Here is a 55,846-nt window from a genome sequence, read left to right as displayed (position 1 = left end):
GTCAGCCGGGCGGAGGCGCTGCTGCTGACCGGCTATGCCGATCTCGACGCCGTCATCAGCGCGGTCAATCTCGGCCGCATCGCCGGCTACGCGCCGAAGCCCTGGGAGCCGGCGGCGCTGCTCTCCATGGTGCGCGGCGCGGTGGAACGCTACCGCCTGGCGCGCGCGCTGGAGACCGAGCGGGCGCTGCTGCAGGGGCTGCTCGCCTCCTCGGCCGATGCGCTGTCCTTCAAGGATGCGCAGGGGCGCTTCGTGCGGCTGAACGCGGTGAAGGCGGCGGGGCTCGGCCGGCCGGCGGGCGATTGCCTCGGCCTCGACGAGGCCGGCACCCTGCCCGAGCCGGCCCGCGCCGCGCTGCGCGAGGCCGAGCAGGCGGCGCTGTCCGGCGGCCGCCCGGTGGAGCTGGTGGAGCAGCGGCTGGGCGAGGGCGGCGCGCCGCGCTGGATGCGCGTCAGCCGCATCCCGATCCTGGACGGCGCCGGCCGGCCGGCGCATCTGGCCACCATCGAGCACGACATGACGGAGCAGCGCGCGCTCGAGGAGCGGCTGCACCAGGCGGAGAAGATGCAGGCGCTGGGCACCATGGCCGGCGGCGTCGCGCATGACTTCAACAATCTGCTGACCGCGATCCTCGGCAGCCTGGAGCTGCTGCTGCACAGCGGCCTGTCCGATGCGCGGCAGGAGAAGCTGGTCAAGAACGCCATCATGGCGGCCGAGCGCGGCTCGACCCTGACGCAGCGCCTGCTGAGCTTCAGCCGCAAGCGCGAGCTGCAGCTGAAGGCCACCGACGTCAACCAGCTGGTGCTGGACATGGACGAGCTGCTGCTGCGCAGCATCGGCCAGGCGGAGCTGCAGCGCAGCCTGGAGCCCGCGCTGTGGCCGGCGATGGTCGACCCCGAGCAGCTCGGCCTCGCCTTGCTCAATCTCTGCATCAACAGCCGCGACGCCATGCCGGAAGGCGGGCAGATCACCATCACCACCCGCAACCTGCAGGCGGGCGAGGATGCGGTGCCGGACCTCGCCCCCGGCGATTATGTCGCCATCGCGGTGACCGACACCGGCGAGGGCATGCCGCCCGCCATCCTGGCCCAGGCCTTCGAGCCCTTCTTCACCACCAAGGAGGTGGGCAAGGGCACCGGGCTCGGCCTGTCCATGGTCTATGGGCTGACGCGGCAATCCGGCGGCACCGCGGCGATCCGCAGCGCGCCGGGGGAGGGCACCACGGTCGAGCTGTTCCTGCCGCGCGCCGAGCGGCTGGAGCCCAGCCCCTGCGGCGGCGAGGGCGCGCCGCTGGTGGCGCGACGCACCGTGACCGTGCTGGTGGTCGATGACGATCCCGGGGTGCGCGGCGTCACCGCCACCTTCCTGGCCGATCTCGGCCATCGTGTGGTCGAGGTGGCGGAGGGCGAGGCGGCGCTGCGCACCCTGTCGGAGCGCCAGGATATCGGCCTGCTGGTGACCGATGTCGCGATGCCGCGCATGGATGGCACGGAACTCGCCGAACGCGCCCGCGCGCTGCAGCCCTCGCTGCCGGTGCTGCTGCTGACCGGCTATGCCGATCCGCAGACCGGGCCGCAGGATTATCCCGTGCTGCGCAAGCCCTTCCGCCTCGGCGACCTGTCGCGCTGCATCGCCGAGCTGCTGTCGCGCTGATCAGCCGGCGCGGATCAGGTCGGCGGCGCGCTCCGCCACCATGATCACCGCCGGCTGGATGTTGGTGGACGGCACCAGCGGCATCACCGATGCATCGGCGACGCGCAGACCCGCCACGCCGCGCAGCCGCAGCGAGGGGTCGAGCACCGCGCGCTCGTCGCTGCCCATGCGGCAGCTGCCGCAGGGATGGTAGACGGTGGTGCCGGTGCGGCGGATGTGGTCGAGCAGCGTCGCATCGTCATCCTGGCCCTGCGGCGGCGCCAGCTCCTCCAGCACCAGATCGGCAAAGGGGCGCGTGCGGCCGAGGCGCCGGCCCAGCCGCGCCGCCGCCAGCATCACCGCCTGGTCCTGCGGCGCGCTGAGGTAGTTGGCCTCGATCACCGGCGGATCCTCGGGCGCCGGGCCGCGCAGCCGGATCTCGCCGCGGCTGTCCGGGCGGCACTGGCCGAAATTGATCATCACCCCCGGCGTACGCGGCAGCACATAGCCGGTGGAGGCGAGGCTGAAATTGATGAACTGGTACTGCACCTCGGCCTCCTCCGCGCCCGGTGTCACGCGGGCGAAGGCGGTGGCCTCGGTCGCGCCCACCGCCAGCGGCCCGTCGCGCCGCAGCGCGTAGAGCACAGCGGTCAGGCCAAGGCGTAGCCGGCTGGCCATGATCTCGTTCACCGTGCCCGCCGGCCGGGTGCGGAAGGCCAGCCGCGCGATCAGATGGTCCTGCAGGTTTTTCCCGACTTCCGGGCTGTGGTGCCGCACCGGGATGCCGAGGCTTTGCAAGGCCGCGCCATCGCCGATGCCGCTCAGCATCAGCAGCTTCGGCGTGGCGATGGCACCGGCGCTCAGCACCACCTCGCGCGTCGCGCGGTATTCTGTCTCGCCGGCCTCGCCCGCGCGGCGCGTGGCGACGCCGATGGCGCGGCCATTCTCGACCAGCACGCGCAGCACCTCGATGCCGGTCAGCACCCGCAGATTGGGCCGGCGGCGGGCAGGGGCGAGGAAGGCGCGCGCCGTGCTGACGCGCCGCCCGCCGCGCACATTCATCTGGATCGGCATGACGCCGTCGATCGGCCCGTCATTCATGTCGGCATTGCGCGGCAGGCCGGCGGCCTCGCACGCCTCGATGAAGGCGCGCGCGCCCTGCGACAGCCGTGTCACCTGGCTGACCGGCAGCGGGCCGCCCCGGCCGCGCGTCTCGCCGCCCGGGCCGGACCAATCCTCCATGCGCCGGAAATAGGGCAGCACCTCGTCATAGGACCAGCCGCGCGCGCCCGCCTGCGCCCAGCGGTCGAAATCCCGCGGCGCGCCGCGCAGGAAGACCAGCCCGTTCACCGAGCCTGAGCCGCCGAGGACACGGCCGCGCGGCCAGCGGATGCTGCGGCCGTCGAGTTCCGCCTCCGGCTCGGTCGCGAAGCCGCAATCATAGCGGCCGCTGGCGAAGAGCCGCGCATAGCCGGCCGGCACATGGATCCAGGGATCGCGATCCTCCGGCCCCTGTTCCAGCAGCAGCACGCGTGTGGCCGGATCCTCCGACAGCCGCGCCGCCAGCACGCAGCCGGCGGAGCCGCCGCCCACCACGATGTAATCCGCACTCTCCTGCACGCGGCGCTCCTCAGGTCATCATCATGCCACCGGCCACGTCGACGACCTGGCCGGTGACGAAGGAGGCCTCGTCGGAGGCGAGGTAGAGCGCGAGATCGGCCACCTCCTCCGGCTTGCCGAGGCGGCGCAACGGTGTCGCCGCGACCTGGCCGGCATTCACCGCATCGCCCACGGTGCGGATCATGGGCGTGTCGATGCGCCCGGGCGCGATGGCGTTGACGCGGATGCCATGCGGGCCGAGCTCGCCCGCCAGATGCTTGGTCAGCCCGATCAGCGCGGCCTTGGTCGCCGCGTAATGCGCGCCAACGACGACGGAATAGGTGCGCCCGGCGACCGAGGACATGTTGACGATGGCGCCGCGCCCCGCCTGCATCATGCCCGGTACCAGCAGGCGAATGGCGTGGAAGCAGCCATTCAGGTTGACGCCGACGACGCGCTGCCACTCTTCCGGCGCCATTTCCCAGGCGCCATGCGCGCGGCCGTCATGCTTCGGCGAAATGCCGGCATTGTTCACCAGCGTGTCGAACCGTCCGCCCAGCTTTTTTTCCAGTTCGCGGATCGCTGCTTCCAGGGCGGAGAAATCCGCGACATCGGCAGTCGCGCCGGCGCCGCCGAGCTCGGCTGCCATCGCCTCGGCCCGGTCGGGCACGGCGTCGACCAGCCCGACCTTCGCGCCGCGCCGGGCGAAGCCGCGCGCGATGGCGGCGCCGATGCCCTGGCCGCCGCCGGTGACCAGCACGATGCGCCCGGCATGGCTGGGGCGGTCCGCCAGATCCTGCTGCTGCATGGCGTCCCTCCCCTCAGATGCCGAGATAGGCGCGGCGGACATGGTCGTCGCGCAGCAGGGCGGCGCCGCTGTCGGACATGACGATCTCCCCATTCTCCAGCACATAGCCGCGATCGGCGATGCTGAGAGTGCGCACCACATTCTGCTCGACGATCAGCACGGTGACGCCGGTGGCCACGATCTGCTCCACCACGGCGAAGACCTGCGCCACGATGATGGGCGCGAGGCCCAGCGAGGGCTCGTCGAACATCAGCAGCTTGGGCCGCGCCATCATGCCGCGCGCGATGGCGACCATCTGCTGCTCGCCGCCCGAGAGCGAGCCCGCCTGCTGCTCCAGCCGCTCCCGCAGGCGGGGGAAGAGGTCGAGAACCTCCTCCATGGTCTGCCTCTCGCGCCCGCGCGCATGCGGCGTATAGGCGCCCATGCGGAGATTGTCGCGCACCGTCATGAAGGGGAACAATTGCCGCCCCTCCGGGATCAGGGTGATGCCGCGCGCCACCACCTCATGCGGCGTCAGGCGGGAGATCTCCTCGCCCTCGAAGGTGATGCGCCCGCCGCTCGGGCGCAGCAGCCCGGCGATGGTGCGCAGCGTCGTGGTCTTGCCCGCGCCATTGGCGCCGACGATGGTCACCACCTCGCCCGCCCGCACCTCGGCGCTGATGCCGTGCAGGATGGTGGTGCGGCCATAGCCGGAGGTCACCTCATGCAGGGTGAGCATCGGCGAAATCCTTCCCCAGATAGGCCTCGATCACCTGCGGGTCGCGCACCACCTCCTGTGGGCGGCCCGCGGCGATCAGCTTGCCGGAATTGAGCACGATGACGCGGTCGGACAGCGCCATGATCGCCTGCATCACATGCTCGATGGCGATGATGCTGACGCCGCTGTCGCGGATCTCCTCGACCAGGCGGATGGCGCGGCGCACATCGGTCTGGTTCAGCCCCGCCATCACTTCGTCCAGCAGCAGGATGCGCGGCTCCATCGCCATGACACGGGCGATCTCCAGCCGCTTCAGCCCGCCGATGGTCAGGTTGCGCGCCTCCATGTCGCGCTGCGCCCAGAGGCCCATGCGCTGCGCCGTCTCCAGCGCCTTCTCCCGCGCGGCAACGCGGCCGGGATAGCGATGGAAGGCGCCGATCATGATGTTCTCGAGCACCGTCATCGCCGCGAAGGGCTGCACGATCTGGAAGGTGCGGCCGATGCCGGCCTGCGCGAAGCCATGCGGCGTGCGCGGGGTGACGAAGCCCTCGCCATCGACGCGCACCCGCACCACGCCGGAGCTCGGCGCCAGGAAGCCGGAGAGCTGGTTGAACAGCGTCGTCTTTCCGGCGCCGTTCGGCCCGATGATGCCCAGCACCTCGCCCTGGCGCAGCGTCAGGCTGACATCCTGCGTCACCGCCAGGCCGCCGAAGCGCTTGTTCAGATGCTCGGCCACCAGGATGGGCTCGCCGATGTCGCGCCGCACCGGCGCGCGCGGCTCGGCGGGCAAGGTGGCGGGCTCGGCCTCCATCTCGCGCAGCGGGGCAGGGCGGCGGCGCAGCAGCCCGGCCAGGCCGTCGGGCACGAAAAGGACAATCAGCACCAGCACCGTGCCATAGACGAAGCCATGCAGGCCGAGTGCCGAGGCGCCCAGCCAGCCGCGCGCCAGCTCGGTCAGCGGCACCACCAGCAGCGTGCCGAGCAGCGGCCCCAGCACCGTGCCGATGCCGCCGATCAACGCGAACATCGCGATCTGCACCGAGAAGGCGAGCGAGAACATCGCCTCCGGCTCGATGAAGGTGAGGTACATGCCGTGGAAGGTGCCGACCATCGAGGTCAGCGCGGCGGAGATGGCCACCGCCTGCAGCCGCACCCGCAGCGTGTTGACGCCGGCCGCCGCCGCCGCCGGCTCGCGCTCCCGCGTCGCCACCAGGTAGTAGCCGAAGCGCGCATGGCGGATATAGCCGGCGACACCCAGCGTCAGCGTCAGCAATCCGAAGGCGATCAGCAGAGAGGGCCAGCGCTCGAAGAAGATCATCCACTGCCAGCCGGTCTGCAGCGGCACCATCAGCCCCACGGCGCCGCCGGTCAGACCGGTGAAATGCAGCGCCAGCAGCCGGATCACCTGCAGGAAGGCGATGGTGGCCAGGGCGAAGAAGGGCCCGCGCAGCCGGAAGCAGGGCAGGCCGATGCCGATGCCGAGCAGCGCCGAGAGGGCAGCGCCGGCCAGCATGCCGATCCAGGGCGAGATGCCGAGCGGCACCAGCAGCCCGGCCGTATAGGCGCCGATGCCATAGAAGATGGCGTGGCCCAGCGAGAGCTGCCCGGCAAAGCCGCCAACGATGTTCCACGCGGTCGCCAGCGCGCCATAGAGGCAGATGGTGATGAAGACGTGGAAGACGAAATCATCATTGATCAGCAGCGGCACCGCCAGCAGCAGCACCAGCAGGGCCAGGGTGGCGAGCAGCCCGAGATCGAAGCGGCGCGGCGCTGAGGCGGCGGCGGGAAGGGTGAGGTCGCTCATGGCCATCCCCTCATTCGGAGCCGCGGCCGAGGCCGAGCAGGCCGGTCGGGCGGAACAGCAGGATCAGGATGAAGAGGGCGAAGATCACCACCTCCTTCAGATCCGGCGCGATGTAGTAGCCGCTGAGGCTGTCGACGAGGCCGATCAGCATGGCGCCCAGGAAGGCGCCATGCAGGCTGCCCATGCCGCCCAGCACGACGACGACAAAGGCGGTCAGCACGAAATAGGTGCCGACGGTGGGCGAGGCCGGATAGACCGGCGCCACCAGCGCCGCCGCCAGCCCGACGCAGGCGGCGCCGATGCCGAAGGTGACGATGTAGATGCGCTGGACGTTGACGCCCATCAGCTGCGCCGCGGCGCGGTGCTGCGCGGTGGCCCGGATGGCGCGGCCGAGATGGCTGCGCTCCATGAACAGATGCAGCGCGCTGACCACGGCGATGCCGCAGACGAACATCACCAGCTGCCCGACCATGACGCGGAACGGGCCGAAGCTGAGGGAATCGCGCACGCCGGAGGCAGGCGTCGCGTAGAGATCGGCGCCGAAGACCAGCAGCGCCAAGTTGATCAGCGCGGTGGACAGGCCCACCGTCGCGAAGATCTGCACATGCGCGTCACGCGCCTCCAGCAGCGGCTGCAGGATGAAGCGCTGGATCAGCACGCCCAGCAGGAACAGCACCAGCACCAGGGGCGGCGCCAGCAGGTAAGGGTGCAGGCCGAGCTTCGTGGTGCCGAGCCAGGTCAGGTACATGCCGACCATCAGCAGCTCGCCATGCGCGAAGTTCACCAGCCGGATGATGCCGAAGATCAGCGTCAGCCCGACGCTGATGATGGCGAACAGCCCGCCCAGCATCAGCCCGTTCAGCACCAGCTGCAGGAAGGTTTCCATCTCGCTCCCTCGCCTCGGGGTGGGGCGGCGGGCGCGCGATGCGCGCCCGCCTCTCGCTCAGCGGCGCAGCCGCAGCGGGGAGACCGCGGCCTCCGGCGGGAAGACGGTGACCAGGCGGCCATCCTGCCACTGCATGCCCATCATCCGGGCGCGCTCATTCTGGCCGTCGGCGCCGAACTTCACGCCCCAGCCCTCGGCGGTCTGGCCATCCGGCACATCGACCGCGGCGACGGCGGCGCGGATGTCATCGGCCGAGAAGGAGCGCGCGGCGGCGATGGCGTCGAGAAACACCTTGGCGCCGACATAATTGCCCAGGCTATGGCCGGAGCGCGGCTCCATCCCGTATTTCGCGCGGTAGGCGGCGACGAAATCCTCGATGCCCGGCGCCGCCTGCGGGTTGATGGCGTATTGCGTGAAGTCGATGTTCAGCGCGCCATCGATGACGTCCTGACCCACCGCCTGCATGGTCTCGCGCAGCGAGTAGCCGCCGCCGCCGCCGATCACCGCGCGCGGGCGGAAATTCGCCTCCCGCGCCTGGCGGAAGAACAGAACCGTGTCGTTCTGGTAGGAGGTCTGCAGCACCACATCGACCCGGGCATTCTGCAGCCGCAGGATCAGCGAGGACATGTCGACGATATTGGCCGGGTAGGGCAGGGTCTCGACGACGTTCAGCCCCTGCTCCTTGGCATAGCTCGCCTGGTAGCGGCCGACCGTGGTGCCGTAGAGGCTGTCCTCATGGATGATGGCGATGCGCAGCGCCTTGGGGTCCACCGACAGGCCGGGTGCGACGGCGTTCACCACCATCTCGATCGAGCGCGCGGCCATGTCGCGCGCCGTCGGGTTGGTGCGGAACAGGTAGCGGAAGCGGCGCTCGGTGATGGCATCCGAAACCGCGCCCATCTCGAAATAGGGGATGCGCGCCAGCTCGGCCACCTGGCTCGCCACCTGCGAGCGGGCCGAGGAATAGGTGCCGAAGATCGCCTTGACGCCGGAGACCGAGATCAGCCGCCGCGCCTCGGCCACCGCCTGGTTGTTGTCCACGGCATCGCCGCGCACCAGCACGATGCGCTCGCCGCGGATGCCGCCGGCGGCGTTGCGCTCCTCCACCGCCAGCTCCAGCCCGCGCCAGCTCTCATCGCCGAGCACGGCGAGCTCGCCGCTGAAGGGGTAGAGGGCGCCGAGGCGCAGCTCGGCCTGCGCCGCCGTGGCGGAGAGACCCAAGCCCAGCCCGGCCAGCAGGCCGAGCGCCAGGCGACGTGTGCTTCGCATCATCATCCTTGTTTCCTCCCCTGGTGTTTCCCCGCCCGGCGCTTCAAGCGTCGCCTGGGTGGAGCAGGATCTTCACGGCGCCCTTGCGGCGCGCGGTCTCAAAGCCGGCGATGCCGTCGGAGAGCGGCATCCGGTGCGTCACCATCTCGGCCAGTTGCGTGCGCGCATCCGGCTCGGCCAGCTGCGCCAGCACGCGCGGCCAGGCGGCGCGGGTGGTGTCATGGGCTGCGCGCAGCTGGTGCTTGTTGCGCACCATGGTGGTCAGCGGCAGTTCCAGCGGCGCCGGATGGATGCCGGTGATCACCAGCACGCCGCTGGAGCGCAACACACTGAGCCCGTCCAGGATGGAGCGCGGCAGGCCGGTGGCCTCGATGACACGGTCCACCTTCTCGCCGAACTGCTTTCGGACCGAATCCTCGAGAGAGATCTCGGCGAGATCCACGCAGTGCGCGATGCCCATGCGGCGGGCGCAATCCAGGCGCAGCGCGTCGTTCAGCCCCGCCAGCAGCACGCGCGCGCCGCGCCGCTGCGCCATCCAGGCGATGCCCAGGCCGATCGGGCCCGGCCCCAGCACCAGCACCGCATCGCCGGGGGTGATGTCGGCCACCTGCACCGCATTGTCGGCGATGCTCAGCGGCTCGGCCAGCGCGCCCAGCTCCACCGGCACGCCGTCGGGCAGGCGGAAGCAGTTGAAGGCGGGCGCGTTCAGCCGGCCCGCGAAACCGCCATCGCAATGCAGGCCGAGGATGCGGCGCGCCTGGCAATCCTGCATCCGGTCCTCGCGGCAGGCGCGGCATTGCCGGCAGCCGATGGTGGGCCAGGCGGTGACGGCATCGCCCAGGGCGAACCCCTCCACGCCCTCGCCCAGCGCGACGACATGCCCGGAAAATTCATGCCCCAGTGTGAAGGGCATGTGGGGTGCCATGAATTCGTAGCCGGGTGTCCATTCATAGGCGTGCAGATCGCTGCCGCAGATGCCGGCGGCGGCGATGCGGATGGCGATCTCGCCCGGGGCCGGCGGCGGCGGCGCCGGGCGCTCCTGAAGGTGCAGCCCCGGCGCGGCCTCGGTCTTGCGCAGCGCCAGCATGTCAGAAGGGCGAGGGGTAGGTGTTGTCGTAGAAGGTCACCGGCGGCCGCGCATCCGGGTCGGTGATGATGTCGATCAGGCTCGGCCCGCTCTGCGCCCAGGCCTCGCGCAGCGCCGCATCCAGCTCGGCGGCGCGCTCCACTCGGATGCCGTGGCAGCCGCAGGCCTTGGCGATGGCCGCGTGGTCCACCGGAAAGAAGTCGCAGGCATCGGTATGCGCGCCGAACAGCGTGTCCTCGGCATGCTTCTGGTAGCCCAGGATCTGGTTGTTCAGCACCAGCACCGGGATGTCGAGGCCGAGGCGCCGCGCCGTCTCCAGCTCCGCCCAGCTATGCGCGAAGCCGCCATCGCCGGCGACGCAGACCACTTTCTTCTCCGGCGCCGCCATCTTCGCGCCGATCGCCAGCGGCAGGCCCCAGCCCAGCCCGGCCAGGCCGCGCGGCGTCAGGAAGCGCATGCCGGGGCGGCGCGCCGTCAGGTAATTGGCGATCCAGATGGAGGAGTAGCTGGCATCCGCCACCACGATGCTCTCGGCGTCGATGATGTCCTCCAGCGCCTGCATCACCCGCTCCGGGCGGATCGGCTCGCGGTCCTGCTCGCGGATGCGGCGGGTGAAATGGCGCCAATCGGCCACACCCTCGGCGATGCGTCGCTCCGTCTCGGGCCGCGCGGCGGCGCGGCTGGCGACACCTTCGGCCAGCAGCGCGCGGTGCAGCGCCTCCAGCGTCAGCTTCGCATCGCCCAGCAGGCGCAGCGCCTCGTAATTGCGGCCGATCTCGCCGCTGTCGATGTCGATCTGGATGTAGCGGGCGTCGCGCGGATAGAGCTTCCAGCTGTCGGTGCCGTTCTGGTTGGTGCGGTTGCCGACCAGCAGCACCACATCGGCCTCCTCCACCATCGGCCGCAGGGCGCGGCCGCGCGCGCCATCGCCCATGAAATAGCCGACGATGCCGAGCGAGAGGGGATGCGTCTCCGCCACCACCCCCTTGCCCATCACCGTGGTGGCCACCGGCAGGTGGCATTCCTCCTGCAGCGCGGCCAGGGCGGCGGCGGCGCCGGAGGCATGCACACCGCCCCCCGCGATCACCAGCGGCGCGCGGGCATTGGCCAGCAGCCGCGCCGCCTCGGCGATGCCGGCGGGGTCGGCGACGCTGCGGTCGAGCGGGAAATGGCCGAGATCGGCGCGGCGGCTCTCCGCATGGCTCGCCGTCTCGGTCAGCAGATCGGCGGGGATGATCAGCGCGACCGGGCCGGGCCGCCCGCCACAGGCCTGGACGAAGGCCAGCTCCACCATCTCCTCGATGCGCGAGGCATGGTCGATGCGCCGCGCCCATTTGGTGCAGCCATCGAACAGCCGCAGATGGTCCAGCTCCTGGAACGCGTTTTTTTCCGTTGTGGTGCGGGCGACGTCCTGGACCAGGGCGATGACCGGGATGGAGGCCTTCAGCGCCTCGGCCAGGGGCGGCACCAGCAGCGTGGCCGCCGGGCCGTTCTGCGCCGCGACCACGCCGACACGGCCCGAGATGCGCGCATAGCCATCGGCCATGGTGCCGCCGGCATTCTCGGCGCGGTAGGTCGCCTGGCGGATGCCGGCCTGCGGGGCGGCGAGGAAAAAGGCGCTGGGGATGCTCTGGCCGAAGACGATCTCGACACCATGGCGCCGGAAGGCGGCGGCCAGGCGCATGGCCACGGACTCGTTCACGCCCGGCCGGGCGTGTACGGCTGTATCCATGTCGGTTTCCTTCCCTGGTCATGACGCTTGTTGTGCGTCATTTGTTATAACAGTGGAGACGTTACGCTCGGGATGTCAACCATGAACACCATGCCGCCGCGCCCGCCCGAGGCGGAGCCCGAATCGGATGCGACCTTCCGCCGCATCTCGCGCGACAGCCTGAGCGAGCGCGCCTATCAGGAGATCCGCGCGGCGCTGATGCTGAGCCGGCTGAAGCCGGGGGAGAAGCTGCTGCTGCGGCCGCTGGCCGCCCGGCTCGGCATCAGCGCGACGCCGGTGCGGGAGGCGCTGCTGCGCCTGGTCTCCGAGCAGGCGCTGCAGATGGATGAGCGCGGCACGGTGGTGGTGCCGCGCATCGACCGCGCCCGCTTCCTCGAGATCCGCGCGCTCCGCTGCACGCTGGAGGGGCAGGCGGGGGCCGCCGCCGCGTCACGGGCGGGGGCGGCCGAGATCGCGCAGCTCGCGGCGGTGCATGAGCGGCTGGTGGAGGCCGAGGCACGGCAGGATTACGCCGCGGCGCTGCAGGCCAATGAGCAGTTCCATTTCGGCCTGTGCCGCCTGGCGGAGATGCCGGTGCTGCTGGGCCTGCTGGAGATTCTCTGGATGCAATGCGGCCCGCTGCTCAGCCAGCTCTATGCCGGCGGGCCGCAGAACCAGCCGCAACACGGCCATCTGCAGGCGCTGGAGGGGCTGCGGCGGCGCGACGGCGCCATGGTGCGCGCGGCGGTGCTGCGCGACATCGAGGAGGGCGGGCGCCCGCTGCTCGATTTTTTTCCGGCCGGCTGAGCCCCGGGCAGGGCCAGGGGAGGGGGGGAGGCGGCGGCGTCGCGCCTCCCCGCCCGGATCAGGCCTTGGCGGCCTTGCGCTTGCTCTTCTTCATCGCCGTGAAGGCGGCGTCGCGCAGCGCCGGCGAGGGCTTGAAGCGCACCGTGGCGCTGGCCTTCACCTGCACCTTCTCGCCGGTGCGGGGGTTCATCGCCGTGCGCTTCGGCGTCTCGCGCACGATGAAGGCGCCGAAATCGGGGATGGTGAAGCGGCCGGTCTTGACGATCTCGGCCTTGATCGCCTCGATGATGTCGCCGGCGAGGGCATTGGCGCCGACGCCGGTGATCTCGATGGAGTTCTGAATGGTGTCAGCCAGGAACTTCTTCGACATGCTCTTGCCTTTCTCGCAATGCGCAACCCAAAGCACAGGCTGCGCCCGGCGTGAAGTCCCGTTTCTGCGTGATCCTGTCGGAAATCGGCTTGAAGCGCCGGTTTGCCGCGCCCACCCTCCCGGCGCCGAAGGGAGACGCCAGCGATGAAGAAGCTGATCAACGACCCGCGCGCCGTGGTGCGGCAGATGCTGGAGGGGCTGGTGGCGCTGGCCCCCGGCCAGGCGCTGCTGGAGGGGGAGGATGTGGTGCTGCGCGTCGACCTGCCGCCCCCGGCGCAGCGCGGCGTCGCCGTGCTGTCGGGCGGCGGCGCGGGGCATGAGCCGGCCCATGCCGGCTATGTCGGCCCCGGCCTGCTGCATGCCGCCATCGCCGGCGATGTCTTCACCTCGCCCAGCACCGATGCCGTGCTGGCGGCGATCCGCGCCGCGGCGGGGCCGGCCGGGGCGCTGCTGGTGGTCAAGAACTACACCGGGGACCGGTTGAATTTCGGCCTGGCCGCCGAGCTGGCCCGCGCCGAGGGCATCCCGGTCGAGATGGTGCTGGTGGCCGATGACGTGGCGCTGCGCGACACCGTGGCGCCGGAGCGCCGCCGCGGCATCGCCGGGACGGTGCTGGTGCACAAGGTGGCCGGCGCCGCCGCCGCGGCCGGCCACAGCCTGGAGGAGGTCGCCGCGGCCGCCCGGGCGGCCGCGGCATCGCTGGGCTCGATGGGGGTCGCGCTCGGCGCCTGCACCGTGCCGGCGGCGGGCCGCCCGGGCTTCGCGATCGAGGCCGACGCGGTGGAGCTCGGCCTCGGCATCCATGGCGAGCAGGGGGTGCGGCGCGCCCCGCTGCAGCCGGCCGATTCGCTGGTGGAGACGCTGCTGGACGCCATCCTCACCGATCTCGGCCTGGCCGAGGGCGCGCGGGTGGCGCTGCTGGTCAACGGGCTGGGCGGCACGCCGCCGATGGAGCTGGCCATCATCGCCCGCGCCGCGCTGGCGGAACTGCGCCGGCGCGGCATCGCGGTGGAGCGTGCCTGGTGCGGCAACTACCTGACCGCCATCGAGATGCCGGGCTGCTCCCTCTCCCTGCTGGTGCTGGACGCGGCGCGGCTGGCGCTGCTGGACGCGCCGGCCAGCGCCCCGGCCTGGATCGGCGATGGCCGCATCCCGGCCGCCGCGCGCATCCTGCCCGCGCCGCCCGGCGAGGCGCCGCCGCCCTCTGCCCCCGGCCCGCTGGCCCCGGCGCTGCGCCAGGCCGTGCAGGCCGCCGCCACGGCGCTGGAGGCGGCGGAGGCCGAGCTGACCGCGCTCGATTCGGCGGCCGGCGATGGCGATCTCGGCATCAGCATGGCGCGCGGCGCGGCCGCCCTGCGCGCCTTGCCGGACAGCGCCTATGCCGGCCCCGCCGCGCTGCTGGAGGCGATGGGCCAGGCGCTGCGCCGGGCGATCGGCGGTTCCTCCGGCCCCTTCTACGCGGTCGCGCTGCTGCGCGCCGCCCGGGCGCTGGAGGGCGTGCCCGCTCCGGGCCCGGGGCAATGGGCCGATGCCTTCGCCCAGGCGGTGCGGGCCGTGGCGGAGCTGGGCGGGGCCCGGGCCGGGGACCGCACCATGCTCGATTCGCTGCTGCCGGCCGCCGAGGCGCTCTCCGCCACGCCGGGCCCGCTGCCGCAGCGCTGGGCGGCGGCGCTGGCGGCGGCGGAGCAGGGGCTTGAGGCCACCGCGCGCATGGCGCCGCGCCAGGGCCGCGCCGCCTATCTGGGGGAGCGCGCCATCGGCCAGCCCGATGCCGGCGCCGCCGCCGTGCTGGTCTGGATGCGGGCGCTGCGCGGCTGAGCCACGGCCCGGCCTGCCGGCCGGGCCCGCGAGACACCATCTGAACGGCGGGAGGCGGTCAACCTTCGGCGGGGCCGGGTCGTTGAAGACGCGGTGGCCCGGCGCGGGTCGCCCGCTCCCGGCCGGATGCCGGGAAGGACAGGACATGCTCCGAAGGATCTGCTGGCTGCTGGGCTGGGTGGCCATGGCGCCCGCCCTGGCGTCGGCGCAAGCGGCGCCGGACACCACGCCGCAAGGCGTGCAGGGCCCTGCCATGCCGCAGGGCGCGGCGGAGCAGGCCGTGCCCCCGGCCGGGCCGGGTGCCGCCGCGCCACAGGACAGCCAGCCCCCCGGCGCGCCTTCGTCGCCGGCCGGTGCCGATGCGGCGCCGGCCGCGCCCGGCGGCGCCGCACCGGATCCTTCGCGGGATCCCGGCCCCCGGCCGGACACGCCGCCCACCGCCGCGCCGCCCGCCGCCGCATTGCCCGGCGCGCCGCCGCCCGAGGCCCCCCCCGCCGCGCCGGAGCCCGATCCGGTGCCGACCGTGCCGCCGCCGGAGGCCGAAGCCCCGGACCCCCGCGCCGCCGGCCAGCCCGCCCCGCCAGGCCCGGCCGCGCCGCCGCAAGGCCATGCTCCCGCCAACGGCCCCGCCGGCGCCGCCCAGGCGCCCGCCCCGGCCGAGGCCGACCCCGTCCCCCAGGCGGCGCGGGAGACCCTGCCGCGCGCCGGCCTGTTCCGTGTGCTGGGCCAGGATGTGCGCGGCTCCAGCAACAATGTCGTGGGCCAGGTGGTCAATGTCCTGGTCGACCAGGAAGGCCGGCCGCGCGTCGCGGTGCTGGATTATGGCGGCTTCCTCGGCGTCGGGCGGCGGCGCATCGCCGTCGCCTGGGCGGCGCTGAATTTCTCGCCCGAGGGCATCCGCCTGGGCCTCGGCCGCGACCAGCTGAGGGCCTTCCCCGAATATCGCGAGGGCGAGGACGTCACCTTCGCCCTGCCGCCGCCGGCCCGGCCGGTCGCGGGCAATCCGGAATAGGAGCGCGGATGGCGTCACGCCGCAGCCAGCGCGGGCTCGATGCGCTCAACTTCTTCGTCGCCGATGTGCAGACCGGCTTCGGGCCCTTCGTCGCCGTCTACCTGACCAGCCAGGCCTGGACCGAGGTGGAGATCGGCTTCGCCCTCAGCCTCGGCACGCTGACGGCGATGCTGAGCCAGGTGCCGGCCGGCGCGCTGGTCGATGCGCTGCGCCAGAAGCGGCGCGCGGCGCTGGCGGCGCTGCTGGCCATCGCGCTCTCCGCCGTGCTGCTGGCCGGCTTCCCCTCCACCCTGCCGGTGCTGGTGGCCGAGGTGCTGCACGGCTTCGCCAGCTGCATCCTGACCCCCTCCATCGCCGCCATCAGCCTGGCGCTGGTCGGCCGCGCGGCGCTGGGCGAGCGGCTGGGGCGCAATGCCCGCTATGCCGCGCTGGGCGGCGCCATCGCCGCCGGGGTGATGGGGCTGGTCGGCACCTATGTCTCGCCCGCCGCGGTGTTCTGGCTGACCGCCGGGCTGACCATCCCGGCCATGGCCTGCCTGGCGATGATCCGCCCCGGGGAACTACACCCGCCCGCCCCCGACCCGCAGCGCAGCGCCCGGCAATCGGGGCTGCTGCAGCTGCTGCGCAACCGCGGCATCCTGATCTTCGCCGCCTGCTGCGTGCTGTTCACCCTGTCCAACGCCGCCATGCTGCCGATGGCCGCCGCCGCCGTCACCCGCAGCGTCGGCGATGAGGCCAGCCTGATCATCGCCGCCTGCCTGGTGGTGCCGCAGCTGGTGGTGGCCGGCATCTCGCCCTGGGTCGGGCGCATGGCGGAGCAGCATGGCCGCCGGCTGGTGCTGGGCGCCGGCTTCCTGGCCCTGCCGCTGCGCGGCCTGCTGCTGGCGCTGGTCGATCACCCCTGGGCGCTGATCCTGGTGCAGGCGCTGGACGGGCTGAGCGCGGCCACGCTCGGCGTCATGCTGCCGCTGCTGGCGGCGGATCTGACGTGCGGCACCAACCGGTTCAATCTCTGCATGGGGCTGTTCGGCCTGGCGGTGGGCATCGGCGGCACGCTGAGCACCAGCCTGGCCGGCCTGGTCGCCACCTGGGCGGGCGGCTCCACCGCCTTCGCCATGCTGGGCGGCATCGGCCTGTGCTGCGCGGCGCTGGCCTTCCTGGCGATGCCGGAGACCAAGGCGCCGCCCGGCGCGCCGCTGCCGCGCGGCCTGCCGGCGCGCTGAGCGCCGGCGGCCGGGCACGGAAAAGGGGCGGCTGCGCGCCGCCCCCGTTCCGCACCCCGGCTGGGGAAGCGGCTATTCCTTCTGGTTCTTCAGGAAATTGCCCAGCTCGCCCGGGCCGGTGGTCTTGTCGCCGGGGCGGGTGGTGTCGGGGTCGCGGGTGGAATGGCCGGTCATCATGCCGGTGAGCTCGCCCAGCCCCATGCCATGCCGGTGCTTCGGATCCTGGGCCGGCTGCGCCGCCCTGTCCTTCTTCGTCTCATCCTGAGCCATGGCTTTGCTCCTTCTGGTTCCGCCGCGTCGCGCGGCGTGCAGGCAGAACGGGCGGGGCGCCGGCGCGGTTGCCGCGGCGAGCCTGGGCGGGGCCGGGCGGGGAATTCACGCGGCGGCATCGGGAATATGCATATTCCATCGTGAATTCTATTGATTGAACGATCCCCTTGTGTTGTTATTCCCGCGTTCACCGGGCGGATCCCGCCCCGCGGAGATTTGAGATGCAGCTTGCACCGCGTCACGAAACGCTAAAGCGCGACTCCTCCCGCTCCGGCGCCTGCCGCGCCGGGGATGGCCAGGTCCTGCGAATGCGGTGTTGTCGGCGCTGAGCGCCGGCCGAACCCCACACCCCATTCCCATCCGGACCATCCGTCCGCAGCCAGGCTGCGGCGAGGAGAGATCATGATCGCATCGCGTCCCGTCGATATCGGCGGCCGTTTCGTCGGCGTCGCCGTGGCCAGCCAGGGCGGCTGGTTCTTCAAGGCCATCGACCCGGTGGTGGACGATCTGGAAGGCGCGCGCTTCCCCAGCCTGGACGAGGCCGAGCGCGTCGCCCGGCTGGTGGTGCAGCGCGCCCAGGACTGGAAGCCCGCCCAGGTCGCCTGACCCCGCGCGCCGCGCGCCCGCCTGCCAGAAAACCATCGACCGCAGCCCGGCCGGCGTCGCATCCTGCATGCGCGCCGGTCACTGCTGCTGTCCTCCGAACAAGCCCCACCAAGGAGAATCCATGCAACGCAGAACCCTGCTGCGGGCGGGCGCCGGCGCGCTGTTCGCCACCCCGTCCCTGGCAGCGCCCGCCCTGGCGCAATCGCCCTGGCCGAATCGCCCGATCCGCATGATCGTGCCCTACACCCCGGGCGCTGCGACCGACGCCATGGCGCGGCTGGCCGCCCAGAAGCTGCAGGAGCAGCTGGGCGTCACCGTGGTGGTGGAGAATCGCAGCGGCGCCAATGGCGCCATCGGCAGCCAGGCGGTGCTGCAGGCGCCGGCCGATGGCTACACCATCCTCGGCTCCGCCTCGATCCACCCGATGGCGAAATACGTCATGAAGGCGGTGCCCTACGACCCGGTCACCGACTTTGTCCCGATCGCCCGCACCGCGCGCGGCCCCTGCGTGCTGGTGCAGGATCGCCGCCTGCCGCAGACGACGCTGGCCGAGACCATCGCGGCGGTGAAGGCGCAGCCCGGCAAATGGTCCTTCGCCACCTCCTCCCTCGGCGCCGCCGGCCATCTCGCCTCGATCGAGTTCAACCGCCTGGCCGGCACCCAGATCGAGATCGTGCCCTATCGCGGCTCCGCCCCGGCGCTGACCGATGTCGCCGCCGGCAATGTGCAGCTGATGTTCGACCCGGTGCTGGCCACCCTGCCGATGATCCGCGGCGGCCAGCTGCGCGGCCTCGGCATCGCGACCGCCGCGCGCACCGATCTGGCGCCGGAGCTGCCGACGCTGGCCGAGGAAGGCCTGCCCGGCTTCACCTTCTATTCCTGGTACGGAATCTGGGCGCCGCGCGGCGTGCCGGAGGAGATCGCGACGCGGCTGAACCAGGCCGTGCTGGCCGGGCTGCACGAGCCCGAGACGGTGCAGCGCCTGGCCGGCCAGGGCTTCGAGCCGGTGCGCGAGAGCATCCCCGAACTCGAAGCCTTCATCCGTGAGGATGTGGCGCGCAACGCCGCCCTGCTGCGTCTGGCGAATTTCGAGCCGCAATGAGCCGCGCGGGGCTTCCCCGCGCCGCCATCCCGTTCCAGCCTGACGATCGTCCGACTCTACTAGGAGTGCCCATGCCGATTTCCGCCGCCGCGCCCGTCGACCCCGCCGATCATGCCCGGGTGCAGGACTGGTTCCGCGAACTCTCCGACCATGTGCAGGCCGTCGACTTCGCCGCCGCCCGCCATCTCTTCGCCGAGGACTTCCTGGCCTTCGGCACCTTCTCCGACTTCGTCTATGGCCGCGACCATGCCGAGGCCAATCAGTGGCGCAAGGTCTGGTCGACCATCGACGGCTTCGTCTGGCGGCTCGACGAGGTGAAGTCGCTGGTCTCGCCCGACCGTCTCTTCGCCGTGGGGCTGGCCATCTGGGATTCCACCGGCTACCTGCCGGATGGCACCGCCTTCGACCGGCGCGGGCGGGCCACCGTCTCCTTCGCGCGTGAGGCGACGGACCAGCCCTGGATCGCGACCCACACGCACATGTCGCTGTTCCGCGGCACGCCGGATGTCTCGCACGGCAACAAGCCGGCGAAGAGCTGAGCGCGCGGCGCGGACGCGTCGCGCCGCTCTCGGAAAGGAGCGACGATGCGTCCCGCTAGCCTCGCCATCCATGCCGCCGCGGCACCGCGTGTGCCCGGCGCGCCGGTGACCCCGCCCCTCGTCACTGCCACCAGCTTCCACACCGATCCCGACGCCATCGGCTTTTCCGCCAACGATCTCGATGCCGCGGCGCCGATGTTCTACACGCGCTGGGGCAACCCGACCGTCGCGCAGCTCGAGGCGCGGCTGGCCGCGCTCGAAGGCGGCGAGGCGGCGCTCGGTTTCGCCAGTGGCATGGCGGCGCTGTCCGGCCTGTTCCTGAACCGCCTCTCGCCCGGCGACCATCTGCTGCTCAGCGATGTCTGCTACGCCGGCATCGCCGAATTCGCGCAGGACACGCTGGCGCGCTACGGCGTGGCGGTCTCCACCGTCGACATGTCGGATACCGATGCCGTCGCCGCCGCAATCCGGCCGCGGACGCGCCTGCTGCATGTCGAGACGCCGGCCAACCCGATCCTGAAGCTGGCCGATATCGCGGCGCTGGCGCGGCTGGCGCGCGCCGCCGGGGCGGAGCTGTCGGTCGATTCCACCCTGGCGACGCCCATCGCCACCCAGCCTTTGGCCCTCGGCGCCGATTGGGTGGTGCATTCGCTGACCAAATACGCCTGCGGCCATGGCGACGCGCTGGGCGGCGCGGTGATCGGCCGCGCCGGGGGCATCGCCGGGCTGCGCAAGGAGGCGGTGATCCATCTCGGCGGCGCCATGAACCCCTTCGCCGCCTGGCTGATCCTGCGCGGTCTGGAAACCCTGCCGCTGCGCATGGAACGCCACGCGGCCAATGCGCGCGCCATCGCCGAATTCCTGGAAAGCCATCCGCGCATCGGGCGGATCTATTGGCCGGGCCTTGCCAGCCACCCGCAGCACGAGCTGGCGCGGCGGCAGATGAACAACTTCTCCGGCATGGTCAGCTTCTCGGCCGCCGACGACAAGGCACTGGCCCGCCAGCTGGCGCAGCGGCTGACGCTCTGGACCTACGCCGTCTCCCTCGGCAAGACCCACAGCCTGCTCTTCCACATCCCGAGCGAGGATGTGCTGCACAGCTCCTTCCGGCTGGAAGGGCGCGCGGCGGAGGCCTATCGGGACTGGACGGGGGAGGGGACCTTCCGCCTCTCCGTCGGGCTCGAGGACCCGGCCGATCTCATCGAGGATCTGGCGAAAGCGCTGGACGACAGATAAAAAAAGTCCGGGGGAAGGAATTCCCCCGGACCCCCATCTTTTTTCTGTCAGTTCAGGACAGGGCCTGTTTCAGGGCGGCGCTGACCTCGCGGCGGGCCGCGTTCGCCTTGGACAGCAGCGCCGTCTGGCCGATGAAGCCATGCGGCACGCCCTCATACACCGTCAGGCTGTGCGGCGCGCCGGCCTGCTTCAGCGCCGCCGCCAGATCCAGCGTGTCGTCCAGCAGCGGGTCCAGTGCCGCCGCCAGCAGCAGCAGCTTCGGCAGGCCCGTGACATCGCCATGCAGGGGCGCCACGGCGGGGTTCTGCAGCAGCGCCGGCTCCGGCGCATAGCGCGACCAGAACCACTCGAGCCGCGCCGTCGACAGGCCGAACCGCCCATCGCCGCGCTCGCGATGCGAGGGCGTGTCGAGCCGCCCCGACAGCATGCCATAGATGATGACGCCGAGCTTCGGCAGCACCTCGCCCGCCCCGCGTAGATGCATCAGCGCGCTGAGGGCGAGATTGCCGCCGGCGGAATCGCCGCCCACCGCGATGCGTGTGCCATCCACGCCCTCCGCCGCCGCGCCGTCGCGCAGCCAGCGCAGCGCCGCCATCACCTGGTGCAGCGCGGCGGGGAAGGGGTGCTCCGGCGCCAGCGCGTATTCCAGCCCGACCACCAGATAGCCGGTCTCGTCGGCGATCTCGCGCTTCCAGCGATCCAGGCTGTCCAGCGTGCCGACCGCCATGCCGCCGCCATGGATGTGCAGATAGGTGGGCAGCGGCCCGGCAGCCGCCGAGCGCGGGCGGTAGAACCGCAGCCGCAGCGGCGGCGTGGTGCCCTCCAGCACCGTCTCGCGGATCTCGGCCATCTCGGGCCCGCCGGCATTGAGATGCGCCTGGTAGCGGCGATTCATCTCGCGCGCCGCCCCGATCTCATGGGTCAGCACATCGCCGATGGCGACGCCCGCTTCGCGCAGCCGCGCCTGGGCATCGGTCACCTCGCTGTCGGGCAGCAGGGGCGGAGGGGTCATGACGGCACTCCAGACTTGCAATCCGCCTCAGACTGCCGCCGATCCGTCCGCGGCGAAAGCCGTGTCCCACGGAAACGGCTCGCGGATGCGCTCGGCCAGGTATTCGATCAGCGTGCGGGTCTTCAGCGGCAGCGCCTGGGTCGGCGGATAGACCAGCTGGATATTGTCCGGCTCCGGCACCCAGCCGGGGATGTCCAGCTCCACCAGCCGCCCCTCGCGCAGCGGCGCCGCCATCAGGAAACGCGGCAGCACCACCAGCCCGATGCCGGCGCAGGCGGCCTCCAGCAGCGCCTCGCCGCTGTTGGCCGTCAGCCGGCCGCGCAGCACCAGCGAGCGCGGCGCCCCGCCATCGCCGGGCACGAAGCGCCAGAGATGCCCGGCCGCGGCATTGGCGTAGCCCAGGCAGGAATGCGCCGCCAGCGCCTCCAGGCTGCGCGGCCTGCCATGCCGCGCGGCGTAATCCGCGCTGCAGCACAGCACCCGCCGGCTGAGGCCGAGCCGCCTGGCCCTGAGCGACGAATCCGCCAGCCGCCCGATGCGCAGGCCGAGATCATAGGCCCCCGCCTGCAGGTCGACATGCCGGTCGTCCAGATCCAGCACCACCTCGATCTCCGGATAGGCGCGCATGAAGCCGGCGATCAGCGGCCCCAGATGCCGCGTGCCGAAGCTCAGCGGCGCCGCCAGCCGCAGCTGCCCCGACAGCTTGCCGGAGCGCGCCATCACCTCATCCGCCACGGTGTCGAGCTGCGCCAGCAGGGCGCGCGCCCGCTCGGCCAGCAGCGCGCCGGCCTCGGTCGGTGCCACATGGCGCCGGGCGCGGTTCAGCAGCTGGGTGGAGAGCTGCGCCTCCAGCTGCGCCACCCGCTTGCTGACCACGGATTTCGCCAGGCCCAGCCTTGCCGCGGCGGCGGTGACGCTGCCGCTGTCCACCACCTGCAGGAAGGTCGCCAGCGCATCGACATCGGGGCGCATCGTTCGTGTTCCGCGAACATGAAGTTTCCGAACCCACGCTTGCCGGAAACGCCCGGCGACCGCAACTCTCTCCCCGAAGCAACCGGCCCATCCTGCCGGGCCAGCCCAGCGAAGGAGCGTCGCATGAGCAAGATCCTGGTCCTCTACTATTCCAGCTATGGCCATATCGAGACCATGGCGAAGGCGGTGGCCGAGGGCGCCCGCCAGGTCGCCGGCAGCGAGGTGGTGATCAAGCGCGTGCCGGAGACGGCGCCGCTCGAGGTCGCCAAATCGGCGTATTTCAAGCTGGACCAGGAGGCGCCCATCGCCACGGTGGCCGAGCTGGCCGAGTATGACGCCATCATCTTCGGCACGCCGACGCGCTTCGGCCGCATGGCCTCGCAGATGGCCTCCTTCCTCGACCAGGCCGGCGGGCTGTGGTTCCAGGACAAGCTGGTGGGCAAGGTGGGCTCGGTCTTCACCTCCACCGCCTCGCAGCATGGCGGGCAGGAGACGACGATCATCTCCACCCTGGTCAATCTGCTGCATTTCGGCATGACCATCGTCGGCCTGCCCTATACCGAGAAGCGCCAGCTCGACATCACCACGGTCAATGGCGGCACGCCCTATGGCGCCAGCACCATCGCCGCCGGCGATGGCTCCCGCCAGCCTTCCGAGGCCGAGCTGGAAATGGCCAAGAGCCAGGGCCGCCATGTGGCCGAGGTGACCGCCGCCCTGCTGCGCGGCCGCGCCTGAGGCACGCCTCGCGGGGTGCCACAGGCACCCCGCGCCCCCGCCGGCCGACGACCCCCCTGGAAGGAGCGACCGCCATGCAGCTGCACGGCATCCACCACCTGACCGCCGTCTCGGCCGATGCCCGGGGCAACCATGATTTCTACACCCGCGTGATGGGCATGCGGCTGGTGAAGAAGACCGTCAACCAGGACGACACCAGCGCCTATCACCTGTTCTACGCCGATGGCGAAGCCAGCCCCGGCACCGATCTGACCTTCTTCGACTGGCCGGTGGAGCGCGAGCGGCGCGGCACCAACAGCGTCACCCGCACCGGGCTGCGCGTGGCCGGCGAGGCGGCCCTGCGCCACTGGGCCGAGCGCCTCTCGGCCGAGGGCGTCAAGGCGGGCGCCATCGAGCGTGTCGATGGCCGGCTGCAGCTGGAATTCGAGGATCCGGAGGGCCAGCGCCTGGCGCTGGTCGATGATGAGGGCCGTGGCGTCGCCCATCCCTGGGCGAAGAGCCCCGTGGCAGCAGAGATGCAGATCCGCGGCCTCGGCCCCATCACCATGAGCGTGCCCGATCTCCGCCGCAGCGACGCCTTCGCGACCGAGGTGATGGCGATGCGCCGCGCCCGCAGCTACGAGGCCGCAGGCGGCGTGCCCGTGCAGGTCTATGAGATGGGCGAGGGCGGCCCGGCCGCCGAGCTGCATATGCGGCAGGAACCGAAGCTCGCCGCCGCCCGGCCCGGCGCCGGCGGGGTGCACCATGTCGCCTTCCGCATCCCGGACGCGGATTACGGCGCCTGGGTGGACCGGCTGAACCGCTTCGGCCTGCGCAGCAGCGGGCCGGTGGACCGCTTCTATTTCCGCAGCCTCTACATCCGCGAGCCGGGCGGCATCCTCTACGAGATCGCGACCGATGGCCCCGGCTTCGACGCCGACGAGCCGAAGGAGAGCCTGGGCGAGCGCCTGGCCCTGCCGCCCTTCCTCGAGCCGCGCCGCGCCGAGATCGAGCGGGGGCTGAAGCCGCTCTGAGCGTCGCTCAGCCTGGCGCGAAACGGTCGCGCCAGGCGGGCTGCGCGCCGGGCCAGGGCAGGGCGGTCGCCTCATACACCCCGCGCGCGATCGCCCGCGCCATGACGATGCCGGCCAGATGCCCGAGCTCCGTCAGGTCGGCGCCCGGCTTCTCCCCCGTGGCGGCGGCGAAGATGGTGTCGCCATCATTCGGCGCATGGGCAGGAAAGATGGCGCGGGCCAGCCCGTCATCGGCCATGCGCGCCAGGCGCTGCGCCTGCCCCTTGCCCAGCACCGCATCGGTGACCACCAGCCCGATGGTGGTCGCCGTGCCGCGCCCGCCCTTGCAGCGCAGCGCCAGATCGGATTCGTCACAGCGCGACTTCGCGCCGAGCCCGCCGAACTCCGCCCCGCGCTCGAAGGGCGCCGCCCAGAAATGCGGCCCGTCCCCCACCAGCGGCGAGCCCACCGCATTCACCGCGACGATGGCGGCGACGATGTGCCCGCTCTCCGTCATGGCGCTGGCCGAGCCCAGCCCGCCCTTCACGGTCGCCGTGGTGGCACCCGTTCCGGCGCCGACCGTGCCGAGGGCGAAAGGCCCGGGCTTCGCCGCCATGGCCGCCGCATAGCCGAGGTCGCGATAGGGCGGGAAGCGGCCCCAATCCTTGTTTCCGCCATTCAGCAGGTCGAACAGGATGGCCTGCGGCGCCAGCGGGATGGTGATGCCGGCGAAGACCTGGCCGCGCCCGGCCTCGCGCAGCGCCGCCTGCACCCCGCCCCCGGCATCGAGGCCGAAGGTCGAGCCGCCCGACAGCACGATGCCATCCACCACCTCCACCGTTGCCGAGGGATCGAGCAGCGCGGTGTCGCGCGAGCCCGGCGCGCCGCCGCCGATCACCACCGAGGCCACGGCCGGCCGGTCGAACAGGATGGCGGTGACGCCGGAGCCGAGGCCGAGCTCGGTCGCATGGCCCACGGTGACGCCGGCGATGTCGGTCAGCAGGTTCAGGGATGCGCTCATGCCGCCATGATGCCGCGCCCCGGCACCCTGTCCAGCCTGGCGCTCGTCTCGGCGCCGTATCGTGGTCCGGCGCTTGCTTGGCGATACGGGCCGACAAAGCCTCTCCCGCGGACGTGATGCGCTCTCGACGCGCCGACCGACAGCGGGCAGGTTGTCGCCGGAGGTTGCCCGAATGACACTGCCCGATCCCCGTCGCCTGCTGTTCCTCGGCGCCGTCGCCCTGGCCTTCCTGCTGATGCTGGCGCCGGTGGTGATGGTGATGGTGATCAGCGTCTTCCGGCAGGAGATCGTCAGCTTCCCGCCGCCGGGCTTCACCCTGGAATGGTATGTCAATGCCTGGGCGCGGCAGGAATTCGCCCGCGGCTTCATGACCAGCCTGCAGGTGGCGCTGCTGGCGACGCTGATCGGCGTGCCCTGCGGCACCGCCGCCGCGCTGGCGCTGCACCGCTCCGGCATCCGGGGCAAGGGCTTCTGGAACACGCTGCTGCTGGGGCCGCTCGCCGTGCCCGGCGTGGTCGCCGGCACCGCCCTCTACATGTTCTATCTGCGCGCCGAATTCTGGATCGACCAGGACATCACCGCGACGCTGCAGGGGCTGGTCGCCGCGCATGTGCTGCTGACCATTCCCTGGACGGTGCGGCTGGTCTCGGCCAGCCTGCAGGGGCTGGACCGGCAGGCGGAGGAGGCGGCGGCCAATCTCGGCGCCCGGCCCTTCACCGTCTTCCGCCGCGTGACGCTGCCGATGCTGCGGCCGGGCATCGTCGCCGCCGCCCTGTTCTCCTTCATCCAGAGCTTCGAGAATCTGGAACTGACCCTGCTGCTGGTGGGCCCGGGCCGCACCACCCTGCCGGTCGCCATGCTCAGCTATCTGGAATTCCGCATCGATCCGACGCTGGCCGCCGTGGCCACCGTGCAGATCCTGCTGGTGGGCGGGCTGATGCTGCTGACCGACCGCTTCGTGAAACTGTCGAGGATCGTGTGACGAGACCGCGCCACGCCGGAGGAGATGAGTGATGGGCAGCCTGGTGCTGGAGGCGCTGAACAAGCGCTACGGGGCCTCGACCGCCGTGGAGCGGGTCGATCTCGAGGTGCGGCAGGGCGAGATGGTGGCCCTCCTCGGCCCCTCGGGCTGCGGCAAGACGACGACCTTGCGCATGGTGGCGGGCTTCATCGAGCCCAGCGCCGGGCGCATCCTGATCGGCGGCCAGGACGTCACCCGCCGCCCGGCGCATGCCCGCGACACCGGCATGGTGTTCCAGTCCTACGCCTTGTTCCCGCATATGAGCGTGGCGCAGAATGTCGCCTTCGGGCTGGAGATGCGGAAGGTGGGCCGCGCCGAGCGTGACAGCCGCGTGGCCGAGGCGCTGCGCCTGGTGCGCCTCGACCATCTGGCCGAGCGCATGCCGCGCCAGCTTTCGGGCGGCCAGCAGCAGCGCGTCGCACTCGCCCGCGCCCTGGTGGTGAACCCGGCGGTGTTCCTGCTGGACGAGCCGCTCTCCAACCTCGACGCCAAGCTGCGCGGCGAGGTGCGCATGGAGATCCGCGCTTTGCAGCAGCGCCTCGGCCTCACCACCCTGATCGTGACGCATGACCAGGAGGAGGCGCTGACCATGGCCGACCGGCTGGTCGTCATGGATCGCGGCCGGGTGCGCCAGGTCGGCACCGCCGAGGAGCTGTATGAGCACCCGGCCGACCCCTTCGTCGCCGGCTTCGTCGGCCGCTGCAACCTGGTCGAGGGTCGGCTGGAAGCGCCGGGCGAGTTCCGCGCCCGTGGCGGCGCGCTGCTCTATTGCGACCCGGAGCAGGGGGCGCCGGCGGCGCAGCCCGGCGCCCAGCCGGGCGAGGCGCTGCTGGCGCTGCGGCCGGAGCGCATCGCGCTGCAGCCGGGGCAGGGGGCGGCGCGCATCACCGCCATCACCTATCTCGGCGCGCAGACCGAATACCATGTCGAGCAGGATGGCACGCAGCTGCTGGTGGCGCGCCCGACCCCGCCGCCCGGCGATCCGATGCGCCGCCTGGCCGTGGGCGACATCGTGGCGCTGCGCTGGGAGGCCGAGGCCGCCCGGCTGCTGCCCGCCCTCAGGGACTGACGCGAAGTACCGCAATGGGAGACGAGGCATGACCAATATCACCCGCCGCGCCGCGCTGGCCGGCAGCGCCGCCGCCCTGGCATCGATCACCGCCGGCCTGCCGGGCCTCGCCCGCGCCCAGGCCAGGCAGGTCGTCGTCGGCACCTGGGGCGGCGATTATGGCGAGCTGCTGCGCGCCAATATCGACCAGCCGCTGATGGCGCCGCAGGGCATTGAGGTCCTGCAGGACATCGCCAATGCCGATCCGCGCAAGACCAAGCTGCTGGCCGAGCGCCAGGCGCGGCGCGGCACCTTCGACATCGCCTGCCTGTCGGACACCGACATGCACATGATCTCGGCCCAGGGTGCCTTCGACACGCTCGACATGGGTAAGCTGAAGCGCGGCAGCGCCATCCTGCCGGCGCTGGCCAAGCCCTATGCGGTGCCGCATATCTATTCGGCGCTGGTGCTGCTCTACAACCCGAACAAGGTGACGACGGCGCCGACCAGCTTCGCCGACATGCTGGACCCGAAATATCGCGGCCGCGTCGGCTTCTCCGACATCCTCTACAGCACCAACACCTTCGCCGCCGCCATGGCTGGCGGCGGCTCCTTCAGCGATTACGGCCCGGCGCGGCAGAAGCTGATGGAGCTGCGCTCGCTCGACGCCAAGGTCTATCCCTCGAACGAGGCGCTGGCCGCGGCGCTGAAGTCGGAAGAGGTGTGGATGACGCCGATGTGGCTGGCCCGCGGCTTCATGTGGCAGAAGGCCGGCATCCCGGTGAAGCATGTGGTGCCGTCCGAGGGCGCCTACGCCATCGTCTTCGAGATGGCGGTGCCGAAGAACAGCCGTAACAAGGACAATGCCTACGCCTATCTGGACGCGGCGCTGCAGCCGGCCGCCCAGGCCGCCTTCGCCGACCGCATGGGCTACCTGCCGACGGTGAAGGACGCCTCGCTGCCGGCCGAGATCGCCAGCCAGATCAGCCTGAGCGAGGCCGAGCAGCAGCGCCTGCGCGCGCCGGATTACGACTATCTGCTCAAGCAGCATGGCGAGATCCTGGATTTCTGGAACAAGCAGTTCAAGGCGTAAGCATGGCCGCGCTCGTCCTTCCCGCCGGGCTCCTGGTGTTCACCCTTCTGGTGGCGCCGATGCTGCTGCTGGCCCGCATTTCGCTCAACCGCTTCAGCCCGACCGAGCTGATGGTGGAGGCGACGAGCGCGGAGAATTATCTGCGCGCCATCCAGGACCCCTACTACCAGCAGGTGCTGCTCAGCACGCTCGGCGTCGCGCTGGGCTGCACCCTGCTGGCGCTGGCCATCGGCTTTCCCGCCGCCTACTGGCTGGCGCGCATGGAAAGCCGCTGGAAGAGCCTGGCCACCATCCTGGTGCTGTTTCCGCTGCTGGTCGGCAATGTCGTGCGCTCCGCCGGCTGGATGGCGCTGCTGGGCAATGAGGGCGCGATCAACGCCGCGCTGCGCGGGCTCGGCCTGATCAGCGCGCCGCTGCCGCTGCTCTACAATGCCGGCTCCGTCGTGGTCGGCATCGTCGCCGTGGTGCTGCCCTACATGATCCTGACGCTCTCGGCGGTGATCGAGGGCATCCCGCGCCAGGCGGAGGAAGCGGCGGCCAATCTCGGCGCCAGGCCGATGACGGTGTTTCGCCGCGTGGTGCTGCCGCTGGCGCTGCCCGGCGTGGCCGCGGGCTCGGTGCTGGTGTTCATCCTCTGCATGAACGCCTACGCCACGCCGGTCCTGCTGGGCGGGCCGCAATTCAAGATGATGGCGCCCGCCGTCTACGACCAGTTCGTGCGCGGCAACAACTGGCCCTTCGGCGCGGCGCTGGCCTTCATCCTGCTGGCGGTCACGCTGGTCCTCACCGTGGTGGGCAGCACCTTCCTCGGGCGCAAATATCGCGCGGCGTGAGAGGGGCGCCGCCCCTCTCACACTCTCCCCGCCAGGAACCTGGTCAAACATACATGTTTGACCCTGGACCTCCCACCAGAAGACAAAAGGAAATGTCCATGAGCAATCCGGATGTGGGGCAGGAGATCACCGCCCGGAACCTGAAGATGGGCATGCCGCCCGTGCCGGCGGCCACCGCGCGCGATTGCGGCGCCGGGCCCTATGGCAGGCTGGTGCTGCGCGGCGCCACCATCATCGACGGCACCGGCGCGCCGCCCTGGGGCCCGGCCGATATCGTCATCGAGAATGACCGCATCGCCGCCATCGTCGCCGTCGGCACGCCAGGCAAGCCGATCAGCCCCTCCCGCCGCCCGCCCGAGGGCGAGGTCGAGATCGACTGCCACGGCAAATTCGTCACCCCCGGCCTGATCGATTGCCACACCCATGCGGGCGTGCCCTATCACGCGCTGCACGGCACGCCGGCGCCGGCCGACTATGTCTACAAGCTGTGGCTGGCGCATGGCGTCACCACGGTGCGCGAGATGGGCTGCTTCAGCGGCATCGACTGGATGGTCGAGCAGCGCGAGGCCTCCGCCGCCAACCGCATCGCGGCGCCGCGCATCGTGGCGCATGCCTATTTCCCCGCCGTCAACGACATGCTGAAGACCATCCACACGCCGGACGAGGCGCGCGCCTGGCTGCGCCGCCTGAAGGAGCGTGGCGCGGATGGCGTGAAGTTCTTCGGCGCGCCGCCGGCCATCATGAAGGCGGCGCTGGCCGAATGCCGCGAGCTCGGCCTGCGCACCGGCTGCCACCATGCGCAGCAGGCGGTGACGCGGATGAACGCGCTGACCACCGCCGAATGGGGCCTGACCAGCGCCGAGCATTATTACGGCCTGCCCGAGGCGCTCTACGACAACCGAATCGTGCAGAGCTACCCCGCCGGCTACAACTACAATGACGAGTATTTCCGCTTCTCCTCCGCCGGCCAGACCTTCCAGCAGGCGGCCGAGCCGGGCAGCGCCAAGTGGAACGAGGTGATGGAGCGCTTCCTGACGCTCGACTTCACCTTCGTGCCCACCATGACGATCTACGACGCCAATCGCGACGTGATGCGCATGCGCCGCGCCGACTGGCATGACGACTACACCTGGCCCAGCATGTGGCGCTTCTTCCAGCCGGCGCGCGGCGGGCATGGCTCCTACTGGTTCCGCTGGTCGGTCGGCAACGAGATCGACTGGAAGCAGCATTACCGCCTGTGGATGACCTTCCTGAACGAGTACAAGAACCGCGGCGGGCGGGTCTGCACCGGCAGCGATTCCGGCTTCATCTTCCAGACCTTCGGCTTCGGCTATGTGCGCGAACTGGAGCTGCTGCAGGAGGCCGGCTTCAACCCGCTCGAGGTGCTGCGCTCCGCCACCATCCAGGGCGCCGAGCTGCTCGGGCTGGATGCGGAGACCGGCAGCATCGAGGTCGGCAAGCGGGCGGACCTGCTGGTGCTGGACGAGAACCCGCTCGAGGATTTCAAGCTGCTCTACGGCACCGGCGCGCTGCGGCTGAACGATGCCACCGGCCAGCCGGAATGGCGCCAGGCGCTGCGCCACACCATCCGCGGCGGGCTGGTCTTCGACGTGCCGGCGATGCTGGCCGATCTGCGCCGCATGGTGGCCGAGCAGAAGGCGCTAGAGGCCGAGCAGGCGAAGACGCCCACGCCGGCATGAGCGCCGAGTTCATCCTGCTGGCCGGCTTCCTCGGCAGCGGCAAGACGACGCTGCTGCGCGACTGGCTGGCCCTGCCGGAGGCGGCCGATACGGCCGTCATCGTCAACGAGGCGGGGCAGATCGATGTCGATGGCGCCATCGTCGCCGATGGCGGCACGGTGCCGCTGGCGCTGCTGAACAATGGCTGCGTCTGCTGCTCGCTGACCAACGATTTGGTTTTCACGGTGGAGGCGCTGCTGCGGCAGCGGCGGGAGGCGGGGCAGGGGCCGTTCCGCCGCATCATCCTGGAATGCAGCGGGTTGTCGAAGCCGGGGCCGATCCTGCGCTCGCTGGCGCCGCTCTCGCCGCTGGGGCTGCGGGTGCGGGTGGTGGCCACCTGCGACGCGGCCCAGGCGCCGTCCCGCGCCGCGCATTTCGAGGAATTCGCCGCGCAGATCGCGGCCGCCGACACGGTGGTGCTGACCAAGCTGGACCAGGCGCCGCCCGAAGCCGCGCTGGCGCTGGTGGAAGGCATCAATCCGCTGGCCGCCCGCGTGGTGGAGGAGGATCCGGCGCGCCGGGCGCTTGCCGCCTTCACCGTCGCACCCGGCCTCGCCGCCGGCTTTCCGGAGACCGGGCGCGCGCATCCGGAGGTCGGCGTCACGCTGGCCGAGTTCAGCGAGGACGCCTCCTGGGAGGACCGGCTGGACTGGCTGGAGAATCTGGCGGCTTTCGCCGGCGAGAGGCTGCTGCGGGTGAAGGGGTTCCTGCATCCCCCGCATGCGCCGGAGACGGCGCTGCTGGTGCAGCTGGTGGGCACGCTGCAGAGCCCGCCCGTGCCGATGCCGCGCAGCGCGCGCACGCCGGAGGCGCTGGTGGTGATCGCCCGCGGCCTGGACCCCGAGGCGCTGCGCGGCGTGGATGGCGACGCCCCTGTGCGCCTCTCCCGCCTTTCGGAGCGCCGGTTGCGCTGCGACTGAAGGCGGGGTCCGGGGTGGCCCTGCCACCCCGGCGGGGGATCCAAGGGGGCAGCGCCCCCTTGGCCCGTCCTCAGGCCGCCTGCGCCACCTGCGTAAAGGCCTGCGCGAAGCTTTCGCGTTCGGCTTCCGTCATGTGCAGCCCGCGCTTGGTGCGGCGCCAGAGGGCGTCTTCCGGCGCGCGCACCCATTCCTGCTGCACCATCCATTCCAGCTCGCGCTCGGTGATGCCGCCGCCGAGCTCGCGGCCGAGATCGGCGGCGCTGCGCGCATGCCCCAGCGCCGCGTCGAGCTCGCCGCCATAGCAGTGGAACAGCCGGCGCAGGGTGCCGCCCTCGATGAAGGGATAGCGCCGCGCGGCCTCGGCGATGAAGGCCTCGGTGCTCTTGCCACCCAGATCGCCCCCCGGCAGCACGGCGTTCCCCGTCCAGGGCGCGGCGTTGCGGCCCAGCGCCTCGCAGAGCTGCGTCGCGGCGTCCTCGGCCAGGCGGCGATAGGTGGTGATCTTGCCGCCGAAGACGGAGAGCAGCGGCGCCGCCTTACGGTCCATCTTCAGCACGTAGTCGCGCGTCACGGCGGACGGATTCTCGGCGCCATCATCGTGCAGCGGGCGCACGCCGGAATAGGTCCAGACGATGTCGTCCGGCGTCACCGGCTTGCGGAACTGGCGGGAGACGGCGCGGCAGAGATAGGCGGCCTCCTCCGGCGTGCAGCGCGGCGGGCCGGCATCGGCGGCGTGCGGCATGTCGGTGGTGCCGATCAGGGTGAAGCGCCCCTCATAGGGGATGACGAAGACCACGCGCCGGTCGTCATTCTGCAGGATATAGGCCTGGTTGCCCTCATAGAGGGCGGGCACGACGATGTGGCTGCCGCGCACCAGCCGCACGCGGTCGGGTGCCGCGACGCCGGTGCCTTCCAGCGCCTGCATCACCCAGGGGCCGGCGGCGTTGGCGATGGCGCGGGCCTGCACCGTCGCGGCGCGGCCATCCTCGCCGGTCAGCGTCACGCTCCAGCCATCGGGGCCGCGGGTGGCGCTGGTGAAGCCCGTGCGCACGCGGATCTCGGCGCCGCGCGCGGCGGCGTCGCGGGCGTTCAGCACGACCAGCCGCGCATCCTCGACCCAGGCGTCGGAATAGGCGAAGCCATGCGTGGCCTGGCCGTTCAGCGGGCCGCCCCAGGGATGGCGGCGGAAATCCAGCGCCTCGCTGCCCGGCAGGGTGACGCGCTTGGCCAGGTGGTCATAGAGGAACAGGCCGGCGCGCAGCATCCAGCGCGGCCGCATCTCGGGCAGGTGCGGCAGCACGAAGCGCATCGGCCAGACGATGTGCGGGGCCAGGCGCAGCAGCACCTCGCGCTCCGCCAGCGCCTCGCGCACCAGGCGGAACTCGTAATGCTCCAGGTAGCGCAGCCCGCCATGGATCAGCTTGGAGGAGGCGGAGGAGGTGGCCCCGCCCAGATCGCCGCGCTCGACGAGCAGGACGGACAGACCCCGCCCCGCCGCGTCGCGCGCGATGCCGGCGCCATTGGCGCCGCCGCCGATCACCAGGAGATCGACCATGTCGCGCATCTCAGATCAGCCTCGCCCGCACGCGGGTCACCACGATCTCGGCCAGCAGCACCACGACCAGGATGGCGAGCAGCACGGTGGCCACGCGCTCCCACTGGAAGAAGTTGATGGCGTCGTCCAGCACCAGGCCGATGCCGCCGGCGCCCACCAGGCCGAGCACCGCGCTCTCGCGCACATTGATGTCCCAGCGGAACAGGGCGATTCCCCAGAAGGCCGGCTGCACCTGCGGCCAGACGCCCTTCAGCAGCTCCGCCCCCCAGGAGGCGCCGGAGGCGCGCAGCGCCTCGCGCGGGCCCTGGTTGGTCTCCTCCAGCGCCTCGGCCAGCAGCTTGCCGACGAAGCCCACCGAGCGGAAGGCGATGGCGAAGACACCCGCCGCAGCACCAGGGCCGAAGATGGCGACGAAGAGCAGCGCCCAGACCAGCGAGTTGACCGAGCGCGAGGCGACGAGCCCGAGCTGCGCCAGGGTGTTCAGCGGCTTGATGGTGCAGATGTTGCGCGCCGCCAGCAGCGCCAGCGGCACGGCGAGCACAAAGCAGAACACGGTGCCGAGGGTCGCGATGTGCAGCGTCTCGATCAGCGCGTTGTGCACCTCGGGGTAGTAATGCGCGAGGTCGGGCGGCCACATGCGCACCAGCATGTCGGCCATCTGCTCCGGCGCATCGACCAGGAATTCCGGGATGATGTCGATGCTGCGCACCGCCCAGACCACGGCGGCGACGCAGACCAGCCAGACCAGCCAGCGCGAGAGGCGCTGGGCCGGGGTGAAGCGGTGCCATTCGCGCCGCAGCGGCGCGGTGGGATCACCGGAGGGGCCGCCGGGGAGGCGGTCCATGCTGGGGGTCATGCTGTTCATCGCAGGGCGGCCCGGACACGGCCGGAGATGATCTCGGCCAGGAAGATGAGGGCGATGATGGCGAGCAGGATGGCCGCCACGAAGTCGTAGTCGAAGCGCTTGAAGGCGGCGAACAGCGTGCCGCCGATGCCGCCGGCGCCGACGATGCCAACCAGCGTCGAGTTCCGCAGATTGCTGTCGAGCTGGTACAGGCTGAAGCCGATGAAGCGCGAGGCGACCTGCGGCAGCACCGCATAGGCCAGCACCTTCATCACGCCCGCGCCCGTGGCGCGGATCGCCTCCACCTGCTTCATCGAGATCTCCTCGATGGCCTCGGCGAAGAGCTTGGCGATGAAGCCGACCGAGGCCACCACCAGCGCCGCCGTGCCGGCCAGCGCGCCGAAGCCGATCGCCTTGACGAAGAGGATGGCGACGATGACGTAGTGCAGCGAGCGGCAGACCGCGATCACCGCGCGCACCGGCGCCGAGATCCAGACCGGCGAGAGGTTGCGCGCCGCCAGCACGCCGAGCGGCAGGGAGAGCAGGATGCCGATGGCCGAGGCGAGGACGGCGATCTGCAGGCTCTCCAGCAGGCCTTCCAGCAGCAGCGACCAGCGCTCGAAATTCGGCGGCACCATGCGGGCGAGCAGCCGCCCGCCCTCGCCCATGCCATGCGCCACGCGCTCCCAGCTCAGGCCGAGGCGGCTGCAGGCCCAGATGGTGTAGAGGGCGAGGGCGAGCAGCGCGATGCGCATCGTCCAGTTGGGGGCGAAGGCGACGCGGCGCGCCGCCTCGGCCCCCGGTTGCGGCAGGGTGGTGCTCACAGCCAATCCTCGCCGCCATAGATGGCGCGCAGGTGATGCGTCTCGAGCTGCTCAGGCGGCCCGTCGAAGATCACGCTGCCACCCGACATGCCGATGATGCGCCGGGCGTAGCGCTTGGCGAGGTCGACATTGTGGATGTTGATGATCACCGGCACGCCCTCGGCGGCGGTCAGGTTGGTCAGCAGCTCCAGCACCTCGACCGCGGTGCGCGGGTCAAGGGAGGAGGTCGGCTCGTCGGCCAGCAGGATGTCTGGGCGCTGCATCAGCGCGCGGGCGATGCCCACGCGCTGGCGCTGGCCGCCCGAGAGGGCGTCGGCGCGCCGGGTCGCATGCTCCGGCAGGCCGACCGCGTCCAGCAGCGCGAAGGCGCGCTGGATGTCGGCTTCCGGATATTTGCGCAGCCAGGCGCGCCACAGCGGAACATAGCCGAGCCGCCCGCTCAGCACGTTCTCCATCACGCTCAGGCGCTCGACCAGGTTGTATTCCTGGAACACCATGCCGATGCGCCGCCGCGCCATGCGCAGCTCCCGCCCCGACAGGCCGGTGAGCTCCGTGCCGTGCAGCCTGATCGAGCCCCGTGTGGGCTCGACCAGGCGGTTGATGCAGCGGATCAGCGTCGACTTGCCGGTGCCGGAGGGGCCGATGATGGCGGTGATCCCCTCCGCCGGGACGGCGATGTCGATGCCTTTCAGCACCGGCTTGCCGGCGGCGTATTCCTTGACCAGGCCCTTGATCTCCAGGGCGATGGCCGGGGCGGGGGCGGCGTCCTGTCGGGCTGCGGTCATGCTGGCGGACATGGTGTGGCCTTCACTCGTGGATCAGCGCGGCGCCGCGGCGCCAGGGGCGGTGCCCGGCGTGGCGCCCGTGGGGGCGACATGGGTCGGCGCCGCCGGCTGCTGCTGCTGGGCGCGGCGGCGCGCCTCGGCCTCCAGCTCGCGCCGGCTCTCGGCGTCGAAGGCGGCGCGGTTGTAGGGGGCGTTCACCGCATCGGCGACGGCGCGCACGGGCGCCCATTGCTCGGCATAGGTGGCCGGCCAGAAGCGGTCATTGCCGCCGAGATCGCGCGCCATCTGCTCCGGGAAGCGGTATTCCAGGAAGCAGTCGCGAATCTTCTGGGCGAGTTCCGGCCGCAGGTCGTGGGCCAGGGCGAAGCCGCTGGTCGGGAAGGGCTCGCTCTCCCAGATGACGCGGAAATTCTCGCGCTTGACCTGGCCGCGCGCGACCATGCGGGTCCAGACATCGGAGGCGACGGGGGCGGCGTCATAGTCGCCGGCATTGACGCCCATCACGCTGCGGTCATGGCCGCCGGAATAGACCACCTGGTAGTCCTCGTCCGGCTTCAGGCCGAGGCCGGGGAAGAAGGCGCGCGGCGCCAGATTGCCGGAATTGGAGGTGGCCGAGGTGTGCGCGATGCGGCGGCCGCGCAGATCCGCCATGGTCCGGTACGGGCTATCGGCGCGCACCAGCATGACGACCTTGTAGCTCTCATAGCCCTCGGCATTGCCCTTGACCGCGAAGGGCACGGCGCCGGCGAGGTTCACCGCGAAGGCGGTCGGGCCGGTGGAGAAGCCCGCCACATGCAGCCGGCCGGAGCGCATCGCCTCGACCTGGGCGGCGTTCGAGGTCACCTGGAAATACACCGCGCGCTTGCCGGTGCAGCGGCTCAGATGGTCGAGGAAGGGGCGGAACTGGCTGGCATAGAGCGCCGGATCCTCGACGGGGGTGTAGGTGAAGACGATGGTCGACGGATCGCGCAGCCGCGCCGGGTCGGTCGGCGCATCGGCCACCATGTCGCGATTGGCGTCGCAATAGGCCTCGTCGAGCGCGCCGCGGAAGGCGCAGGCGGCGGCCTGGGCCAGCGCCGGGCCGTTCTGCAGCGCGGCCCAGCCGCCGAGGGCGAGGGCCAGCGCGGTGCCGGCCAGGAAATGGGTCTTCATGCGGCGTTCTCCTCCACGGAAACGGCACCGCGCGCCTTGAGCAGCGCGTCGGCGAATTCGGCAAAGCCCGCGCCGCCCTCGGCGCGGGTGATGTAGGCCGGCGGCGTCGCCATGCCGGCCAGGAAGGGGGCGACATTGGCGACGCCCACCGAGCAGGCGACGGCGCCGAAGAGCGGCGCGTCATTGGCGCTGTCGCCGGCGAAGGCCACCGCCTCGCGCACCGCCGCGAAGGGCTCGAAGCGCGCGGCGAACAGCGCCTCGATGCCGGCGCGCTTGTCCCAGCCGCCGATCCAGGCATTGACGTGGATCGAGGAGACCTTGGCCTCCGCGCCACCCGCGCGGAAGATGGCGGCGATGCGCTCGGCGGCCTCCAGCCCGAGCGGCCCGGCATCCTCGCAGAAATCCACCGCGACATCGAACAGGCGGAAGGGCTGGTCAGCGGCGATGGCGCTGCCCGGCACGGCGGCCAGCGCGGCCTCGGCGAGCTGCATCAGCCGGGCGCGGTTGGCCAGGCGCTCGGCCTCGGGCTGGGCCTGCCAGCGCAGCATGCGCCGGGCGCGGCGGTCGAGGGCGTACCACAGCGCGCCATTCTCGCCGACCACGCCGGCCACCGGCCAATGGCGGGCGATGGCGTCGCACCAGCCGGCCGGGCGGCCGGTGACCGGGATCACCGCGATGCCGGCCTCGTCCAGCGCCTGCAGCGCGGCATAGGCGGCGGCGGGCAGGCGGCCATCCAGGGTCAGCGTGTCGTCGATATCGGTCAGCACCCAGCGCAGCCGGGCGAGCTGCTCGGCGGGCGCGGTGGCCAGGGGGCGGGGCATGGCGCAATCTTGTGTCATATACATGTTGCACTTGCCACCGGACCGTGTGGCAGGTCAAACATGTTTTTTACATTTCTGTTGCAGTGACCAGCCGCAGCCCGTGCCGGCCCAAAGCGGCGGCCAGCGGCACTGGCGGCGCTTCCTCGGTGACCAGGTCGGTGATCTGCTCGGCCGGGCAGACCTGCTCCAGGAAGACCCGGCCGAATTTCGAGGAATCGACCAGCAGCACACGGCGCGGCGCCCGTTCCAGCATGGCGCGCTTGACCCAGGCGGCGCGGCTCTCCGCCTCGGAGGGGCCCTCCTCGGTGACGCCGGAGGCGCCGATCACCGCCATGTCGACATGGAAGCGGCGCAGGAAGGCCGCCGTCTCCGGCCCGTACAGCCCGCGCTCCACCGCGCTCAGCTCGCCAGGCGCTACCAGAATGCGCAGGCTGTCGCTGGCGCCGGCGGCCAGCGCCGCGTCCAGGCTGTTGGTCAGCAGCGTCGCGCGCACGCCGCGCGCGGCCAGGGCGCGGGCGAAATGCGTCGTGGTGCTGCCGGCATCGAGCATCACCACCGCGCCCTCCTCCACCAGCGCCGCGGCGGCGGCGCCGATGCGGGCGCGCTCGGCCACCATCACCCGCTCACGCTCCGACAGGCGCGGCTGGATGGCGGGGTGGGAGGCGGAGGCGCCGCCATAGGTGCGCCGCACCACGCCGCGCGCCGACAGCTCCTCGATGTCGCGCCGCACCGTCTCGGTGGAGACGCCGAATTCCTCGGCCAGCAGGCTGATCCGCACCGTGGGGTCGGTGGACAGGGCGGCGAGGATCGCCTTGTGCCGCTCGGCCTTGCCGAGGGCCTGGGTGCTGCGTGGGGCCATGGGTTGCAACCTGCCACACTCCTCTGTGGGGCGGAAGCACCGCCTCAGCCGGCGCGGCGGGCCTCGGGCTGCAGCAGGGAGGGCTGCAGCCCATCCTCCTGCAGCATGGAGAGCGGCAGGGCGATGCGGGCGGTGAGCCCGGCCTCGCCCCATTGCAGCTCCAGCGCGCCGCCGAGCTGCCGCCGCACCGTCGCCTGCACCACCTTCAGCCCGAAGCCGGGGCTGGGCTGCGGCGCCGGCGGGCCGCCCTGCTCCTGCCAGTCCAGCAGCAGCCGCCCCTCCTGCAGCCGCCAGCCCAGGGTGACGCGGCCCTCCGGCCGGGACAGCGCACCATGCTGGGCGGCGTTGGTCGCCAGCTCGTGCAGCACCATGCTGAGCGGCTGCACCGCATGCGCCGCCAGCGGCACGGCCGGGCCCTGCAGCGCGATGGGGCCGCCCTGCGCCGGCGGGCCCAGCACCTCCCGCGCCAGGGCGCGCAGCTCGCTGCCATCCCAGCGCTCGCGCGAGAGCAGGGTATGGGCGCGGGCGAGGGCGGAGATACGGCCGCGCACCGCCTCGGCATAGCGCGCGGCATCGTCGGCGCGGCTCAGCTGCAGCATCGACAGCACCACGGCCAGCACGTTGCGGGCGCGGTGGTCGACCTCGGCGGCCAGCAGCCGCTCGCGCTCCGCCGCGCGCCGCGTCTCGGTGACGTCGCGCAGCACGCCGCTGACGCGCAGCGGCCGGCCCTCCGTATCGCGCTCCAGCACCGCGCCCTGGCTGTGCAGCCAGCGGATGCGGCCATCCGGCCAGACGGTGCGGAACAGCACCTCGTAATGATCCTCGCCCGGGCGGGCGCAGCGCTCCAGCGCCGCGGCCAGCAGCGTCCGGTCCTCCGGATGCACCGCCGCCATCACCGCGGCGCGGTCGCGCAGGCTGCCGCGCGGGCGGCCGAACATCGCCTCCCGCCCCGGCGAGCCGTGGAAATGGTCGCCCTGGGGCTGCCATTCCCAGGTGGCCAGCTGCGCCGCCTGCAGCGCGCGGGCCAGCAGCGACGCGCTTTCCGCCAGCGCCTGGCCGCGGCTGCGCAGCGCGATGCCGGCGGCGGCCAGGGCGCTGCCGACCTCGTGCAGCTCGCGGATCGGCAGGGAGGGCGCCAGCACCGCCTCGCCGCGGCCCAGCCGGTGCGCCGCCTCGGCCAGCTGGTGCACCGGGGCGGCGATGCCGCGCGCCGCCAGCGCCGCCAGCAGCGCGGCCAGCAGCACCACCCCGCCGGCGGCCAGCGCCAGCATCAGCAGGGAATGCCGCGCCGGCGCATTGGCCAGCGCGACCGGCACGGTCACGCCGACGCGCCAGCCGGCCTGGCGGGAGGAGACATGGGCGGCCAGCAGCGGCTCGCCGCCCACCGAATAGGTGGTCCAGACGCCCTGCCGGGCCAGGGCGTGGCGCTGCGACTCGGGCGACAGGCTGCGGCCGACATGCAGCGCATGGTCGGTGGAGCGGGCGATGACGCGGCCCTCGCCATCCACCAGCGTCGCGATCCAGCCCGGCGGCAGCAGCGTCTGCTCTAGCGCGGCGCGGAACTGGCCGGGGGAGAGGCCCAGCTGCAGCAGCTGGCGCAGCCGCCCGTCGCGCAGCACCGGCACCGCCAGCAGCACGGCGAAGCGGCCATTGCCCAGGGCGATGAGGCCGGAGCGCGCCGGCTGCCGGGTCTCCGCCACCTGCTCGTCCAGCTGCGCCTGCTCGGGGCCGGCGGCCGGCCCGGCGCCCGGAGGCGGGCGCAGCCGGATCTCGCCGCCCAGCAGCCGCTCCACCGCCGTGGCCTGGCGGGCGAAGGCGTCCGGGTCCGGCTGGTCCAGCGCCGGGCTTTCCGCCAGCACCTGCAGCGCCGCGACCTGGCCGGCCAGCTCCTCCTCCAGCACCGCCATCAGCCGGTCGGCGGTGCGCAGCGCGTGCTCGTGCAGATCCTGTTCGCGGTCCTTCAGCGAGACCCAGGTGAAGGCGGTGGCCAGCAGCAGCACCGGCAGCAGCAGCGCCGCGCTGAACAGGCCCAGATGGAAGGCCAGGGGCCTCCGGAGGGCTCGGGTCAGCAGGCGGCGCGGCAGTTTCAGCATCGGCGCCCGCGGGCTGCGTCGGATGGGATGGCGGCGGGGCACGGGCCGTCCGGCTCCGCATCCGGGCGAGGGCGGCGCGCCATTCCACCGGCCGGGGGCCGGCGCGGGCGGTCCGGGCCGGTGCCGGGCCGGCCGGGATCTTCCCTGCCGGCCCTGGGCCGGCATCGTCTCGGTTGCTGCACGCCGCCTCTCCTCAGATCCGGGTTCCACCCCCGGTCCGGCCTGCCGCTGCCGTATTCAACCGGAAGAGGATGCCGCAGACTCTTGCGGTTGCGCAATGGCATTGCGCCGCGCTTCCACCATCGCCTGGCGCATGCGGCGCACCGCGCCGGGCAGCCCCTCGAACAGCGCCGCGCCGATCAGCGCATGGCCGATGCTGACCTCGGCGATCTGCGGGATGGCGGCGATGCCGCGCACCGTGTCGTGGTCCAGCCCATGCCCGGCATGGCAGGCGAGGCCGGCGGCGGCGGCCGCCTCCGCCCCCTGCCGCAGCCGCGCCAGCAGCGGCGCGCGCGCGGCGGCCTCCGCATCGGCATAGGTGCCGGTGTGCAGCTCCACCGCCTGGGCGCCGAGTCGCGCCGCCGCCTGGATCTGCGCCGGGTCGGGCTCGATGAAGATCGCCACCTCGATGCCGGCGCCGGCCAGCCGGGCGATGGCAGCGGCCAGATCCGGCCCGGCGCGCAGCAGGTCGAGCCCGCCCTCGGTGGTCAGCTCCTGCCGCTTCTCCGGCACGATGCAGCAGGCGGCGGGGCGCAGGCCGAGGGCGATGCCCACCATCTCCTCGGTCGCCGCCATCTCGAAATTCAGCCGCAGCCCGGGCTCGGCGCCGAGGCGCGCCACATCGGCGTCGCGGATGTGCCGGCGATCCTCGCGCAGATGCACGGTGATGCCATCCGCCCCGGCGGCGAGGCAGGCGCGCGCCGCCTCGACGGGATCGGGGAAGCGGCCGCCCCGCGCATTGCGCAGCGTGGCGACGTGATCGACATTGACCGACAGGCGCATCAGGCGGCGCTCCTCTGCTGGCGATGCGTGGCGAGCTCGGCGGCCAGCCGCAGCGCGGCGACCAGGCTGCCCGGATCGGCGCGGCCCTGGCCGGCGATGTCGAGCGCCGTGCCATGGTCCGGGCTGGTGCGGATGATCGAGAGGCCAAGCGTGACATTGACGCCGCCGGCCATGTCGAGCGTCTTCACCGGGATCAGCGCCTGGTCGTGATACATGCCGAGCGCGACATCGTAGCCCTGGCGCGCCCGCGGCGTGAACAGCGTGTCGGACGGGTAGGGGCCGCGCGCATCGATGCCCTCCGCCCGCAGCGCGGCGATGGCGGGGGCGATGATGTCGCGATCCTCCTGCCCCATCGTGCCATCCTCCCCGGCATGCGGGTTCAGCCCGCACAGCGCCAGGCGGGGCGCCGCGATGCCGAAATCCCGCCGCAGCCCCTCGGCCGTGGCGCGGGCGATGCGCAGGATGCGCCCGGTGGTCAGGTCCTCGATGGCGCTGCGCAGCGATTGGTGGATGGTCACCGGCACGGTGCGCAGCCCGGCCGCCGCCAGCAGCATCACCGGCGGGCCGCCGCCCGGCGCCAGCTCGGCCAGGAATTCGGTGTGGCCGGGATGCCGGAAGCCGGCTGCCGTCAGCACGGATTTCTGGATCGGGTTGGTGACGATGGCGCTGCCCCGGCCCGCCTGCACCAGGGCCACGCCCTGGCGGATCGCCTCGATCACCATGGGGGCGTTGCGCGGATCGGGCTGGCCGGGCCGCGCCGGGGCGGCCAGCGCCAGGGGCAGCACCGGCAGCGCCGTGGCGAAGTCTTCCGTGGCCTGCTCCGGGCGCTCGACCGCCCGCCACGGCGTGTCGCCGAGCAGGGACGGGTCGCCGAGATAGAGGAAGGCGGGGCCCGAGGCGCGCAGCTCATGCCAGGCGGCGGCAACGATCTCGCCGCCGATGCCGGCCGGCTCGCCCATGGTCAGGATCAGCGGCGCGGTCATGGCGGTTTCCTCCCGGGCTGTCCGTGGCGGCTCAGGGCAGGCCGCCGAAACTGTCGCAGGCGGCATAGTCGCCGCGCTGCAGCCCGGTGCGGAACCATTCGGCGCGCAGCCCGGCCTCGCCCTGGGCCGAGGCATCGGTGGGCGGGGTGGCGCCGGGCGGCGGCGGGGCGGGGCGGGCATCGTCCAGCGCCGCCATCTGCAGCACCGCCTCCACCGCGCCGGGCGCGGCGAGCGCCGCGGCCTGGGCGCCGTCGCGCGCCGAGAGGCCGGCGAAGCATTCCGCCTGGTATTCCAGCCGGTTCCACAGCGCCAGCGAGGCCGCCGGATCCGCCGTCTGCGCCTGCTGCAGCCCGCGCACCAGCCCGGTGATGCCGAGCAGCTGCTGCACATGATGCCCGGCGCCATGCGCCAGCAGGTAGAAGACCGCCAGCGGCCCGGTCTCGCCGCCGCGCTGGCGCAGCCGGGCGACGCGGTCGAGATCGACATAGAGCCGCGCATCGGCCGGGCAGTAGAAGATCCCGGCGCCGGCCGGGGCGCGGTCGCAGGCCTCGGGCGGGATGCCGTTCATCAGCAGCGGCTCGGCGCCGGTATAGGTGCGGCTGAGCCTGGCAAATTGCGCCTGCCAGGCCTGGTTCACCTGGCGCAGCGCGCCCTCCACCAGCTGGCGCTCGGCCTCGCCGGCCGGCTGCAGCGGCGCCTGGGCGGCGGGGCGGGCGGCCGGCTGGCCATCCGGGCCCGGGGCCTCGCCGCCGCGCAGCAGCAGCACGGCGCCCAGCAGCAGCGCCGCGGCGCCGCCGCCCGCCAGCAGCAGGCGCCGGTCGGGCCGGCCCATCCTTCTCCCCGATCGCAGGAGATCCAGCCGCATGGCGCATCCTTCCGCGCATGAACAGTGCCGGCCGGGCGGCGCCCGGCGCGTGCAGCGGCCATGACGGCGGCGCCCCCTCCGGTCAAGGGGGCAGCTCTGCCCAGCGGCGCGGCAGCCGGGCTGGCCTCTGCCACCGGACTGGGCAGCGCCGTGCCGCCCACGGCCCCGGAAGGCCGAGAAGGGGCTTGCGGGCCGGGGCCGAAGAGTCCTAGCGTTTCATTTACAGGAACCCTGTTTCCATAAACCGGAACACAGATGACCACTTTGTCCACCGCCGGCCAGGTGCTGCGCTGCTTCTCGGCGCGCCGCCAGGAGCTGACCGTCACCGAGGTGGCGGAACTGCTCTCCCTGCCGAAGAGCAATGTCTCCCGCCTGCTGCGGGCGATGCGCGAGGCCGGCTTCCTGGAGGGGGTGCCGGACAGCCGCGGCTATCGCCCCGGCATCCTGATGTTCGAGCTGGGCAACACCTATCGCCGGGATTCCGCCCTGGTCTCGCGCGCCCATGCGGGGGTGGCGCGGGTCAGCCGCGATTTCGGCCATACCGGCTATGTCAGCATCCGCGACGGGCTGGACGTGATCGGGCTGACCTATCACGAGGGCTCGCAGATGCTGCGCGTCGGCACCCCGATCGGCCAGCGCCTGCCGGCCTTCGCCGCCGCCTCCGGCCGCGCGCTGCTGGCGCGGCTGCCGGATGACGAGGTGCGGCGCATGCATCCCGGTCCGCTGGTACCGCCCAGCCCCAACGCGCCGCGCGACATGGAGGAGCTGCTGCAGCGGCTGGAAGCCGTGCGGCGCGATGGCTACGCGCTGGCCGAGGATGAATCCAACCCCGGCGTCGGCAGCATCGCCGTCGCCCTGGGCAATGCCAGCGGCAGCGAGGATGCCTGCCTCTGCATCGTCTATCCGCTGTCCCTGGTCGATGCCGCCGAGCGCGACCGCATGATCGCCGCCCTGCTGGCCGAGGCGCGCGCCATCCAGACCCGGCCCGGGGCGGCGCCTGCCGCCCGCGGTGCCGCCGCTGAGCCCTGAGGATCCCTGATGAACGCTTCCGCCCCACAGGCCGGCCATCGCTGGCGCATCGGCTTCGATATCGGCGGCACCTTCACCGATTTCATCCTGTATGATTCGGCCGCCGGCAGCGTGCGGCTGCACAAGCGGCTGACCACGCCGCACGATCCCTCCATCGCCGCGCTGCAGGGGCTGGAGGAGCTGGTGGCCATGGGCGGCATCGCGCTCGCCGATGTCGGCGAGATCATCCACGGCACCACGCTGGTGACCAATGCGGTGATCGAGCGCAAGGGCGCGAAGCTCGGCCTGATCACCACCGAGGGGTTCCGCGACATCCTCGAGATGGGCACGGAGCAGCGCTACGACATCTACGATCTGTTCCTGGGCTTCCCCGAGCCGCTGGTGCCGCGCGACCTGCGCCTGGAGGTGCCGGAGCGCATGGACCGCGACGGCAATGCCGTCACCGCCCTGGATGAGGGCGCGGTGCGCGACGCGCTGCGCCGCCTGGTGGAGCAGGGGGTGGAGGCGGTGGCCGTCTGCTTCCTCAACGCCTATCGCAACCCGGCGCATGAGAAGCGCGTGGGCGAGATCGCCCGTGGCGAGTTTCCGCTTCTCTCCGTCTCGCTCTCGGCCGAGGTGGTGGCGGAGATGTGGGAGTATCAGCGCAGCGTCACCACCTGCGCCAATGCCTATGTGCAGCCGCTGATGGACCGCTACCTGAAGCGGCTGGAACGCGAGCTGGCGGCGCGCGGCTTCACCGGCGCGCTGCGGCTGATGCATTCGGCCGGCGGGCTGGTCTCGCCGGCGACGGCGCGCGCCTTCCCGATCCGCCTGCTGGAAAGCGGCCCCGCCGGCGGCGGGTTGGCGACCGCCCTGTTCGGCTCGCTGGCCGGCCAGAAGGACGTCATCTCCTTCGACATGGGCGGCACCACCGCCAAGGCCTGCATGATCGAGGATGGCCGCGTCGAGATCGCGCCGATGCTGGAGGCGGGGCGCGTGCACCGCTTCAGCAAGGGCTCCGGCCTGCCGATCAAGGCGCCGGTGATCGACATGATCGAGATCGGCGCCGGCGGCGGCTCGATCGCGCAGATCGACGCGGTCGGGCTGCTGAAGGTCGGGCCGCATTCCGCCGGCTCCGACCCGGGGCCGGCCTGCTACGGCATGGGGGGCGTGAAGCCCACCGTGACCGACGCCAATCTCGTCCTCGGCTATTACGATCCCGGCTTCTTCCTGGGCGGGCGCATGCGCCTCGACCTCGACGCCGCGCGCCGCGCGGTGGAGAGCGTGGCGGCGCCGCTGAAGCTCGATGTGATGGACGCCGCCTGGGGCATCCACAAGGTGGTGGTGGAGAGCATGGCCGCCGCCGCCCGCGTGCATCTGGTGGAGAAGGGCAAGGACCCGCGCGGCTATGCCATGGTGGGCTTCGGCGGCGCCGGCCCGGCCCATGCCGCCGATGTCGCCCGCGCGCTGGGCGTGCGGGAGGTGATCATCCCGCCCGCCTCCGGCGCCGCCTCGGCGCTGGGTTTCCTGGCGGCACCGCTCTCCTTCGAGACGGCGCGCTCGCTGCCCGTCGAATTCTCCGCCGATTTTGACGCCGCCCTGGTCAATGGCGTGCTGGAAGAGCTGGCGGCGGAGGGCCGCGCCCGCCTGCTGGAAGCGGGCGTCTCCCCGGAGGATATCCGGGTGGAGCGCAGCGCCGATATGCGCCTGGTCGGCCAGATGCACGACATCGCCGTGCCGCTGCCGGAGGGCGCCATCACCGGCGACTCCCTGGACGAGATCCGCGTCAGCTTCGGAAAAGTCTACGCCGCGCGCTACACCTCGCTCTATGAGGGCGCGCGGATCGAGGCGATCAATTTCCGCGTCCGCTGCGTGGGCCCCGAGCCGGTGCTGTCGCTGACCGGCGCGGTCGGCGGCGGCGATGCCACCGCCCGCGTGAAGGGCAGCCGCCGCGCCTGGTTCGAGGGCGGCTGGCAGGAGGCCACGGTCTATGACCGCTACGCGCTGGTGGCCGGCGACCGCATCCCCGGCCCCGCCATCATCGAGGAGCGCGAATCCACCACCATCGTGCCGCCGGGCGATGTCGTCACCGTCGATGCCGGGCTCAACCTGCGCATCGCCATCGCCGCCACGGCCCAGGCCGGCGCGCTGGTGACGCCGGGCATGGCACTTGAAGAAGCCTGCGCCCGCATCGAGGCCGACCCGATCGCGCTGGAGATCATGTGGTCCCGCCTGGTGACGGTGGTGGAGGAGATGTGGCTGACGGTCTGCCGCACCGCCTTCTCCCTGGTGATTTCCGAGAGCCAGGATTTCGCCTGCGAGCTGCTCGACCCCGAGGGCGAGACGCTGGCGCATTCGCCGCGCGCCATGCCGGTGTTCAACCTCTGCCTGCCGCTCGCCGTGAAGGCGCTGCTGCAGAAATATCCCTCGCACACGCTGCAGCCGGGCGATGTGCTGATCACCAATGATCCCTGGCTCTGCGCCGGGCATCTCTTCGACATCGCCATCGTCACCCCGGTCTTCCGGGATGGCAAGGTGGTCGGGCTGATGGGCACGGTCGGCCATGTCTCCGACATTGGCGGCACCAAGGATTCGCTGCGGGCGCGCGAGATCTTCGAGGAGGGGCTGCAGATCCCCCCCATGAAGCTCTACGAGGCCGGCAAGCCCAGCGAGGCGCTCTTCGCCCTGCTGCGCGAGAATGTGCGCAACCCCGAGCAGGTGCTGGGCGACGTGCATTCCTTCGTCGCCGCCAACCGCCTGGGCGCCGAGCGGCTGCTGGCCTTCATGGCCGATTACGGCATGCAGGACCTCCGGGCGCTGGCGACCGTGGTGCAGCGCCGTTCGGAAACCGCGATGCGGGAGGCCATCCGCGCCCTGCCGGACGGAATCTATCGCTCCACCATCAGCAACAACCCGCTGGGCCAGGTGCTGTCCTACCCGCTGAAGCTGACGGTCGAGGGCGATGCGATCGAGCTGGATTTCGACGGCGCGCCGCCGCAGCTGCCGCAGGGCGGGCTGAACAGCACCATGAACTACACCGCAGCGCATGCCACCTATCCGCTGAAATGCATGCTGACCCCCGGCGTGCGCGGCAATGCCGGCTGCTACCGTCCCTTCACCGTGAAGGCGCCGGAGGGCTCGGTGCTGAACGCGAAGCGGCCCGCGGCGGTGAACATGCGCACCCGCACCGGCTGGTACCTGGCGCCGAACATCTTCCGCGCGCTGTCGGGCGCCGCTCCGGACAAGGTGCAGGCCAATACCGGCCTGCCCATGGCCGCCTATGTCTATGGCCAGGACGAGGCGGGGCGCACCTATTCCGACATGCTGTTCATCGGCGGCGGCCAGGGCGCCTCGGCGCATGGCGATGGCAAGTCGGGCCTGCTCTGGCCGACCTCCGCCTCCAACACCTCGATCGAGCTGTTCGAGGCGCGGGTGCCGGTGCTGGTGCTGGAGAAGGCCTACCTGCCCGACAGCGGCGGGCCCGGCGCGCAGCGCGGCGGCCTCGGCCAGCGGGTGCGGCTGCGCAAGCTGCGAGAGGATGGGCTGGCGAGCTTCGTCTCGGTCTATCCGGAAGGCGTGGGCAACCCCATCCCCGGCCTGTTCGGCGGCGAGGCCGGGCGCGGCGCGCGTGGCCGCGTGCTGGACGCCAAGGGCGCGCTGCTGGAGGATTGCGGCACCGGCCGCCTGGTCCAGGTGCAGGGCCCGGGCGAGATCGTCGAGATCTGCATCGCCGGCGGCTCCGGCTATGGCGACCCGGCGCGGCGCGCGCCGGAGGCCGTGGCACGGGATGTGCGTCTGGGCATGGTCACCGAGGATGGCGCCGCGCGCGACTATGCCGCGGCCCGGCAGAAGCAGGCGGAGCCGGCCTGAACCGGCGCGCGAGACAGGAGGCTTGAGGATGACGGAACTGACGAGGCGCGGCGTGCTGGCCGGCGGCGCGGCCGCCGTGTCGGCCCTGATGCTCGGGAATGGGGAGGCGGCCGCGCAGGGCCGCCGCATCCTGGTGCTGGCCAGCAACCAGGACATCCCCAATTTCGACCCGCATCTGGCCTCCGGCTATTCCACCAGCTGGATGATGCGCAATGTCTACGACTCGCTGGTGCGGGTCGAAGGCAACCCGCCGAAGCCGGTGCCGCATCTGGCGTCCTCCTGGACCATCTCCGAGGATGGCCGCGAATACGTCTTCAAGCTGAACCCGGCGGCGAAGTTCCATGATGGCAGCGCCGTCGATGCCGAGGCGGTCGTCTATTCCTTCGAGCGCATCCTGCGCCTCAATCGCGGCAATGTCTGGATGATCGCCGGCATCGTCCGCCCCGGCAGCGTCGAGGCGGTGGATGCGCAGACGGTGCGCTTCCGCCTGGCCAACGCCTTCGTGCCCTTCCTGCAGGTGCTGCCCTGGATCTGGATCGTCAATCCGCGCCAGGTCGAGGCCAACAAGGGCAGCGATGACGGCCAGTCCTGGCTGCGCGCCAACATCGCCGGCTCCGGCGCCTTCGCCGTGCGCCGCGCCGAGCCGGGCAATCTCTACGAGCTGGAGCGTGCCGCCAATGGCTGGCGCCAGGGCGGCGGCAACCTCACCGGCGCCATCTGGAAGATCACCCGCGAGACGGCGACGCAGCGGCTGATGGTGCAGCGGGGCGAGGCGCAGATCGCCCTCGACCTGACCAGCGAGGACATGGACACGCTGAAGAACCGGCCCGGCCTTGATCTGGTGATCGAGCCGGAATACCGCACCTTCCAGATCAAGATGAACACGCGGCACGGGCCGCTGATGGACGCCAATCTGCGCCGCGCCATCTCCTGCGCCTTCAACTACCAGGCGATGCTGGATGTCGCCGGCTATGCCGATCTGATGAAGGGCCCGCTGCCCGACAGCATCGACGGCTTCGACGCCAGCCTGCAGCCCTGGCGGACCGATCTGGACCGCGCCAAGCAGTTCCTGGCGCAGTCGGCGCATCCGAATGGCGGCATCAAGCTGGTCATCACCCATGTCTCGGGGCTGGAGCAGCAGCGGCGCTGGGCGCTGATCCTGCTCGACAGCCTGCGCGCGCTGAATATCGAGCTGGAGATCCGCTCGGCCATCTGGCCGGACCTCGTCGCCTCCTGCCGCTCGCCGGAGACGCTGGCGGATTTCTTCCCCGTCTACCAGACGGCGAATTACGGCGATGCGGACAACCTCGCCTTCGCGGGCTTCCACTCCTCGCGCAACGGCAACTGGCAGAACCCGGTCTATTCGAACCCCAAGGTCGACGCGCTGATCGTCCAGGCCCGCGCCGAGACCGATCCGGCGAAGCGCCGCGCCCTCTATGCCGAATTCCAGCGCATCGTGATGGAGGATGCCTGCGACATCTTCGGCGTGCTGGAGCGGCGCAAGCTGGCGCTGCGCAACAACGTCCGGGGCTTCGTCTTCACGCCCGTCGCGTCCAACGCGCCGGAGCTGTTCCCGCTGTCGCTGGGCTGAGCGGGAGGGCCGCCGCATGATCCGCTACATCCTGCGGCGGCTGCTGCTGCTGGTGCCGGTGCTGGTGGGGCTGTCCATGCTGGTCTTTGCCATCGCCCGGCTGCTGCCGGGCGATCCGGTGCGGCTGGCGGCGGGGCCCAACGCCTCGGCCGCCGATGTCGCCGAGGTCGCGCGCGAATTCGGCCTCGACCAGCCGCTGCCGCTGCAATACTGGCACTATGTCACGGGTCTGCTGCAGGGCGATTGGGGCGTCTCGATCTTCAGCCGCCGGCCCGTCATCGAGGATCTGGCGGCCTATCTGCCGGCGACGCTGGAGCTGGTGCTGGCGGCGATGCTGCTGGCCGTGCTGATCGGCATTCCGGCCGGGCTGATGGCGGCGGTGTATCGCGATCGCTGGCCGGATTTCCTGTCGCGCGCCGTCTCGCTCGGCGCCATCTCCATGCCGCGTTTCTTCCTCGGCCTGCTGTTCCAGCTGGGCTTCGCCATGTGGCTGGGCTGGCTGCCGCTCTCGGGCCGTTTTCCGCTGACTGAGGATCCGCCCGCCACCCTCACCGGGCTGCTGACCGTGGATGCGCTGCTCACCGGCCAGTGGCACGCCTTCGGCATCGCCCTGCAGCATCTGGCGCTGCCGGCCATCGCCATGTCGCTCTCGCCGCTGGCCACCATCACCCGCATGATGCGCGCCTCGACCATCGAGGTGCTGCAGCAGGATTACGTGACGACGGAGCGCGCCCTCGGCCTCTCCGCGCGGCTGATCCTGTTCAAATACGTGCTGAAGAACGCGGTCTCGGCGACGCTCACCGTTATCGGCCTGTATTTCGGCTGGCTGCTCGGCGGCACCGTGCTGGTGGAGACGGTGTTCGACTGGCCGGGCCTCGGCCTCTACGCCACCCAGGCGGTGCTGACCCAGGATTTCATGCCGATCATCGGCGTCACGCTCTGCATCGGAACGCTCTTCGTGCTGGTCAATCTGCTGGTGGACCTGCTCTATGGTCTGCTGAACCCGCGGGTGCGCCTGCGATGAGCGGCGAGCGTTTCCGCCGCGGCCTCTACCGCTTCCGCCGCTCCTGGGTCTCGGTGCTCGGACTGGTGATCGTGCTGGCGCTGCTGGCCGTCGCCATCCTCGGCCCCGCCATCGTGCCGCATCCCGACCATGTGGCAGGCCTGGTGCAGACCGGCGCGCGCTTCCAGCCGCCCTCCGCCGAATGGTGGTTCGGCACCAATGAGGTCGGGCAGGATGTCTTCTCCCTGACGCTGGCCGGCACGCGCATCTCGCTGCTGGCCGGCATGGCGGTGGTGCTGGTCGGCGCCGGTGTGGGCGTGCTGGCCGGTGCCGTCGCCGGCTTCTTCGGCGGCTGGGTGGATGAGGTGCTGATGCGCCTCTCCGACCTGATGCTGACCGTGCCGAGCCTGATCCTGGCCATGGCGGTCGCCGCCGCGCTCGGCCCCGGCACCGGCAACATGATCTTCGCCATCGCGCTCTCCTGGTGGCCAGGCTATGCGCGCCTCGTGCGCGGCGAGGTGATGGCGAAGAAGGAGGAGCAGTTCGTCACCGCCGCCCGCGCCATGGGGGCGGGCCCCGCGCGGCTGCTGCGGCGGCATATCCTGCCGAACATCATCTCCCCGGTGATCGTGAAGATGTCGCTCGATATGGGCTTTGCCATCCTCACCGTCGCCTCGCTCGGCTTCGTCGGCATCGGCGTCAAGCCGCCGACGCCGGAATGGGGCTCTTTGCTGTCTGTCGCGCGGGCGAACATGCCGGATTACTGGTGGACGGCGATCTTCCCGGGCCTGGCCATTTTTCTGGCAGTTTTCGGTTTCAATTTGCTGGGCGACGGGCTGCGCGATTTGCTCGACCCCAAGGCGCGCCGCTGATGGCACTCCTCGAGATCCGCGACCTGCATCTGCACATGCGCTCCTTCGATGGCGAGGCGCATGTGCTCAACGGCATCAACCTGAAGGTCGAGCGCGGCGAGATCTGGGGCGTGGTGGGCGAGACCGGCTGCGGCAAGTCGCTCACCGGCCTCTCCGTCTCGCGCCTGGTGCCGGCGCCGCCCGCCCGCTATGCGCGTGGCCAGATCCTGCTGGAGGGGGAGGATCTGCTCGCCGCCTCCGAGGCGCGGATGCGCGCGCTGCGCGGCCGCCGCATCGGCATGATCTTCCAGGACCCGACCACCAATCTGAACCCGGTCTTCCGGGTGGGCGAGCAGCTGGTCGATGTGGCGCTGCATGCCGGGCGGGCCGACCCTTCGCTGCTGGGTCTTTCTCCTGGTGCCTCGCGCTTCGCGCTGAAGCGCGCGGCGAAGGCACGGGCGCTTTCCATGCTGGAGCATGTCGGCATCCCCGATGCCGCCGCGCGCCTACAGGACTACCCGCACCAATTCTCGGGCGGCATGCGCCAGCGCGTGCTGATCGCCATGGCGCTGATCGGCCGGCCGCGGCTGCTGATCGCCGATGAGCCGACCACCGCGCTCGACGTCTCGGTGCAGGCGCAGATCCTGCGGCTGATCCATGATCTGGTGCGCGAGCATGATCTCGGCGTGCTGTTCATCACCCACAATCTCGGCGTGGTGGCGCAGCTCTGCACCCATGTGGCGGTGATGTATGCCGGCAATGTGGTGGAGGCCGGGCCGGTGCGCGGCGTGCTGAAGCAGCCGGTGCACCCCTACACACAGGCGCTGCTGGCGGCGCTGCCTACCGCCGGCCTGGCGCGCGGTGCGCTGCAGGGGCTGGCCGGCACCGTGCCCTCGCTGCTGGCGCCGCCGCCGGGCTGCCGGTTCTTTTCCCGCTGCCGGCTGGCGCGGCCCTCCTGCCAATCCGGCGTGCCGCCGATGGTGCCGCATGGGCCGGAGCATGGCGCCGCCTGTTTCGTGGCGGCGGAGGAGGCGGCGTGATGCTCTCGGTCGAGCGGGTCAGCAAGCTCTATGGCGGCGAACGGCGCGGCTTCTTCGGCCGCGCGCCGCAGGTCACCGCCCTGTCCGAGGTCAGCCTCTCCGTCCGCCGCGGCGAGAGCTTCGGGCTGGTGGGCGAATCCGGCTCCGGCAAGACGACGCTGACGCGCTGCCTGCTGCGGCTGGAGGAGGTCTCGGCGGGCCGCATCCTGTTCGAGGGGGAGGATATCGCCCGCCTCTCGGCGGCCGGGCTGCGGAATTTGCGCGCGCGCATGCAGATCGTCTTCCAGGACCCCTATGCCTCGCTGAATCCGCGCCTCAGCATCGCCGAGATCGTCACCGAGCCGATGGAGATCCACAGCGGACGGCTCGGCCTCGGCGCCCGGGCGCGGCGCGACCGCGCGGCGGAGCTGCTGGAGCGCGTCGGCCTCGGCCCGCAGCATCTGGGGCGCTTCCCGCATGAATTCTCGGGCGGCCAGCGGCAGCGCATCGGCATCGCCCGGGCGCTCGCCACGGGGCCGGAGGTGCTGATCCTGGACGAGCCGACCAGCGCGCTCGACGTCTCGGTGCAGGCGCAGGTGCTGAACCTGCTGCATGAGCTGCAGCAGCAGCTGGGGCTGACCTATTTCTTCATCAGCCATGATCTCGGCGTCATCCGCTATGTCTGCGACCGCGTCGCGCTGATCTATCGCGGCCGGCTGGTGGAGGAGGGGGAGACCGGGCAGGTCTTCCAGGCGCCGCGCAGCGACTATGCGCGCAGCCTGCTGGCCGCCATGCCGGACCCGGACCCGGATCGTTCACCCTTCCGCTAAGGGGGCTGGGCAGCGCCACGGTCAAGCTGTAACGATTCCGGAATGGAACCGGAATCGCCGATGACCCTGGCCTGCCGCCGAGCCGCCCCTCCCACCCTGGTCGCGACAACGGTATCGGGTTAGGGTCGTTGCCATGCCGGATGCCCCTGCCGCCCCGCCTGCCCAAGCCGCCGCCATGCAGTTCGATGGGGCGATGGCCGGCTCCCCCGAACAGGCTTTCTGGACCTGGCGGCAGATCGCCGCCGTGTTCTTCGACGTGGCGCTGCCGACGCCGGAGGCGATGGACCATTTCCGCGTCGCCGTCGACAGCCATGATCTGGGCGGGGTGGTGATCGGCCGCATCGCCGCCAGCGCGCAGATCTTCCGCCGCTCCTCCTTCACCATCGCCCGCACCGGCGTCGATCATTTCCTGATCCAGCTCTACCGCCAGGGCGGCTATCAGGGCGTGGCCGGGGAACTGCCGATCACCGTGCGGCCGGGCGATGTCTGCATCCTCGACATGGCGCAGACGCTGCACACCAGCGCCGAGGATTTCGAGAATATCACCCTGGTGATGCCGCGCGCCTCGCTGGCGCCGCTGGTGCCCAAGCCCGAGGCGCTGCATGGCGTGGTGGTGGAGGGCGGCACGCCGCTCGGCCGGCTGCTGGGCGAGCATCTGGTGGGCCTGCAGGAATGCGGCGGCCAGCTGACCCAGGCCGAGGCGCAGCCGCTGCTGCAGGCCACCGCCATGCTGGTCGCCGCCTGCGCCACGCCGGTGCTGGCGGCGCGGCAGGAGGGGCATGCGCCGGTGCACACGCCCTCCCTGGTGCTGATCCGCCGCTTCATCGAAAGCAACCTGGCGGCGCCGCAGCTCTCGCCCGAGATGCTGACGCGGCAATTCGGCGTCTCCCGCCCGACGCTGTACCGGCTGTTCGAGCCCTATGGCGGCGTCGCCTCCTATATCCGCCGGCGCCGGCTGGAGCGCTGCTTCCAGGAGATCACCGCGGCGGTGCCGGAGCGCCGGCGCATCGCCGAGATCGCCTATGGCTGGGGCTTCCGCAACGAGGCGGCGTTCAGCCGCAGCTTCCGCGAGGCCTTCGGCATGTCCCCGCGCGAGGCGCGGCTGGCCGGCGGCACCCGCCCGGCCGGCGGCCCGCTGCGCCCCGAACCGCCCGCCGAGGCCGCGAAGGAGGGCGGCAAGGAGAAGGCGCCGGCGACGACGGGCTGGATCCGCCGGCTCTAGGCCGGGCCGTTCAGAGCAGCTGCCGCTCGGCCAGGGCGCGGAAAAAACCGCCGGCGGCGATCAGCTCCTCATAGCGGCCGCTCTCGCAGATGCGCCCCTCGCGCAGCACCAGGATGCGGTCGGCCCGCACCACGGTGGAGAGCCGGTGGGCGATGACGATGCGCGTCGCGTTCAGCCGGTCCAGGCTCTCCGTCACCTGGGCCTGGGTGCGGTTGTCGAGCGCGCTGGTCGCCTCGTCCAGCAGCAGGATGCGCGGCCGCGCCACCACGGCGCGGGCCAGCAGCACGCGCTGCACCTGGCCGCCGGAGAGGGTGCTGCCGGAATCGGAGATCACGGTCTGCATGCCCATCGGCATGGCGCGCAGATCCTCGGCCAGGCCGACCTGTTCCGCCGCCGCCCAGGCCTCGCGCTCCGACAGGTGCAGATTGGGGCCGAGGATGTTCTCCAGCAGGCTGCCCGGCATCAGCCGCCCGCCCTGCAGCACGACGCCGAGCTGCCGGCGCAGCGCCTGCGGGTCCAGCCCGTTCAGATCCTGCCCGTCATAGAGGATGGCGCCCGCCTGCGGCTGCTCGAAGCCCAGCAGCAGGCGCAGCAGGCTCGACTTGCCGCTGCCCGAGGGGCCGACAATGGCGACATATTCGCCGGCGGCGATGCCGAGTGACAGATCGTCGAACAGCGGCGGCCCGTCCTGGCCGTAGCGGAAGCTGACGCGGCTGACCTCCAGCGCGCCGCTCAGCGTGCCCGGATCGGCGCGGTGCTCGCCGGTCTCCGGCACCGTCTCCAGGATCGGCGCGGCATGGGCGTAGA

At 71.8% G+C, this 55,846-nt stretch carries 50 protein-coding genes (2 of these 50 only partly in view); 25 read left to right on the top strand and 25 right to left on the bottom strand.

Features of this window, described 5'->3' with window-relative positions; genetic code table 11:
- On the top strand, window positions 1–1,653 hold the 3' portion of the coding sequence (locus tag QE401_RS03500) for a response regulator (protein ID WP_307136878.1). Its footprint begins 231 nt before the window's first position; the window shows 1,653 of its 1,884 coding nt (coding positions 232–1,884); its start codon lies off the left edge, out of view; its stop codon occupies window positions 1,651–1,653.
- On the opposite strand, the gene QE401_RS03495 is transcribed toward QE401_RS03500, so the two are convergent.
- The 8 genes from QE401_RS03495 to QE401_RS03460 are packed head-to-tail and all read right to left on the bottom strand — an operon-like array spanning window position 1,654 to window position 11,514.
- A complete protein-coding gene (locus QE401_RS03495; protein ID WP_307136877.1) occupies window positions 1,654–3,252 on the bottom strand; it encodes a GMC family oxidoreductase in 1,599 nt (532 codons plus the stop codon).
- Between the two features lie 10 nt (window positions 3,253–3,262).
- Complete coding sequence (fabG, locus tag QE401_RS03490; protein WP_307136876.1) at window positions 3,263–4,039, bottom strand: 3-oxoacyl-ACP reductase FabG; 777 nt, start codon at window positions 4,037–4,039, stop codon at window positions 3,263–3,265.
- A 13-nt stretch (window positions 4,040–4,052) separates the two neighbouring features.
- The gene (locus tag QE401_RS03485; RefSeq protein WP_307136875.1) at window positions 4,053–4,757 is read right to left on the bottom strand and encodes an ABC transporter ATP-binding protein; all 705 of its coding nucleotides are present in this window, start codon (window positions 4,755–4,757) and stop codon (window positions 4,053–4,055) included.
- Entirely contained in the window at window positions 4,741–6,540 is a 1,800-nt protein-coding gene (locus QE401_RS03480; protein ID WP_307136874.1) for a branched-chain amino acid ABC transporter ATP-binding protein/permease, read from the bottom strand. Before QE401_RS03480 ends, QE401_RS03485 begins: the two co-directional genes overlap by 17 nt.
- 10 nt (window positions 6,541–6,550) lie before the next feature.
- Window positions 6,551–7,426, bottom strand: coding sequence for a branched-chain amino acid ABC transporter permease (locus tag QE401_RS03475; RefSeq protein ID WP_307136873.1), 876 nt, complete (start codon window positions 7,424–7,426; stop codon window positions 6,551–6,553).
- Between the two features lie 57 nt (window positions 7,427–7,483).
- A complete protein-coding gene (locus QE401_RS03470; protein WP_307136872.1) occupies window positions 7,484–8,695 on the bottom strand; it encodes an ABC transporter substrate-binding protein in 1,212 nt (403 codons plus the stop codon).
- A gap of 43 nt (window positions 8,696–8,738) precedes the next feature.
- Window positions 8,739–9,782 (bottom strand): zinc-dependent alcohol dehydrogenase, encoded by a 1,044-nt coding sequence (locus QE401_RS03465; RefSeq protein WP_307136871.1) that lies wholly within the window; start codon window positions 9,780–9,782, stop codon window positions 8,739–8,741.
- 1 nt (window position 9,783) lies between these two features.
- Window positions 9,784–11,514, bottom strand: coding sequence for an acetolactate synthase catalytic subunit (locus QE401_RS03460; RefSeq protein ID WP_307136870.1), 1,731 nt, complete (start codon window positions 11,512–11,514; stop codon window positions 9,784–9,786).
- Between the two features lie 81 nt (window positions 11,515–11,595).
- Here QE401_RS03460 and QE401_RS03455 point away from each other — a divergent pair, with 81 nt between their 5' ends.
- Window positions 11,596–12,300, top strand: a complete 705-nt coding sequence (locus QE401_RS03455; protein ID WP_307136869.1) for a GntR family transcriptional regulator — start codon at window positions 11,596–11,598, stop codon at window positions 12,298–12,300.
- A gap of 58 nt (window positions 12,301–12,358) precedes the next feature.
- On the opposite strand, the gene QE401_RS03450 is transcribed toward QE401_RS03455, so the two are convergent.
- Window positions 12,359–12,670: an HU family DNA-binding protein gene (locus QE401_RS03450; RefSeq protein WP_307136868.1), complete on the bottom strand. Its 312-nt coding sequence runs from the start codon at window positions 12,668–12,670 to the stop codon at window positions 12,359–12,361.
- Window positions 12,671–12,814: 144 nt separating this feature from the next.
- Between QE401_RS03450 and QE401_RS03445 the strand changes: the two genes are divergently transcribed.
- The 3 genes from QE401_RS03445 (at window position 12,815) to QE401_RS03435 (ending at window position 16,723) form a co-directional block, all read left to right on the top strand.
- Window positions 12,815–14,488 carry a dihydroxyacetone kinase family protein gene (locus QE401_RS03445; RefSeq protein ID WP_307136867.1) on the top strand — a complete coding sequence of 558 codons (1,674 nt, stop codon included), beginning with the start codon at window positions 12,815–12,817 and terminating at the stop codon, window positions 14,486–14,488.
- Window positions 14,489–14,633: 145 nt separating this feature from the next.
- A complete protein-coding gene (locus QE401_RS03440) occupies window positions 14,634–15,500 on the top strand; it encodes a PRC-barrel domain-containing protein (protein WP_307136866.1) in 867 nt (288 codons plus the stop codon).
- 8 nt (window positions 15,501–15,508) lie between these two features.
- Window positions 15,509–16,723 (top strand): MFS transporter, encoded by a 1,215-nt coding sequence (locus QE401_RS03435; RefSeq protein WP_307136865.1) that lies wholly within the window; start codon window positions 15,509–15,511, stop codon window positions 16,721–16,723.
- A 72-nt stretch (window positions 16,724–16,795) separates the two neighbouring features.
- Here the strand turns inward: QE401_RS03435 and QE401_RS03430 are convergent, their stop codons facing one another.
- Window positions 16,796–16,993, bottom strand: a complete 198-nt coding sequence (locus QE401_RS03430; protein WP_307136864.1) for a hypothetical protein — start codon at window positions 16,991–16,993, stop codon at window positions 16,796–16,798.
- 402 nt (window positions 16,994–17,395) lie between these two features.
- Here QE401_RS03430 and QE401_RS03425 point away from each other — a divergent pair, with 402 nt between their 5' ends.
- The 4 genes from QE401_RS03425 to QE401_RS03410 all read left to right on the top strand — a co-directional run bounded on the left by QE401_RS03425 (window position 17,396) and on the right by QE401_RS03410 (window position 20,476).
- On the top strand, window positions 17,396–17,599 hold the full coding sequence (locus QE401_RS03425) for a hypothetical protein (RefSeq protein WP_307136863.1): 204 nt from the start codon (window positions 17,396–17,398) through the stop codon (window positions 17,597–17,599).
- A 121-nt stretch (window positions 17,600–17,720) separates the two neighbouring features.
- Window positions 17,721–18,701, top strand: coding sequence for a Bug family tripartite tricarboxylate transporter substrate binding protein (locus QE401_RS03420; RefSeq protein ID WP_307136862.1), 981 nt, complete (start codon window positions 17,721–17,723; stop codon window positions 18,699–18,701).
- Between the two features lie 71 nt (window positions 18,702–18,772).
- Window positions 18,773–19,240 carry a YybH family protein gene (locus QE401_RS03415; RefSeq protein ID WP_307136861.1) on the top strand — a complete coding sequence of 156 codons (468 nt, stop codon included), beginning with the start codon at window positions 18,773–18,775 and terminating at the stop codon, window positions 19,238–19,240.
- Window positions 19,241–19,285: 45 nt separating this feature from the next.
- On the top strand, window positions 19,286–20,476 hold the full coding sequence (locus QE401_RS03410) for a trans-sulfuration enzyme family protein (RefSeq protein WP_307136860.1): 1,191 nt from the start codon (window positions 19,286–19,288) through the stop codon (window positions 20,474–20,476).
- A 52-nt stretch (window positions 20,477–20,528) separates the two neighbouring features.
- Here QE401_RS03410 and QE401_RS03405 read toward each other — a convergent pair whose 3' ends face one another.
- Window positions 20,529–21,488, bottom strand: a complete 960-nt coding sequence (locus QE401_RS03405) for an alpha/beta hydrolase fold domain-containing protein (protein WP_307136859.1) — start codon at window positions 21,486–21,488, stop codon at window positions 20,529–20,531.
- Between the two features lie 27 nt (window positions 21,489–21,515).
- Entirely contained in the window at window positions 21,516–22,460 is a 945-nt protein-coding gene (locus tag QE401_RS03400) for a LysR family transcriptional regulator (RefSeq protein ID WP_307136858.1), read from the bottom strand.
- 123 nt (window positions 22,461–22,583) lie between these two features.
- On the opposite strand from QE401_RS03400, the gene wrbA reads away from it, so the two are divergent.
- Together wrbA and QE401_RS03390 are read left to right on the top strand one after the other, a co-directional pair.
- On the top strand, window positions 22,584–23,195 hold the full coding sequence (gene wrbA / locus QE401_RS03395; protein WP_307136857.1) for an NAD(P)H:quinone oxidoreductase: 612 nt from the start codon (window positions 22,584–22,586) through the stop codon (window positions 23,193–23,195).
- Between the two features lie 74 nt (window positions 23,196–23,269).
- Complete coding sequence (locus QE401_RS03390) at window positions 23,270–24,208, top strand: ring-cleaving dioxygenase (protein WP_307136856.1); 939 nt, start codon at window positions 23,270–23,272, stop codon at window positions 24,206–24,208.
- A 7-nt stretch (window positions 24,209–24,215) separates the two neighbouring features.
- On the opposite strand, the gene QE401_RS03385 is transcribed toward QE401_RS03390, so the two are convergent.
- Window positions 24,216–25,208: a P1 family peptidase gene (locus tag QE401_RS03385; protein WP_307136855.1), complete on the bottom strand. Its 993-nt coding sequence runs from the start codon at window positions 25,206–25,208 to the stop codon at window positions 24,216–24,218.
- 172 nt (window positions 25,209–25,380) lie between these two features.
- Here QE401_RS03385 and QE401_RS03380 point away from each other — a divergent pair, with 172 nt between their 5' ends.
- The 6 genes from QE401_RS03380 to QE401_RS03355 all read left to right on the top strand — a co-directional run bounded on the left by QE401_RS03380 (window position 25,381) and on the right by QE401_RS03355 (window position 31,862).
- Complete coding sequence (locus tag QE401_RS03380) at window positions 25,381–26,190, top strand: ABC transporter permease (protein WP_307136854.1); 810 nt, start codon at window positions 25,381–25,383, stop codon at window positions 26,188–26,190.
- 31 nt (window positions 26,191–26,221) lie between these two features.
- Window positions 26,222–27,298, top strand: coding sequence for an ABC transporter ATP-binding protein (locus QE401_RS03375; protein WP_307136853.1), 1,077 nt, complete (start codon window positions 26,222–26,224; stop codon window positions 27,296–27,298).
- 28 nt (window positions 27,299–27,326) lie between these two features.
- Complete coding sequence (locus tag QE401_RS03370; RefSeq protein WP_307136852.1) at window positions 27,327–28,370, top strand: ABC transporter substrate-binding protein; 1,044 nt, start codon at window positions 27,327–27,329, stop codon at window positions 28,368–28,370.
- A gap of 2 nt (window positions 28,371–28,372) precedes the next feature.
- Window positions 28,373–29,203: an ABC transporter permease gene (locus tag QE401_RS03365; protein ID WP_307136851.1), complete on the top strand. Its 831-nt coding sequence runs from the start codon at window positions 28,373–28,375 to the stop codon at window positions 29,201–29,203.
- 98 nt (window positions 29,204–29,301) lie between these two features.
- A complete protein-coding gene (locus tag QE401_RS03360; protein WP_307136850.1) occupies window positions 29,302–30,903 on the top strand; it encodes an amidohydrolase family protein in 1,602 nt (533 codons plus the stop codon).
- Window positions 30,900–31,862: a CobW family GTP-binding protein gene (locus tag QE401_RS03355; RefSeq protein ID WP_307136849.1), complete on the top strand. Its 963-nt coding sequence runs from the start codon at window positions 30,900–30,902 to the stop codon at window positions 31,860–31,862. The genes QE401_RS03360 and QE401_RS03355 overlap by 4 nt, the downstream gene beginning before the upstream one ends.
- A gap of 70 nt (window positions 31,863–31,932) precedes the next feature.
- Here QE401_RS03355 and glpD read toward each other — a convergent pair whose 3' ends face one another.
- The 11 genes from glpD to QE401_RS03300 all read right to left on the bottom strand — a co-directional run bounded on the left by glpD (window position 31,933) and on the right by QE401_RS03300 (window position 43,612).
- A complete protein-coding gene (glpD, locus tag QE401_RS03350; RefSeq protein WP_307136848.1) occupies window positions 31,933–33,426 on the bottom strand; it encodes a glycerol-3-phosphate dehydrogenase in 1,494 nt (497 codons plus the stop codon).
- A 1-nt stretch (window position 33,427) separates the two neighbouring features.
- On the bottom strand, window positions 33,428–34,261 hold the full coding sequence (gene phnE, locus QE401_RS03345) for a phosphonate ABC transporter, permease protein PhnE (RefSeq protein WP_307136847.1): 834 nt from the start codon (window positions 34,259–34,261) through the stop codon (window positions 33,428–33,430).
- Between the two features lie 17 nt (window positions 34,262–34,278).
- The gene (gene phnE, locus QE401_RS03340; RefSeq protein ID WP_307136846.1) at window positions 34,279–35,085 is read right to left on the bottom strand and encodes a phosphonate ABC transporter, permease protein PhnE; all 807 of its coding nucleotides are present in this window, start codon (window positions 35,083–35,085) and stop codon (window positions 34,279–34,281) included.
- Entirely contained in the window at window positions 35,082–35,870 is a 789-nt protein-coding gene (phnC, locus tag QE401_RS03335; protein ID WP_373461415.1) for a phosphonate ABC transporter ATP-binding protein, read from the bottom strand. The genes phnE (QE401_RS03340) and phnC overlap by 4 nt, the downstream gene beginning before the upstream one ends.
- A gap of 33 nt (window positions 35,871–35,903) precedes the next feature.
- Window positions 35,904–37,022 carry a phosphate/phosphite/phosphonate ABC transporter substrate-binding protein gene (phnD, locus tag QE401_RS03330; protein WP_307136844.1) on the bottom strand — a complete coding sequence of 373 codons (1,119 nt, stop codon included), beginning with the start codon at window positions 37,020–37,022 and terminating at the stop codon, window positions 35,904–35,906.
- Entirely contained in the window at window positions 37,019–37,843 is an 825-nt protein-coding gene (locus tag QE401_RS03325) for an HAD family hydrolase (RefSeq protein WP_307136843.1), read from the bottom strand. The genes phnD and QE401_RS03325 overlap by 4 nt, the downstream gene beginning before the upstream one ends.
- Before the next feature lie 67 nt (window positions 37,844–37,910).
- Window positions 37,911–38,702 carry a DeoR/GlpR family DNA-binding transcription regulator gene (locus QE401_RS03320; protein ID WP_307136842.1) on the bottom strand — a complete coding sequence of 264 codons (792 nt, stop codon included), beginning with the start codon at window positions 38,700–38,702 and terminating at the stop codon, window positions 37,911–37,913.
- A gap of 44 nt (window positions 38,703–38,746) precedes the next feature.
- Window positions 38,747–40,795, bottom strand: coding sequence for an HWE histidine kinase domain-containing protein (locus QE401_RS03315; protein WP_307136841.1), 2,049 nt, complete (start codon window positions 40,793–40,795; stop codon window positions 38,747–38,749).
- Window positions 40,796–41,032: 237 nt separating this feature from the next.
- Window positions 41,033–41,797, bottom strand: a complete 765-nt coding sequence (locus tag QE401_RS03310; protein ID WP_307136840.1) for a pyridoxine 5'-phosphate synthase — start codon at window positions 41,795–41,797, stop codon at window positions 41,033–41,035.
- Window positions 41,797–42,780: a 4-hydroxythreonine-4-phosphate dehydrogenase PdxA gene (gene pdxA / locus QE401_RS03305; protein WP_307136839.1), complete on the bottom strand. Its 984-nt coding sequence runs from the start codon at window positions 42,778–42,780 to the stop codon at window positions 41,797–41,799. Before pdxA ends, QE401_RS03310 begins: the two co-directional genes overlap by 1 nt.
- 31 nt (window positions 42,781–42,811) lie before the next feature.
- Window positions 42,812–43,612 (bottom strand): neutral zinc metallopeptidase, encoded by an 801-nt coding sequence (locus QE401_RS03300; protein WP_307136838.1) that lies wholly within the window; start codon window positions 43,610–43,612, stop codon window positions 42,812–42,814.
- Window positions 43,613–43,900: 288 nt separating this feature from the next.
- Between QE401_RS03300 and QE401_RS03295 the strand changes: the two genes are divergently transcribed.
- The 8 genes from QE401_RS03295 to QE401_RS03260 all read left to right on the top strand — a co-directional run bounded on the left by QE401_RS03295 (window position 43,901) and on the right by QE401_RS03260 (window position 55,039).
- On the top strand, window positions 43,901–44,674 hold the full coding sequence (locus QE401_RS03295; RefSeq protein WP_307136837.1) for an IclR family transcriptional regulator: 774 nt from the start codon (window positions 43,901–43,903) through the stop codon (window positions 44,672–44,674).
- Window positions 44,675–44,683: 9 nt separating this feature from the next.
- Entirely contained in the window at window positions 44,684–48,523 is a 3,840-nt protein-coding gene (locus tag QE401_RS03290; RefSeq protein WP_307136836.1) for a hydantoinase B/oxoprolinase family protein, read from the top strand.
- Between the two features lie 28 nt (window positions 48,524–48,551).
- On the top strand, window positions 48,552–50,114 hold the full coding sequence (locus QE401_RS03285; RefSeq protein ID WP_307136835.1) for an ABC transporter substrate-binding protein: 1,563 nt from the start codon (window positions 48,552–48,554) through the stop codon (window positions 50,112–50,114).
- A gap of 16 nt (window positions 50,115–50,130) precedes the next feature.
- Complete coding sequence (locus tag QE401_RS03280) at window positions 50,131–51,138, top strand: ABC transporter permease (protein WP_307136834.1); 1,008 nt, start codon at window positions 50,131–50,133, stop codon at window positions 51,136–51,138.
- Window positions 51,135–51,989, top strand: a complete 855-nt coding sequence (locus QE401_RS03275) for an ABC transporter permease (RefSeq protein WP_307136833.1) — start codon at window positions 51,135–51,137, stop codon at window positions 51,987–51,989. Before QE401_RS03280 ends, QE401_RS03275 begins: the two co-directional genes overlap by 4 nt.
- Window positions 51,989–53,008 carry an ABC transporter ATP-binding protein gene (locus QE401_RS03270; protein WP_307136832.1) on the top strand — a complete coding sequence of 340 codons (1,020 nt, stop codon included), beginning with the start codon at window positions 51,989–51,991 and terminating at the stop codon, window positions 53,006–53,008. Before QE401_RS03275 ends, QE401_RS03270 begins: the two co-directional genes overlap by 1 nt.
- Window positions 53,008–53,817, top strand: coding sequence for an ATP-binding cassette domain-containing protein (locus tag QE401_RS03265; RefSeq protein WP_307136943.1), 810 nt, complete (start codon window positions 53,008–53,010; stop codon window positions 53,815–53,817). Before QE401_RS03270 ends, QE401_RS03265 begins: the two co-directional genes overlap by 1 nt.
- A gap of 133 nt (window positions 53,818–53,950) precedes the next feature.
- Window positions 53,951–55,039: a helix-turn-helix domain-containing protein gene (locus QE401_RS03260; protein ID WP_307136831.1), complete on the top strand. Its 1,089-nt coding sequence runs from the start codon at window positions 53,951–53,953 to the stop codon at window positions 55,037–55,039.
- A 10-nt stretch (window positions 55,040–55,049) separates the two neighbouring features.
- Here the strand turns inward: QE401_RS03260 and QE401_RS03255 are convergent, their stop codons facing one another.
- A protein-coding gene (locus QE401_RS03255) for an NHLP bacteriocin export ABC transporter permease/ATPase subunit (protein WP_307136830.1) crosses the window boundary here: on the bottom strand, window positions 55,050–55,846 show its 3' portion. Its footprint extends 2,131 nt past the window's final position; only the last 797 of its 2,928 coding nucleotides appear in the window; its start codon lies beyond the right edge, outside the window — the gene reads right to left on this strand; it ends in the stop codon at window positions 55,050–55,052.

This window comes from Pseudoroseomonas cervicalis, from assembly GCF_030818485.1.
In the GTDB taxonomy this organism is placed as follows: Bacteria; Pseudomonadota; Alphaproteobacteria; order Acetobacterales; family Acetobacteraceae; genus Pseudoroseomonas; species Pseudoroseomonas cervicalis_A.
Note: the sequence above shows the minus strand (reverse complement) of the source record. Positions and strands in the feature narration are given on the sequence as shown.

Coding starts and splice junctions, on each gene's coding strand:
- QE401_RS03425 (WP_307136863.1), top strand. CDS start 17,396: ATGATCGCATCGCGTCCCGTCGATATCGGCGGCCGTTTCGTCGGCGTC.
- QE401_RS03475 (WP_307136873.1), bottom strand. CDS start 7,426: ATGGAAACCTTCCTGCAGCTGGTGCTGAACGGGCTGATGCTGGGCGGG.
- QE401_RS03270 (WP_307136832.1), top strand. CDS start 51,989: ATGGCACTCCTCGAGATCCGCGACCTGCATCTGCACATGCGCTCCTTC.
- QE401_RS03360 (WP_307136850.1), top strand. CDS start 29,302: ATGAGCAATCCGGATGTGGGGCAGGAGATCACCGCCCGGAACCTGAAG.
- QE401_RS03385 (WP_307136855.1), bottom strand. CDS start 25,208: ATGAGCGCATCCCTGAACCTGCTGACCGACATCGCCGGCGTCACCGTG.
- QE401_RS03370 (WP_307136852.1), top strand. CDS start 27,327: ATGACCAATATCACCCGCCGCGCCGCGCTGGCCGGCAGCGCCGCCGCC.
- wrbA (WP_307136857.1), top strand. CDS start 22,584: ATGAGCAAGATCCTGGTCCTCTACTATTCCAGCTATGGCCATATCGAG.
- QE401_RS03445 (WP_307136867.1), top strand. CDS start 12,815: ATGAAGAAGCTGATCAACGACCCGCGCGCCGTGGTGCGGCAGATGCTG.
- phnD (WP_307136844.1), bottom strand. CDS start 37,022: ATGAAGACCCATTTCCTGGCCGGCACCGCGCTGGCCCTCGCCCTCGGC.
- QE401_RS03465 (WP_307136871.1), bottom strand. CDS start 9,782: ATGCTGGCGCTGCGCAAGACCGAGGCCGCGCCGGGGCTGCACCTTCAG.
- QE401_RS03290 (WP_307136836.1), top strand. CDS start 44,684: ATGAACGCTTCCGCCCCACAGGCCGGCCATCGCTGGCGCATCGGCTTC.
- QE401_RS03440 (WP_307136866.1), top strand. CDS start 14,634: ATGCTCCGAAGGATCTGCTGGCTGCTGGGCTGGGTGGCCATGGCGCCC.
- phnE (WP_307136847.1), bottom strand. CDS start 34,261: ATGGACCGCCTCCCCGGCGGCCCCTCCGGTGATCCCACCGCGCCGCTG.
- QE401_RS03375 (WP_307136853.1), top strand. CDS start 26,222: ATGGGCAGCCTGGTGCTGGAGGCGCTGAACAAGCGCTACGGGGCCTCG.
- QE401_RS03275 (WP_307136833.1), top strand. CDS start 51,135: ATGAGCGGCGAGCGTTTCCGCCGCGGCCTCTACCGCTTCCGCCGCTCC.
- QE401_RS03400 (WP_307136858.1), bottom strand. CDS start 22,460: ATGCGCCCCGATGTCGATGCGCTGGCGACCTTCCTGCAGGTGGTGGAC.
- QE401_RS03460 (WP_307136870.1), bottom strand. CDS start 11,514: ATGGATACAGCCGTACACGCCCGGCCGGGCGTGAACGAGTCCGTGGCC.
- QE401_RS03415 (WP_307136861.1), top strand. CDS start 18,773: ATGCCGATTTCCGCCGCCGCGCCCGTCGACCCCGCCGATCATGCCCGG.
- QE401_RS03380 (WP_307136854.1), top strand. CDS start 25,381: ATGACACTGCCCGATCCCCGTCGCCTGCTGTTCCTCGGCGCCGTCGCC.
- QE401_RS03295 (WP_307136837.1), top strand. CDS start 43,901: ATGACCACTTTGTCCACCGCCGGCCAGGTGCTGCGCTGCTTCTCGGCG.
- QE401_RS03260 (WP_307136831.1), top strand. CDS start 53,951: ATGCCGGATGCCCCTGCCGCCCCGCCTGCCCAAGCCGCCGCCATGCAG.
- QE401_RS03485 (WP_307136875.1), bottom strand. CDS start 4,757: ATGCTCACCCTGCATGAGGTGACCTCCGGCTATGGCCGCACCACCATC.
- QE401_RS03365 (WP_307136851.1), top strand. CDS start 28,373: ATGGCCGCGCTCGTCCTTCCCGCCGGGCTCCTGGTGTTCACCCTTCTG.
- glpD (WP_307136848.1), bottom strand. CDS start 33,426: ATGCGCGACATGGTCGATCTCCTGGTGATCGGCGGCGGCGCCAATGGC.
- QE401_RS03430 (WP_307136864.1), bottom strand. CDS start 16,993: ATGGCTCAGGATGAGACGAAGAAGGACAGGGCGGCGCAGCCGGCCCAG.
- QE401_RS03410 (WP_307136860.1), top strand. CDS start 19,286: ATGCGTCCCGCTAGCCTCGCCATCCATGCCGCCGCGGCACCGCGTGTG.
- QE401_RS03320 (WP_307136842.1), bottom strand. CDS start 38,702: ATGGCCCCACGCAGCACCCAGGCCCTCGGCAAGGCCGAGCGGCACAAG.
- QE401_RS03355 (WP_307136849.1), top strand. CDS start 30,900: ATGAGCGCCGAGTTCATCCTGCTGGCCGGCTTCCTCGGCAGCGGCAAG.
- QE401_RS03285 (WP_307136835.1), top strand. CDS start 48,552: ATGACGGAACTGACGAGGCGCGGCGTGCTGGCCGGCGGCGCGGCCGCC.
- QE401_RS03470 (WP_307136872.1), bottom strand. CDS start 8,695: ATGCGAAGCACACGTCGCCTGGCGCTCGGCCTGCTGGCCGGGCTGGGC.
- QE401_RS03265 (WP_307136943.1), top strand. CDS start 53,008: ATGCTCTCGGTCGAGCGGGTCAGCAAGCTCTATGGCGGCGAACGGCGC.
- QE401_RS03480 (WP_307136874.1), bottom strand. CDS start 6,540: ATGAGCGACCTCACCCTTCCCGCCGCCGCCTCAGCGCCGCGCCGCTTC.
- QE401_RS03435 (WP_307136865.1), top strand. CDS start 15,509: ATGGCGTCACGCCGCAGCCAGCGCGGGCTCGATGCGCTCAACTTCTTC.
- QE401_RS03325 (WP_307136843.1), bottom strand. CDS start 37,843: ATGCCCCGCCCCCTGGCCACCGCGCCCGCCGAGCAGCTCGCCCGGCTG.
- QE401_RS03420 (WP_307136862.1), top strand. CDS start 17,721: ATGCAACGCAGAACCCTGCTGCGGGCGGGCGCCGGCGCGCTGTTCGCC.
- QE401_RS03405 (WP_307136859.1), bottom strand. CDS start 21,488: ATGACCCCTCCGCCCCTGCTGCCCGACAGCGAGGTGACCGATGCCCAG.
- QE401_RS03315 (WP_307136841.1), bottom strand. CDS start 40,795: ATGCTGAAACTGCCGCGCCGCCTGCTGACCCGAGCCCTCCGGAGGCCC.
- phnC (WP_373461415.1), bottom strand. CDS start 35,870: ATGACCGCAGCCCGACAGGACGCCGCCCCCGCCCCGGCCATCGCCCTG.
- QE401_RS03455 (WP_307136869.1), top strand. CDS start 11,596: ATGAACACCATGCCGCCGCGCCCGCCCGAGGCGGAGCCCGAATCGGAT.
- fabG (WP_307136876.1), bottom strand. CDS start 4,039: ATGCAGCAGCAGGATCTGGCGGACCGCCCCAGCCATGCCGGGCGCATC.
- QE401_RS03450 (WP_307136868.1), bottom strand. CDS start 12,670: ATGTCGAAGAAGTTCCTGGCTGACACCATTCAGAACTCCATCGAGATC.
- pdxA (WP_307136839.1), bottom strand. CDS start 42,780: ATGACCGCGCCGCTGATCCTGACCATGGGCGAGCCGGCCGGCATCGGC.
- QE401_RS03300 (WP_307136838.1), bottom strand. CDS start 43,612: ATGGGCCGGCCCGACCGGCGCCTGCTGCTGGCGGGCGGCGGCGCCGCG.
- QE401_RS03310 (WP_307136840.1), bottom strand. CDS start 41,797: ATGCGCCTGTCGGTCAATGTCGATCACGTCGCCACGCTGCGCAATGCG.
- QE401_RS03280 (WP_307136834.1), top strand. CDS start 50,131: ATGATCCGCTACATCCTGCGGCGGCTGCTGCTGCTGGTGCCGGTGCTG.
- QE401_RS03390 (WP_307136856.1), top strand. CDS start 23,270: ATGCAGCTGCACGGCATCCACCACCTGACCGCCGTCTCGGCCGATGCC.